Origin of the sequence: Lactobacillus rizhaonensis (genome assembly GCF_036246345.1) — a bacterium.
GTDB classification, from domain to species: domain Bacteria; phylum Bacillota; class Bacilli; order Lactobacillales; family Lactobacillaceae; genus Lactobacillus; species Lactobacillus rizhaonensis.
Window position 1 is genome coordinate 1 of record NZ_BTTV01000009.1, and the last position, 42,987, is coordinate 42,987.

Consider the following 42,987-nt stretch of genomic DNA (forward strand, 5'->3'; position numbering starts at 1 on the left):
CCACAATTGGTTGCCAACCAGCAGTACCGCCAGGGTTAACCGAGGCATTTTTAGTGTAAACATAGGTGACTTCCGTTTCCGTGCCAGAGAATTTGCCAGTTGGCTTAGTCTTCAAAGTATAACCCGGAATGGCATTAACAGCACTGTCTGGATAAGGGTCGCCAATAGCACCTGTTAGTTGTTCATCGGTTACACCGGCAATTGGCTTACCATCTTGGTCAACATAATGAGCTACGACCGTGACTAATTTAGCGTAAACATAGGTGACTTCCGTTTCCGTGCTGGAGAATTTGCCTGTCGGTTTAGTCTTCAAAGTATAACCCGGGATATCTTTAACAGCACTGTCCGGATAGGGGTCACCAATCTTGCCACTTAGAGTTTCATCATCGGCAATCGGCTTGCCATCCTGGTCAACATAGTGCGCCAGCACCTTAACCTGGTTAGTGTAAACATAAGTGACTTCCGTTTCGGTACCAGAGAACTTGCCAGCCGGTTTTGTTTGGATTACATAGCCGGCAATTTCCTTTGCAGGATAATCATCGCCTATCTTGCCGCTTATTGTTTCATCACCAGCAATTGGCTTGCCGTCTTGGTCAACGTAGTGCGCCAGCACCTTAACCTGATTAGTGTAAACATAGGTGACTTCGGTTACTGTCGCTGAAAACTTGCCACTTGGCTTTGTTTGGATTACATAACCTTCAAGCGTTTTATCCGGATAATCATCACCAATCTTGCCAGTTAAAGTGTCATCAGCGGCAATTGGTTTGCCGTCCTGATCAAAGTAATGGGCCAGCACCTTGATCTGATTGGTGTAAACATAAGTGACTTCCGTTTCAGTACCAGAGAATTTGCCACTTGGCTTTGTTTGAATTACGTAGCCGGCAATTTCTTTTACGGGATAGTCATCACCAATCTTGCCAGTTAAAGTGTCATCACCAGCAATTGGCTTGCCGTTCTGGTCAACGTAATGCGCCAGCACCTTGACTTGGTTGGTGTAAACATAGGTTACTTCGGTTTCCGTGCCAGAGAACTTGCCAGCCGGTTTTGTTTGAATCACGTAGCCGGCAATTTCTTTTGCGGGATAGTCATCACCAATCTTGCCGCTTATTGTTTCATCACCAGCAATCGGCTTGCCGTCCTGATCGACGTAATGCGCCAGCACCTTGATTTGATTGGTGTAAACATAAGTTACCTCTGTTTCGGTACCAGAAAATTTACCAGTCGGTTTTGTTTGAATTACGTAGCCGGCAATCGTTTTATCTGGATAGTCATTACCTATCTTGCCAGTTAAAGTTTCATCTTCGGCAACTGGCTTGCCATCTTGGTCAACGTAATGGGCCAACACCTTGACTTGGTTGGTGTAAACATAAGTAATTTCGGTTTCCGTGCCGGAGAATTTGCCACTTGGTTTTGTTTGGATTATATAACCTTCAATCGTTTTATCTGGATAATCATCGCCTATCTTGCCGCTTATTGTTTCATCACCAGCAATTGGCTTGCCGTCCTGGTCAACATAGTGGGCCAGCACTTTGACCTGGTTAGTGTAAACATAGGTGACTTCAGTTTCGGTACTAGAGAATTTACCAGCTGGTTTTGTTTTCAAAGTATAACCTTTGATATCTTTAACAGCACTGTCCGGATAAGGATCACCTATCTTGCCAGTTAAAGTGTCGTCATCGGCAATTGAGTTACCGTCCTGGTCAACGTAGTGGGCCAACACCTTGACTTGGTTGGTGTAAACATAAGTAATTTCGGTTTCCATGCCGGAGAATTTGCCACTTGGTTTTGTTTGGATTATATAACCTTCAATCGTTTTATCTGGATAATCATCGCCTATCTTGCCGCTTATTGTTTCATCACCAGCAATTGGCTTGCCGTCCTGGTCAACATAGTGGGCCAGCACTTTGACCTGGTTAGTGTAAACATAGGTGACTTCAGTTTCGGTACTAGAGAATTTACCAGCTGGTTTTGTTTTCAAAGTATAACCTTTGATATCTTTAACAGCACTGTCCGGATAAGGATCACCTATCTTGCCAGTTAAAGTGTCGTCATCGGCAATTGAGTTACCGTCCTGGTCAACGTAGTGGGCCAGCACCTTAACCTGGTTAGTGTAAACATAAGTTACCTCCGTTTCCGTGCCGGAGAATTTGCCACTTGGCTTTGTTTGAATCACGTAGCCGGCAATTTCCTTTGCGGGATAGTCATCACCAATCTTGCCATTCAAAGTTTCATCTTCGGCAACCGGCTTGCCATCCTGGTCAACGTAATGCGCCAGCACCTTAACCTGGTTAGTGTAAACATAGGTAACTTCCGTTTCAGTACCAGAAAACTTGCCAGCTGGCTTTGTTTGAATTACATAACCGGCAATTTCCTTTGCGGGATAGTCATCGCCTATCTTGCCGCTTATTGTTTCATCACCAGCAATTGGTTTACCATCTTGGTCAACATAGTGCGCCAGCACTTTAACCTGGTTAGTGTAAACATAAGTTACCTCTGTTTCCGTGCCAGAAAACTTGCCGCTTGGCTTTGTTTGAATCACGTAGCCGGCAATTTCCTTTGCGGGATAGTCATCACCAATCTTGCCATTCAAAGTTTCATCTTCGGCAACCGGCTTGCCATCCTGGTCAACGTAATGCGCCAGCACCTTAACCTGATTGGTGTAAACATAGGTAACTTCGGTTTCGGTACCAGAGAATTTACCGCTCGGTTTGGACTTCAAAATATAACCTTTAATATCTTTAACAACATTATCTGGATAAGGCTGACCGATGATGCCGCTTATCGTCTGGTCAGGCGCACCCGCAATTGGCTTGCCGTCTTGATCAACGTAATGGACCAGCACCTTGACCTGGTTAGTGTAAACATAGGTGACTTCCTGGGCCTTATCTGTATAAGTTCCTTTAGCATTTGCAGGAGTGGCTTTTACCACATAACCAGCAATATCTTGGGGTTCGCTGCTATAGGAGTCACCGATTCTTCCATTTAAAATTTTGTCTTCTGCCAGTTTTTTCCCAGCTTCATCGAGGTAGTGGACTGTAACTGCACCGCCTAACCTGACATACGTATCTTGGTCGCTGCTCCCGGAATAGTTACTCATTAATTGACTAGAAGTCCAGCTCTTATTTCCCTGGGGTTTATCTACTGTGCCATTGCCTACATTCAACCACGTGCCGGATGCATCAAGATCAGTTCCCTGTAAATAGTTCTTAGGACCCAGAACTAAAGTAGACAAATTAGGTAGACTTTTTAACATTCCACTTTTACTAGTCACCTGCGCCATCTCGAAACTACTGATACTTAGAGTTTTTAAGTTTGTACAATTCTGAAACATACCATTCATATTAGTAACTTTAGCAGTATCAAAATTGCTTAAGTCTAAACTGGATAATTTGGAACAATAAGTAAACATATAATATATAGTAGTAACTTTAGCAGTATTAAAATTGCGCAAGTCTAGACTGGTTAAACTATAACATTTATAAAACATCCATGACATATCAGTAACATTAGAGGTATTAAAACTGCTTAAATCTAAAGAACTTAAATTTTGACAGCCAAAAAACATATCTTCCATACTAGTCACTTCAGAAGTATCAACTTGATTTAAGCCCTCAATTTCAGTTAAGTTTTCAAAAAAAGCGAACATATAACTAGCGGTACCAACAAGCTTCAATGGCCCTGTAATCTTGATTTTTTTAATATATTTATAATTATATAAAAGTTGATAAAGGTGTCGAGGATCTTTAATTGTACCGCCTGGTATAGTTACTATACCAGTAGCAGTATCAACAGTTACATTAAGTCCGTTCCAGGAAACTGTCAAAACAGAACGCGGGGCAATTCCTTTAGCTTCTTCGCCCGCAGCTGGCGGTTCATTAGCGTCTTGAGCCTCACTGCTAGGAGATGTTGAGGGCTGCGCTACATTGCTAGCTGCAGCTTCAGAAGTAGTACTTGCTTGATTATTATTAGCAGCAGCACTATCAGTTGAAGCTGCTGTCTGATTATTATTGCTAGCTGGTAAGGAGCTGCTTTGAGCCACTTGCTTTTTAGCAGAGGCATCAACTAAAGTATCAGCTTTAGCCATGTCAGGAGACATAATAATTAAGCCTAAAGTAGCAGCCGCTACACTAGTAAGTATTAATTTGCCCCGATGGCGGCAGTTGGATTTAGAGTTCATTGTCAAACCATAATTAAACCTTTCACAAATTAAAGAAATAAAACATAAGGATAAAGTAATAATACCATTTTAAGAGTAAAAAAACCGTATATTGCTAGAAATATTTTAAAAGTAATAACAGTTACGAGCCAATTTTTATTATTCGAATAGGGTTCTCCTACACAGAACAAGAGACTGGTAAGGTCTTTAGTATCAGATTTTAATTCACCATATCCAAATAATTTTGTACTTAAATATAACTATTCGGAATTCATATCAGACTATGACTGGCTTATATGATCCTTGAATAATAAGATAGCAGCTACATTTCACGTTATTAGTGCTTGTGTTAAAAAGATTTACTTATGCAGAAATAATTTAGATATAATAAAAGCCCCGAAATTGAAACAATTTCGGGGCTTTTAATCACAAGGTAATTTATCAACTTTTTACTTTATGTTTAAGTTTTTAATATTTAAAAGTTAAAATTATTTTTCACGTTTCTTTTTGATTTTGTCATACAGATACATCGTATCAGAGATAGCGAAATAGACAAGTGTAATAAAAAATGCAACTGTAGCAATTTTAAGAGCCAAACTAAAATTAGTTAATGCTGTCCACATTAAAAAGACTACATATAGAGCCGCAATTGGTAAAACAACTCGATTAATTCGATGTTCTTGACGCATAGCATGGATAGCTTTATTTTGATCTGCATCTTTAAGGTTACGTTCTGCCATTTTGTTACCTCCTTTTATGGCCTACTTATTTAAATTTTATGCTATTTTAACATAATATTGGTAAAATAGATAATTTTATTAATATTTATTTAATATTTTTTATCTGTGTTATCAAGTAAAAATTCTAGAATGGCGACTCTTGAAACGTTGCAGCTCACACAAAAAGTCTAAGAAGATTAATTCTTAGACTTTTTCTTATTCATCAAATAATAACTCATACATTTTTGTATTCAACGGCTTTTCTAATAATAAATTCATCCCTACCGCTGCTTTTTTCTTCGGCCCTAGCAGTTCTTCTTTGACCGTGTCTTTTTGAATATCTACCTGTCCTAAATAGTAAAACTGCTTGCCAATAGCATCGCTCTTTTTAACAAAAAGCAACAGCTTCATTTGCGGCGTATTAAGCAATCTCTGCACCTCATCTGATTCTAAATGACGTGGCGATCGCGTATACCAGCGCAAACAGCGGCCGTCTTCTAGCGTATTATGGTATAAAGCATTGCGTTTTTTAGCAGAGTCTTTTTGATAAGTGACAAAAATAGGAGTTTCATGCTCGTCCACACGGTAACCATACATTGGTGCAGAAACATCTAAGGGCCAATTGAGCAATCGACAAGCATCTTTACGATCGTATTGCTCGTAAAGCGTGAATTGCTTTTGATTATCATATTTTTGATTCATTGCCAAACCTGTTTTAATCACATCAACAAACAATTTTTTAAAAGTATTATTTTGTTGAAGAGACTGTGTCAACTGAGGAGCTAATGAATAATCTAATAAATCAGCTTTAACTACAAGCGGCTGGCTGCCATATTGTTCTTTTTTGGTTGTCTTGCCCTGCTTAATGTCAAAAAAGCTTAATGAAAGAATGTCTTCTACTGATGTCAGCACTTTCTCATTAACATAAGCACCATAATCATGCAGTTTTTTCTCAAATTCTTCCTGACTAACCTGTTCTTTTTCTAAAAGTAGTTGCAAAAGTAACAGTTCATGTGGCCTTTTGCCATTCAATAATTCTTTAGTAACAAAAGATAAAACCGCACTCTCATAACCATTCAATTTTACAGGCTCACCCATCTTGGCTAGAAAATCGCCATAGTGCCCAAGACTATGATTATTCGCGAAGACCATTGGTGAAGTTGAACCGTACCGATAAAAATCAAATAGCAAGGGCGGACGACCTATCTTTTCAGCTAATTCTTGGTAAGACTGCCGTAATTCTTTAATGCTGTCTAATTTAATCTTATCTAGCGAAGCCAAAATTTTGGCAGAAGCAATTTGGCTAAAGTTAATCGTTGAAACATCAATAAAGCTCGGGAGCACACTTTCTTCACGTGCCTTATCCTGCGAACGACTGTCATCCTGATTCAAAGCGATCGGAATTAAATAGTTATTTTTATAGTTACCAATAAAGTCAATGACCGTAACATAATCTTTGCCCGGATATTTACGCAAACCGCGACCCAGTTGCTGGATAAAAACAATACTGGACTGCGTATTACGCAACATAATTATCTGATTTAAAGCCGGAATATCAATGCCCTCATTAAAGAGATCAACGGTAATGATGTAATCAATTTTACCTTGTTCCAGCTGCCTGACCACTTGTAGTCTTCTTTTTTCACTATCTTCATTAGTTAAGGCTACTGCCGGATGCTTGCGCTCTGAAAAAGCCTGTGCTAATTCGCGCGCTTCTTCTTGGCGGCTGCAAAAAACCAGACCTTTAGCTTGAGAGCCACAGTAGCCGTAATAATCCAGCTGCTTTAAGACATAGTCAACACGCTCTGGCGCCAGCAGTCTGCGTAAGTTGGCAGTCTCATCAATGCTTGCACCATCAACTTCATAGTCTGCAACTCCCACATAATGAAAAGGAGTCAGCATTTTTTCTTCCAACGCTTCTCGCAAGCGGATTTCATAAGCTAGATTATAATCAAACAATCTATAGACATCCTGATCGTCCATTCTTTCTGGCGTGGCAGTCATCCCCAACCAAAATTGCGGCTTAAACTTGGCAAAAATTCTCTGGTAACTTGGTGCAGCTGCTCTATGAGCCTCATCAATCAGAATATAGTCAAAGGCTGTTGCACCTAGGCTGGCAAGGATATCCGGCTGACTTAAAGTCTGCACGGTGGCAAAAACATATTTGCGTTCAAGTTGGTGCTTATGTCCGGTTAACAAGCCATAATCAGTTGGATTGCCGCCAATTACCTGGTAAAAACTTTTTAAAGCTTTTTTGGCAATTTGCTCACGATGAACTACATAAAGAAACTTATGCGGTTTAAAATCTTTAACCGCAAAAGCTCCTAAATACGTTTTACCTGTTCCAGTTGCTGAAACTACCAGGCCACGTCTTTGACCATCTGCAACTAGTCCTTTTAGTTCATGCAGAGCTTCTTCTTGCATCTTATTTGGTACAATTTTAGCTGCTTCATTAACATGAACCTGTGATTGCGGTTGTGGCTTTACCCAATTTTGTTCATATTCTCTTATCCAGCTTTCGGATAATGGCGTGCTCGTCTTTTTTAATTCATGCAGCTGTTTAGCAATTTGTGTTGTCAGTGTCGCATTATTCTTGGAACTAATTTTCAAAGCCCATTCATAATTACTTAAAAGTGCCGCACGGGTAAAATTAGCACTGCCAATAACCAAAGTTTGCCAATCATCATGGTCAAAGAGATAACCTTTAGCATGAAAACCTGCTTGCGGCGTAATTTTTACCGTTAAGTTGCTAATCTTCATTAATTCACGGAAAACTTTGGGATTGTTAAATCCTAAATAGTCGCCTGTAATTAGCGTACCCGTAACGTTTCTTTTAGCCAAATCGGCCATGACTACTTTAAAGGGGACAAGCATATCCTGAGTGACAAAAGCCACTGCCCAAGTAAAAGTGTTGCAGCTGAGCAACTCTTGCCGCAAAGTCAACCAAATGTTCTCCTGTTTATTATTTTGCAGGAGCTTTGGTCCTAATACTTCATGTCCAGGATAACTGGGATCATACAAACCGTTAAGAATAGCATCTTGCAGAGGCTCATTCATTCACATCACCTCAAAATTATTTTACACAAAAGAAAAAGAAACCCAACCTGATATGACCCCCAATTTGCCCTAATTTTAGGGATCACTTCAATCCTTTGGATCTCTTTTGATAGCTATTTATAAGTCTATTTCCAGTAAAATTGGGCAATGATCAGCGCGCTCTCCCGTATCCATCATTTCAGAACGCTTGACCTTGTCAGCAACTCTATTGCTTGTCAGCCAGTAATCAATTCTCCAGCCTGAGTTGTTGGCTTTAGCAGTTCTTACCCTTTGAGCCCACCAAGAATAGACTCCTTCAACGTTACCGTGAAGTTTTCTAAAAGTATCTGTAAAACCGGCTTTAAGCATTTTGGTAAAATCTGCCCGTTCTTCATCAGTAAAGCCGGCAGAATGATGATTAGTATCAGGATGCTTCAGGTCGATTTCATGGTGCGCACAATTATAATCACCACTAGCCAAGACCGGCTTTTCTTGATCTAATTGCTGCAAATATGCGATGTATTTTTCATCCCACACTTGCCGGTCATCTAGGCGCTTAAGTCCATTACCAGAATTTGGAGTATAAACTTGCGTCACAAAATATGTAGGAAACTCCAAAGTAATAATTCTGCCTTCGTGATCCATTGGCTCCGGCGCTCCAATAATAGGATAAGTTACTTTAGGATTAAGTTCTTTTTTATATAAAAACATCGTCCCGGCATAACCTTTACGAGCTGGTTCTTCTGAGGAACGCCAGACTATATCATATTCAGGGAATTCCTTAGTTAATATTTCCAAATGTTTTTTAGTAGGGCCCGTGGAGCGTAATTTTGTTTCTTGAATGGCAACAATATCTGCATTTTGGTCATGTATTTTTTCTAAAACCTTACGTGTCTCCACTGCACGTGAGGAAGTTCCGGTCAAAGCAGCATTTAATGAGTCGATATTCCACGAAATTAAGATCATATTCTTCTCCTTATTATTCATTTCTTTCATTATATAGTTTTTTCACGGGGACTCAAAATTTCAATAATTTTACCAGTACTATTTTGACATAAATTTTTATATGATTTGCTCAAAAATGCTGTTATTTTTTTCACGACCTCAGCAAAAAAATTGGTAATTTTTTTAATATTGCTTAATCCCTTGATACACAATATTGTAAGCGATTACTACTGCGACGCGGTTTTTGCAAAAATTGATTTTTCACAATTTTATATTTTTAAATCATTTTAAGCAAGTGTATAATAGCACAAGAGATAACAATAATAATCTTTGGAGGTTAGATTTTATGACTAAAATTTATGCTTATGCCATTCGTAAAGACGAGGAACCGTATGTTCATGAATGGAAGGAAGCTCACAAGGATGTTGATGTTGATTACACTGATCAACTTCTTACCCCTGAAACAGCTGAATTAGCTAAGGGTGCTGATGGTGTCGTAACTTACCAGCAACTTGATTATAAAGCTGATACAATTGAAGCTTTGGATAAATTAGGTATTCATAACTGGTCAATCCGTAACGTTGGTATTGACAACATCGACCTAAAGAAAGCTAAAGAATTAGGCTTTAAGATCACTAATGTTCCTGTTTATTCACCAGATGCCATTGCTGAACATGCTGCCATTCAGGCTGCCAGAGTTCTACGTCAAGATAAGGCAATGGATGAAAAAATTGCTAAGCATGATCTTCGCTGGGCACCTACAATTGGTCGTGAAGTACGTGACCAAACAGTTGGTGTTGTTGGTACTGGTCATATTGGTCAAGTATTCATGAGAATTATGGAAGGCTTTGGCGCTAAAGTTATTGCTTACGATATTTTCAAGAACCCAGAATTGGAAAAGAAGGGCTACTACGTTGACGACTTAGATGAGCTTTACGCTAAGTCTGACGTTATTTCACTTCACGTTCCTGATACTCCAGAAAATGTTCACATGATTAACGATGATTCAATCAAAAAGATGAAGGACGGCGTTGTGATCGTCAACGTTTCTCGTGGACCATTAGTTGATACAGATGCAGTTGTGCGCGGCCTTGATTCAGGTAAGGTTTTTGGCTTCGTAATGGATACTTACGAAAACGAAGTTGGTATTTTCAACAGTGACTTTAGTGGCAAAGAATTTCCTGACAAGCGTTTAGCTGACTTAATCGCACGGCCAAATGTTTTGGTTACTCCACACACAGCCTTCTACACAACTCACGCTGTACGCAACATGGTTATTAAGGCCTTTGACAACAACTTGAAGTTAATTAAGGGTGAAAAAGCTGATACTCCAGTTGATTTAGATAAAGAGTTTTAATTTCTAAACTTATTTCCCTTCTTAAATACACTTTTAACATTTCAAATAATATAAAAAGACACCAGATAAAATTATATCTGATGTCTTTTTTTAGGCTAAATTTAATTAGCAGAAGCATTTACAGCTTGAATTAATGCGTTTCTAAAGCCCATTTCTTCCAGTTTGGTAACGCCTCTAATAGTAGAGCCACCTGGCGTAGTGACCTCATCTTTTAATTCTTCAGGCAGCTTTTTACTAGCTAATGCCAATTTACTGGTACCCAAAAGCATTTGGTTAACTATTTCGTATGATTCTGCCCGCTTAACGCCATTTTGTACAGCGGCATCACTAAGAGCTGCAACCATCAAATCAACGTAAGCAGGTGTGCATCCGGCTACTGTACCATAGATGCCCAGTAAGTTTTCGGGTACGACATATACTGCTCCCATTTGAGTAAAAATCTTTTTCACAGCAGCAATTATTTCCGGCTTTTCATCTGGCAGAAAACTAATAACAGTAATGCCAGCACCAATTTGAACCGGCGTGTTGGGTACAACCTTGGCAAAGGTAGAGCCTTGCGGAAGATTTTCATTAATCTGAGTAAGGTCACCGCCACCAGTTGACAGAATTATACCTTGATATTTTTGACTTAAATTTTTGATGATTGTTGCAGTAATTGAACCGCCCACTGCAACTATCACTGCTTGGCAGTCCTTAAAGTCATCATAATCATTAATCAAAGTTAAATGCAGCTCAGCTGCAAGCTTTTGCGCCGTGTGATGCTGTCCACCGTTAAAAACATAGATATCATCACTAGGATTTTCAGCATTTAGCAAGCCCTTAATAATTGCGGAGCCAATCTTACCAGCCCCAATAAAGCCAATTTTCATCGCTTATCACCTTTTTAAAAGTCTGTTTGATCTGGATCATTTGCTAACTTACCTGCTCCATGCAGTCCATCAAGTTTAGCCATATCATCTTCAGATATAGTAAAGTCAAAGACTTGTAAATTAGATTCAAGACGCTCGCGGTGAACCGACTTGGGTAATGGAACAAAACCGTGTTGCAACGACCAGCGTAACAGGACTTGTGCTGGACTTTTATCATAGTGTTGGGCTACAGAAACTACCGTCTCGTTGGCAAATAAATCTCCTCTGCCCAGTGGTGAGTAAGCCTCACTCAGAATACCCAGTTCTTTGTTATAAGCTGTTACGTCTTCCTCCATATCACTAGGATTCAAGTAAATTTGATTGACGGCCGGACGAATTTTGGCAGTTTTCAGTAATTCATCCAAATGCTTGCGTCTAAAATTAGAGACTCCAATTGCACGAATTTTTCCTGCTTGCACTGCTTCTTCCATTGCTTGCCAGCTCTCTGCATTTAATTCAGCCCAGTGGTCACGCACAGGAGCCGGGTTAGGCCAATGAATTAGGTACAAATCAAGATAATCCAAGTCTAATTTGGTCAAGCTTTCGTCAATGGCAGCTTTAGTTTTTTGATAGCCGTGGTGGTCATTCCACAACTTAGTGGTCACAAATAAGTCATGTCTGTTAACTCCACTTAGTTTGATTCCCCGACCAATACTTTCTTCGTTACCATATGCGGCTGCAGTATCAATTAGCCGGTAGCCAATGTCCAGTGCATCCTCAACGGTTTTTTGGGCAACTTCACCATCAGGAGTTTGCCAGGTTCCTAGTCCGATAACCGGTATTTTGACGCCATTATTTAGTTCATAAGTATCGTTTAAAGAATGAATTTCGCTAGTCATAATTTTTCACCTCTCCCATCATTATACCGGATTGAACTATACTTCTACAGCAAAAGTACAGCAAAAGATAGCAATTATTGCGGCTGCTTTTGGAAGTCGCTTTTAAGTAAGGCTACAAATTCAGGATAAGTAGTTACTTCATATAACGGATGCAAGTTCATCGTATTTTTCCGTTTTCTATGGTTATACCAAATACTATCAAAGCCATATTTTTCTGCACCCAATATGTCTGACTGCAAGCCGTCACCAAAGAAAACTGTTTGTTCCGGGCCGATTTTAGTATGAGCAAAAAAGTAATCAAAGATACGGGCATCAGGTTTAGAAAATCCTGCTTCTTCTGATGTCACAATCAATGAAAAATAGTTAGCAATTCCGGCTAATTGTAACCGATGTCTCTGCATATATGCTTCGCCATTACTCAAAATAGTCAATGCATAATTTTGCTTTTTGGCATAGCGTAAAGTATCAACTACACCCGGCAGCAGTTTATGTGCTTCGCCAAAATAAGAGCGATATTCGTTCATTACTGCTAAGCCGTCAATTTCAATCCCGAACTTAGCTTTAATAAAATTGGTAAAAGCCATTTTACTCAGCTGCTCATAATCGATCTTGCCTTGCTCAAGCTCACGCCACTGACCTTGATTATATGCATGATAGTCCCGCTGCAGCTCATCGGTTAACGGCCATTGATGCGCTTTAAAAAGACTCTGCAGAGCAAAACTTTCTGTAGCAGCAAAGTCAATTAAGGTATCATCAACATCAAAAATTATTTGTTTATAACGCAAGCATGTTCTTCCTCTCCAACTATTCCTCAGAATATAATGCGTATTCACTAAAAATTAGTGTGGAGATTTATTATAACAATATTTCACAGCTAAAGAACATAATTAACTATTTTTAAATTTTGTTTACATTGCTACTGCGATTTCACAAAATAAGCTATAATATCCTTTAATTTAAGTAAAAGGGGTGATTGAGCATGTTTACACTATTATTGGTTTTATTTCTCATTTGGCTTTTTGTCAAAATGGGTATTGGTGTTTTTAAAATTCTATTTTTCCTTCTGGTCTGTGCTCTGACTTTCTTTTTCTTTGTTCAATTACTGATTCCGGTAGCTATCTTTCTTGGCGTTATTTTTCTCATATTTACCCTAGTTAGACGCTAGTTTATCCCAAAAATTAAACATATATTCAAGCATAATAAGTATTATTTTTAACTTATTATGCTTTTTTTATATCTGCGAATGCTATATGATTTTTTATTAACCTCGATAACTTACTCGCACATCACTTTATGACTTTTTCTTGTGTCTCAAAGCAAATCTTTATCTCGCAAGCACAAGATATTGTGGTATAGTTCTACTTGTAGCCATAGATGATGTGTCTGTGGAACAATAATCAATTTTAAGGAGTGACTTTGAATATGAAAAATACGAGCATAACGTTGGATCAGGGTTACATTGATCAAGTGAAACAAAATGTCACCCCCCATTGGGGAGAACTTGGCTGGGTTACTTATAAACGAACCTATGCAAGATGGCTTCCTGAAAAAAATCGTTCCGAAAATTGGGACGAAACGGTTAAACGCGTAATTGAGGGCAACATTAACCTTGATCCTCGACTCAAAGGCACTCCTTCAAAAGAGGTAGTCGCTGAACTAACAAACGAAGCCAAGGATTTATTTAAATTAGTTTACGGTTTAGGAGCAACACCTTCTGGACGTAATTTGTGGGTTTCCGGCACTGACTACCAAAAGCGCAATGGTGACTCATTAAACAATTGCTGGTTTATTGCTATTCGGCCGCAAAAATACGGTGATAGCCATATAGTTCCCGACTATTTAGGCCAGACACAAGAAGCAGTTTCAATGCCATTTTCATTTCTTTTTGACGAATCAATGAAAGGTGGCGGTGTTGGCTTTTCTGTTGTGCAAGACAATATTAAAAAGATTCCTGCAGTTGATAATAAAGTTGATTTAACGGTTGTAATTGACAAACAGAGCGCTTCTTACGCCGATTCAATTAAACTTGGTGCAACGGATAAAGATGAGTGGGCCAAGCAGAGCAAGGACAAATCAGATTACGTTTATTACAACTTGCCTGATACCCGTGAAGGTTGGGTTTTAGCTAATGCTCGTTTAATTGATATGCACTTCAGTCAAACTAATCCCGAGAATAAGACCAAGCTTGTACTTGACATCAGTAGAATTCGTCCTTATGGAGCTAAAATTCACGGCTTTGGTGGTACAGCTTCTGGTCCTATGCCATTAGTGGAAATGTTTTTCGATATTAACAACATTATTAACAACCGGGCTGATAGCAACTTAACTTCTGTTGATTGTACAGATATCTGCAACCTGATTGGTAAAACAGTCGTTGCTGGTAACGTAAGAAGATCAGCGGAACTAGCTTTAGGTACAAGCACCGACCAAGACTTTATCACTATGAAACAAGATAAAGATAAACTTTACCACCACCGCTGGGCCTCAAACAACAGTGTGGCCATTGATTCTAACTTTGATGAATATGAGCCAATTGCTGACGGTATTAGAGAAAATGGTGAGCCGGGAATAGTTAACCTGGATTTATCTCGCAATTATGGCCGAATCATTGACGGCTATCAAAAAGATATTGATGGTGATGTTGAAGGTACCAACCCTTGTGGAGAGATTTCCTTAGGTAATGGTGAACCATGCAACCTATTTGAAGTATTCCCGTATATTGCCGAGCAAGAAAACTGGGATTTAAAAGATGTTTTCAGATTGGCAACTCGCTTTGCTAAACGAGTAACCTTTAGTGACTATGACTGGGAAATATCCCGCAACATCATTTCCAAGAACAGGAGAATTGGTGTTTCAATGTCAGGTATTCAAGACTGGCTCTTAAATGATTTAGGTCACCGCGTTGTTACCGGCTTTGAAGACAGCGTTGATGAAGAAACCGGAGAAAAAATCAAGAAGCCAATTTACGATCCTCAAGGAATTAAAATGGTCACTTCCGCTTACCAAGCCGTCGTTGATGCTGATAAAGAATACAGCAAGACCTTAAGCTGCAACGAGTCGATTAAACACACTACTGTTAAACCTTCAGGTACTGTGGCCAAATTAGCGGGAGCTTCTGAAGGGATGCATTTCCACTACGCCGGCTACCTCATTCAACGGATTCGGTTCCAAGCTTCTGACCCACTGCTTAAAGCGCTCGATGCCTGTGGTTACTACTCAGAACCAGATATTTACTCACCAAACACAACTTGTGTCGAATTCCCATTGCGTGCTGCTCACGCTGACAGCAAGAACTTTGCATCGGCTGGCACGGTTTCAATTGAAGAACAATTTGCAACACAAGCATTCCTGCAAACTTACTGGTCAGATAACGCAGTCAGTTGTACTGTTACCTTCCAAAGCGATGAAGGTGACAAGATTACACCGCTGTTTAAACAATACCGGCACGTAATTAAGTCAACTTCTTTATTGCCATATTATGGCGGTTCACTGAAACAAGCGCCAAAAGAACCCATTGACAAAGAAAAATATGAAGAAAGGAAAGCTGAGATCACCGGTGATGTTGCTCAAGTATTTGCCGAGCAAAATGATGATCAAAAAGATTTGGAGTTAGTCGATCAAACCGACTGTGAATCTGGTGCATGTCCTGTTAAATAAATTAAGTAGGCGAAATCTTAGTCATGAAAAAAAGTAAATTACCAGTAATTGCCAGCGTAGCTGCTATTTTTGCCTTTAGCCTATCCGGCTGTGAGAATAACCAGACAAAGCCAAAATCTAAGACAAATAATATTTCCGTTAGCTATGTTTTAGCTGCTAAAAATGATACTGAAAAAAAGACAGTTAAAGTGCCGCAAAAATCTACTGTAATGACTGGCTTGAAAAAAGCGTGGAAAGTTGATAGTAACAAAGGCTTTATCACAGCAATTGACGGTAAAAAACAAAATGCTAAAAAGAAGATTTACTGGACTTACACTATTAATGGCAAATATGCTACCAAGGGCGCTAACCAGCAAAAAGTCGCAAATAAAGACAAAGTCAAGTTTACTTTAGCCAAAATGAAGTAAAACTATTGGCCGTGCAAGTGACTAAGTACGAACTATTTTAGTGCTTGCACAAAAATATTAATAGATTGGGAGTTTATATATGAAAAAAAGCAAATTATCAGTTTTGACTGGAATAGCCACCATTTTTACCTTTACCTTTGCAGGTTATGAAACAACTCAAAATGTTCAACAGGTTGATGCCAGCAGTAAGATTAAAGTTACTTATACTCTAAAAGTACATAATAAGACTTACAAGAAGAAAACTGTTAAATTGCCTAAGCATTCAACAGTAATGCGCGGCTTGAAAAAGTGCTGGAAAATAAAGAGTGATAGGGGTTTGATTACTTCTATTGCTGGCAAGAGCCAAAATCCAAGTAAAAAAATCTATTGGACCTACAAAATTAACGGCAAATTTGCACAAAAAGGTGCCGCAATACAGAAGCTTGCTAACAAAGATAAAATTAAATTTACTTTAGCAAAAGTTAACTTCTAAATTACTATGGCACGTAATTCAACTAAGAAATTAGCATTACTAGCAATTTTAACAGCCATGTGCGTAGCGCTAAGAATTTTTAAAATAATTCCTGTGCCTAATGTCCAGCCGGTAACCGATATTTTAATGATTGTAACGTTAAATATCGGCTTCGGCTTTGGTTTTGCCTTAGCTCTTTTGACCATGGTCGTCTCCAATATTTACTTAGGTTTTGGCATTTGGACTGTGGCACAAGTTTTAGCCTTTGGCGGCTGCGTTTTAACCGTTGCTTTGCTAGATAAATTCACGCCATTGAAAAAGCATTTTACTCTGCAACTAATTCTTGCCGTTTTTCTCGGCTGGGAATATGGCTGCTTTGTCGACTTTGGTATGTCCATCTTCGGCGGCTTTAACGCGTTCCTAGCCTACTGGGCTGGAAGTTTAGTCTTTGATACCTACCATGCTGTTGGTAATTTGGTATTCTATCCTATTCTCTACAAACCACTGAATATTGCGCTTGATCATTACAAACGGAGGCTTTTATGACGATTAAAATTTATACTAAGGTAGGCGATCAAGGCTTTACCAAACAGGTTACCGGTAAAATGGTTCCTAAATATGACCTGCAAATTGTTGCTGTCGGCGATATTGATGAACTTGATTCTTACTTAGGTGTCGTAATTGCCAATTTGTCTGCCAAATGTCAAGAACTGCATGACCCTATACAAAACTTACAGCGTGACTTATATGAACTCGAAAGCGATATTGTTGTCAAAAGGCACAAAGAGATTACATCTGAAACAGTAACAAAGCTGGAAAAGGAAATCGACGAACTTAATAATAAAATACCCCAAACAACTCATTTCATTTTGCCTGGCGGTTCCATTACAGCAACTCACTTACATTATGCTCGTACAGTTGCCAGGCGCGCTGAACGTTCACTGGTTAAGTTGAATGCTGAAGAGCAAGAGTTAGCTCCTGCTTGTTTAAAGTATATCAACCGCTTATCAGATTATCTTTTTATTCTAGCTCGTTATGCTAACGTTCTGGATGGCGTTCCTGAAGTCAAAAGTAAAATCAAATAAGTTTACTAGCATTTAAAAAAGTGAAGTAGTTTCAACTAAGGACTGCTTCACTTTTTGCTTGTTTTAAATTAGTATTTTACTGCCACCAGAGTTTAATTAAGCCTTGTGTGCCCAAATCGCCTAAGTGCTTTTCATCAACTAGTATCTCATATAACTTCTTAGCTTCTGCAGTAGCCGGCAAGTCAATTTTCATTTCTTTCGCAGTCTCTAAAGCAATACGCAGGTCTTTCAAAAAATGTTTACTGAAAAAGCCTGGAGTATAATCACCCTTTAAGACACGCGGACCGTAATTGCTTAAACTCCAATTAGCAGCGCTCCCAGCACCAACAGTTTTAAGGACGGCTTCAAGGTCAAGCCCTGCTTTTTTAGCATAGACTAGCATTTCCGTCATACCGGTCATCGTGCCTGCAATCATGATCTGGTTAGCCATTTTAGTATTCTGACCCGCGCCAGCTGGTCCAAAATAATGAACTTGCTTTCCGAAATCCTTAAAAACAGGTTCCAAGTTTTGGTATGCGGACTCATCACCACCAACCATAATTGTCAGTGTACCGTTCTTTGCGCCCAGATCACCGCCTGAAACGGGAGCATCGAGGACTTTTGCTCCTTGTTTTTCACCCGCGGCGAAAATCTTTTGCGCTAAAGCAGGCTTGGAAGTTGTCATGTCTACCAAATTTTTACCCTTAACTTCAGCCTGTAAAATACCGTTATCACCAAAATAAACTTGCTCAACATCAGTTGGAAAACCAACAATCGTAAAAATTGTGTCAGTTTGTTCAACTACAGCTTTAGGATTGTCACACCAAGTAGCACCTTTAGCAACTAGATTATCAGTCTTACTCTTTGTCCTGTTATAGACCCACAGCTCGTGGCCAGCTTTTAATAAGTTAAGGCAAATCGCATTACCCATTACGCCAGTTCCAATAAAACCTATTTTCATAATCAACATCTCCCTTATTAAAACGTTTTCTAGGCAATTTAATCATACCACTAACTTATCTTTAATAAGCAGATATTTAGACATTTAGATTTTGATGTTTTCATTAACAAATGGTTCTGCCTGTTCACTATATTCCCAAAATTCCTAATAAAATAAAATTTTTAATGGCCCACTTGCACTTAGATGTGTACTCTAACTTATGCTCAAAATGATAGTTGATCATAGTTTCCAACAATGCTAATACATTTTTTAAAAACAGTTCGGGTCTCGTCTTAACGTTTTTAACAGCTTAGACAAAATAACGTGCTTCATTATAAGCCTGCCGTTCAATGCAGATCATTAAGAGATTGCAAATCATTCCTAATAATTCTTCTTACTGACGCGTCTTTGATACGTCCTTTAACTTTTCAACTACCTATTTTCCTATTAGCAAATTGCTCTTCAAATCATAAATCGGGATTAAATCAATTTCAAACGCACCTAGTAATTATAGTTTAAATGATATCAAGCTCTTTTAATATAAAAATCAGTTTACTATTTGACTTAACCTTAACATTAAGTACTACAATTTTGATAATTATAAAATTTATCCTGCTGAACATTCCAATTTATATAATTGTCAGCTCGCTACCACAATAAAGTATTTTATAATTATAATTAATAAACATTAAATAAATTAGTGCAGGGAGGCACTTTTACATGAACAAACACGAAGACTTCTTATTAAACCAAATTGCCGAACCCCAGGATCTTAAAAAATTAAGCATCCCTGAAATGGAAAAATTAGCCCAGGAAATCAGAACATTAATCTTAGAAAAAGATGCGGCTGAAGGTGGGCATCTTGGTCCCGACTTAGGGATTGTGGAAGCCACAATTGCTTATCATTACGTCTTTAATGCACCCCAAGATAAAATTATATGGGACGTTTCGCACCAAACATATCCCCATAAAATGTTAACGGGGCGTGCACAAGCTTGGCTTGATCCCGACCATTACGAGGATGTCACGCCTTATACTAACCCCGATGAAAGTCCTTATGATTACTATTCAATCGGTCATACTTCAACATCTATTGCTTTAGCAACCGGTATGGCTAAAGCCCGGGACTTAATGGGTAAGCATGAAAATATCATGGCTTTAATTGGTGATGGTTCCATGACTGGCGGACTGGCCTTTGAAGGTTTAAACAATGCCGCAATTGAAAAACACAACTTGGTAGTTGTAGTTAATGATAATCAATGGTCAATTGATGAAAATGTTGGTGGCTTAGTGACTGCTCTGAAAAAATTACGCGATTCAAATGGCCAGGCTGCCGAAAATCCGTTTACAGCTATGGGTTTTGATTACCGCTATGTTGCAGACGGTAATAACCTAACTGATATGATTGCCGCTTTTAAAGCAGTCAAAGACGTTGACCACCCAATTTTATTACACATTAATACGCTTAAGGGCAAGGGTTATGAACCGGCTGTTCTTGATGAAGAAGCACATCACTGGGTATCACCGTTTAATTTACAAAATGATCAGCCACTTGCCGCAGAAAGTCAGAAACCTACTCCTAACTCAGTGGCACTTGATGTGATTAAAGATGAAATTAAAGCAGGAAAAAATGTCATGGCTATCGATGCAGCCATCCCTGGCGTTTTTGACCTGGAAGAATTCAAAAAAGAATATCCCAATAATTACACTGACGTGGGCATTGCTGAACAAGAATCTGTTGCTTTTGCCACAGGGTTTGCTAAAGAAGGTGGCATTCCAGTTCTAATGGAAAATTCTACCTTCTTACAGCGTGCTTTTGACCAGCTTTCTCATGATACAGCTGCCAATGACTTGCCAGTTGTAATGTTAGTAGCGGGCGGACGAATTTCTAACCAATCAAAAACTCATTTGGGCATCTTTGACCAAGTAATGATTTCTAACCTACCTAACTGGATTTATCTGGCTCCTACTACGCTAGAAGAAGAAAAGGCAATGATTAAGTGGGCAATTAATCAAAGAAAACACCCAGTTGCCATTAAAATGCCGGCCAATGTGCCAGATTCAGATGAACAAACTGTAGCAACCGATTACTCAGAAATTAAGTATCAGGTTACTTCAGGTAAAGATGTAGCTATTTTGGCACTAGGTGACTTTTACCAATTAGGAAAAGACGTAGCAAATAAGTTAGGAGCAACCCTAGTTAATCCACTTTCTGCCAATATTTTGAACAAACAAGCACTAGATGAATTAGCAGCCAATCATCGAGTAATTGTTACGCTTGAGGATAATTCGTTAGATGGCGGCTTTGGCCAAAAAGTAGCTTCTTATCTGGGTAAAGAAAAAGTTAAAGTACTCAATTACGGCCAAAAACGGGTTTATACCGATCAAACCCCAATTGCAGAAATTTACCGTCAAAATCATCTAACTACTGACCAAATTGTGGCGGATGTGCAACAGAACTTATAAACGGCAAGAATCAGGCTTCACCAAGGACTGACTAATAATGACCAGAAAACATAAAACTATCCTTTTTAGTACATTAATAATAGTCATGTTGCTATTAGGCGTTTATTTTTTCAAAAATAATAATTACCAGCAGAAAAACAGCTCCCGCATCCGCATTGATACACCAACACTTTTTATTCACGGCTGGGGCAGCAGTTATCATGCCGAAGAAAGTATGGTGACTTATGCCCAAAAGCAGCATGCTACTAATTCTGTCATACGTGCTGATGTTGACCCTAACGGTAAAGTCACTTTACTAGGAATAATTAAAAACCGGGCCAAGAACCCAATAGTTGAAGTCAATCTCCAAAATAATAAGAGCATTTTTACCGGAATAAATAATCAAATCACTGCTATGAACAAAAGCAGCAATTATATTAAAGATGTAATCACTGCACTGCAAAAAAGATACCGTTTTAACCGAATTAATTTAGTAGGACATTCAATGGGTAATTTACAAATTGCCTATTACTTGCGTAACAATGCCGCTAATGCGCACATGCCTCATTTAAATAAACAAGTTTCAATCGCCGGTCATTATAATGGTTATATTGGAGAACAAGGAGCACCAAATAAAACTGTCTTAAGTCGCGCTGGCAAACCCCGGCAAATGAGTGCGGGGTATCGCGCACTTTTAAGTTTAAGAAAAAAATTCCCCAGAAATGCCGCAGTTTTAAATATTTACGGTGATACGGGAAGCGGCAGCGATGGTGATGTCAATGTTAACTCTGCCCGTTCTTACCGTTATTTAGTCAGCAAGCGCGCCTACTCATATCAGGAAAAAGAAATACGGGGTCCTCGCGCTCAGCACAGTAAATTACATGAAAACAGACAAGTTGATCGCTTGCTAGTTAACTTTTTATGGTAAATTACAACTGGATTTACTGTATCTTACCTTGATCGTATAAACTTATTTTGTTTTTTAACCGAGCAATGGTAACTTGAATATTTTGGTCTTGCTTTTCTAGCCTATGTAATTCTTTAACTAAAATTTGCCGTCTGGGCTTCTTGGTATCACTCCCCTGTTGCAATAATTCTGTATACTCCAGCAAGTCTTTCACGGGAATTTTCACCTGACGCATGCATTTAATAAAACTAATCCAAGTAAGATCTTTTTCTTCGTAATTCCTGACCCCATGCTCTTTTTTGACTTCAGGTATCAGACCCATTTTTTCATAATATCTAAGAGTTACAGGAGTCAAATCTACTCTTTCAGCTACTTCTGAGATTTTCATCACTATTCTTCTTTCTGGCTACTTAAACTTAGATCTAAGTTTAAGTATTAGCTAAATTATATTAAGTTACACTCAGCTGTCTTTCTAGCTTGTTTTACCTAATATTGATTGAAAAGTAGCCTATAATTAATAGTTATAGGCGCTTTTTCTATATTGCATTTTTTATTATGAGTAAAAAATTATCTTATTTTACTTAGTAATTAAAATTCTATTACAACACTTTTTTATGTAAAATACTTATTAAACATGATGTAGTATAACCTGCTTGCATAAAGACTTTCCGTTATACTAAAAGCATTAGTCAAAAAGGAAGCTAACATGGAACTAAGAGTTTTAAATTACTTTGTAGCCGTGGCTCAAGAAGGCAATATGACTCGTGCTGCTAGAAAGTTACTTATTTCTCAGCCAGCGTTATCAAGGCAAATTGCTGATCTGGAAGCTGAACTCGGCGTTAAATTATTCAATCGTAAGTCGCGTCATTTATCTCTTACGCCTGCAGGTCATTATTTACTTGAACAGGCACAAGAAATTTTAGATTTAACTACTAAAACGAAAAGAAATCTGGCAAAAGCTTCTTTTATTAGTGGCGATTTGACAATTGCTGCGGGAGAAAGCATGGGGATGCAAAGGATTATGAATGTGGTCAGCGTAATTATTAAAGAGCATCCTACTGTTAAAATTCACTTATTAAGTGGAGATTACTGCTATGCTGAGCGCAAGTTAGATAACGGAACAGTTGACTTTGCAGTCATTATCGGGGATGTTCCTTTAGCTAATTACGCTTCTTTAACTTTACCCGAAAGAGATACTTGGGGAGTTTTAATGCCTGCTAATGATCCCTTAGCGCAAAAAGCAGTGATCAGACCAGCAGACTTACAAGGCCGCTCTTTACTAAATTCACAGCAAGCAGAAAAAATGCACCTTTTTCAAAACTGGCTGGGAAATTATTATGACTCCGTCAATTTTATTGGCAGCTTTAACCTGAACTTCAATGGTACTTTAATGGTTAAAAATCATGCAGCATTAATGCTCACTCTAGATAAATTAGCTGATACCTCTAAAAGCTCAGGCATTACATTTAGAAAATTACAGCCAGCGCTGCACCAAGCTATCAGGGTGGTTTGGAAACGTGAAGTTAACTTATCACCAGTTGCTGAACTGTTTTTAAAACTATTACAGAAATCAATTTAAACTACGCAAAAAAGAGGTTTTTTGATGACTAATAATATTAAAAGTCAATTTCAAGACTTGATAGAAAATTATGCAACAGATGTAGAACATAATTGTAAAAAGCATTTGCAAAAAGACCGCGTGCTAATACCGTTAATTGCCAGCACGGTGCAAGGAGTAACAACTGTTTTTCCCGACCAAGTTACAAAAATTTTGGATGCTAAAATAAAACCAGAAATTTTACTAGAAATGTTATTCCAATTAGCTCCTGTGATCGGAACACTAAAAGTTGAACAAGCCTTAGAGCAAGTACAAACCGTTTTCGACCAACGAAAGATAGTATTAAACTTCCCGCAGATTGATTCAGATCCAAATTATGGGGCAAAAGTGCAGGAAAAGCTTTATGGTACTGAAATAAAAACATTATTGCATGACTTGCCTGATGAAGCCGGCAGTTTTATTCCGCATGCTTTAACGGAACACTTTTTCAACGATTTTTACAAGCGCCAAGAATTAAATGTTCGCGACAGAGAACGCTATGAGTTGCTGGCATTAATCACCATGAATGTAGATTTTCAGATTAAGGCACATGCACGTGGCAGTCTGAAAGCCGGCAACAGTGAAAGTGAACTGATTTGGTCAACAATTCAATTACTGCCCTACATTGGTTTTCCTTTTGTGATTAACAGCGTACAAGTTATTCACCAAGCAGCAGAACAAATGAAGGCAAAAGAGTAACTGAAATTTAAAAAGCCCTGTAGCCATAAGCTACAGGGCTTTTTTAGTGTTAACTGCCAGTACTTTGGTATTTTTGTAAAAATACTCGCCATAACTGATAAATTAGGATAAAAAAGAATACACACGCGGCAGGAATTAGCAACAACCATATCCACTCATGTTCGACTGCAATTTTTTCCTGTGGAATTGAAGCAACCCAACCGATTGGCAAGATAAAGGTCATAATTATCCTTAAAGCCGACGAATAGATCGCTAACGGATATTTACTCATATCAAAAAAATCAAACGTTGTTTCTGCCAAGTTGGCTAAACCATTAGAAAGTAGTGCAACTATATTACCTAATAAGGCCAATCCCAAAAAGATAAGCGAAGTAAAAAGTGAGATAAAAATAAACATGGCTGTGATATACCACGGATTATGTAACTGAATATCCACAATTATCAACAGCAAAAGCGCAACAATTAAGTCACCCCATGCGTCCTCATCCACACGTTCATTAACAAGTTGAAATAAAGGATTGACGGGTTTAATTAAGATTGTATCTAAGCGCCCGTCATGAATATAATCAGAAATATTGAGCGCATTGACAAAAAAGCAGCGAAAAATAGCAAAAGCTAAAGTTGCTAAAGCGTAAGTTAAAAGCAATTGTGCAAAACTATAGCCTTTAATGCGGGGCACTATATTGAAAATAAATCTCAAAGCCACAATATTAAGCACATTTTGAATAATTATACCTGCTAGTGCAAAATAAAAGTCCAGATCATAAACAGCAAGTGCTTTTAAATTCACTTTCAAATACATACCTAATAGCTTTAAATATCTCATTTATTATTAACCTCCTTGAATCACAGTCGAAACAACGGAGCGTTTAAACAAGAATTTAAAGAGTACGTTGAACAGGATAATGTAGAAAAGCTGGATCAGGACCACTTGAACAAATAGCGCCCATGATGGTTTTTGCGCCAACATTCCCACTGCACCAAAAGAATACTGAAATGGCAGAAAAGATGCCACCTTTTTAATTATGGCAGGATAAAAATTGGTTGGAAAAATGTTGCCAGCTAAAACAAGTAATATTGCCTCTTTAAAGGTGGAGATGCCCCAAATACTATAAGTGTAAAAAGAAAATGTCCCTAGGAGTAGTTCCAGCTCAAAATATAATAGATAAGCTAAAATTGCTGTCACTAAGACCATTAAAATGGTGCTGAGTGCAATTTTAAAATGCAAAATCAACAAACAAATTAATAAATCTACTGTGCCAATCAAGGCAAATTTGACAATTGAATAGCCGATGCTTTCCCACAATAGCTGCGTTGCAATTGCTACTGGCTTTAACAAATCAAGTGCAATATCACCAGAACGAATTTTATCGTTCACTTCGTAACTGGTTTTAGGAAAAAGCACGGTTAAAAGCTGCATTAATACCAGATAACTAATTGTTTGTTGAAATTCACTGGTCGGCTTGCCTGTTAGAACAGCTTGCCACAAAAAATACTGCACGGTAAGCGAGATTAAAGTAGAAAAGAGCCAGAAAATTAAGGCATATTTTGAAGCTAGTCCTTTTTTTATGCCTATTTTAATAAGCATCATTCTATATCTCATTATTGCACCCCCTGTCGCGTGAGGTGCGCTAATAAATATTCCAATTTATTACTCTTAACTTCAATATTGGCAACTGGGATGCGGGCAGTAATTGTGCTTAACACTTCTTTGAGATTTGCCTGCTTAATCTTGGCAATCTGATATGAGCCGTTTTCAAGCTGCACCATGTTAGGCCACTGCTTTATTAAATCAGCGCTTAATTTATCCGCACTAGTAAAAGTGATGGATGCAGGTACATCTAGTTCCGCGAGTTCTTGAATACTTTGATCTAATACCAACTGACCTTGATTCAAGATTAAAATGCGCGAGCATACTTTGGCTACTTCATCGAGATCATGTGAAGTGAAAATGATCGTTTTATCAGTTAATTGTTGTAAAAATTGCGTAATATTATTTTTAGTAAGAACGTCAAGACCGATTGTAGGTTCATCTAAAATAAGCAGTTCAGGATCGTGAATAAGAGCTGCAATAAATTCAGTCTTCATCCGTTGACCTAAACTAAGTGTCCGCACAGGCTGCTCTAAAAATTCAGTAGCCTGCAGCATTTGCGCTAGCTTGGTTACCCGTTTGATAAAAACTCTTTCAGGTACTTGATATATTTCACGGTTGAGTTTAAAAGTGTCCATTGCGGGCAAATCCCAGCGCAACTGACTTCTTTGACCAAACACAACCCCTATTTTGGCTGCATTCTTTTGTCTGTTATTAAGCGGATCTTTGTCAAAAGTCTTGATACTGCCGCCATCAGGCTGCAAAATACCTAAAATCATTTTGATCAAAGTCGACTTACCGGAACCATTCAGCCCCACCAAGCCAACATGATCTCCTTGATGAATTTCTAGAGAAACGTTTTTTAGTGCATAAAAAGTGCGATATTCTTTGTGAAACAGCTTAGCTGCTTTCACCTTACGATACCGTTTCGCCAGGTTCTTGGTTTCAATTATCATTAATTATTCCCCAATACTTAATTCAGAGTGCAGGTTTCATCCCCAAATAAAAACCAGCACTTACCTTGAACCGGCGTTTCCAAATCATAGCGCCATTATAGCGCTTAATTTTTATTTTTCCAAACTCTTGCAGTTACTTTGAAAATAAAGCCAAGATAAAAATGGCCACAATTACCAAGATATCTGCAAACTTCATCTTTTCTTTAAGGAATATATCGCCAAAGATGACACTATATAAAGAGGTCATGTTTAAAAAGATCCAGGCAATGCTTGAATTGGGAGAAGATGTTGCCAAAGTATAAGTTACTTGCGCTAAAAGCGTTAGAACCGCCCGGGAACCATAAATTAGATAAACCTTACCTTTGAGATTTTCAGCGCTGATTTTGAGAGTTTTGTTTTTATAAATAAAAGTAATTAAGGTAATTAAGCAGCGCACATAAATTGTCATAATAGTAAAAAAGACCAGATCAATCGGTTTGATTAAGCCTTTAGTTAATAACGGTGAAAGTGCTGCTTGAATAATCAACAAGGGCGCAATTACGGCAAAAGTCGTCAACAGGTTTTTCAAATTTAAATTATTATGGCGCTGCTCAAAAATAATATAAATAACCACGATCACAGTGGAAATAATAGAAACTAAATATGAGGATTTGCTAAAGTAACCCATAGTCAGCAAAATGGCCCAAGGAATGAAAAGATCGGTCACTTTACTCAATAGCACAGACTGCATGATTGAAACTTTTTTAAAGACATAGCTGTAGCCGTAGGCAACTACTTGAGCCAGAAAAGCATATAAAAGGACTTTGATAATGTAATTGTTGGTTATCCTAGGACTGGGAAAACTGTGCAGGACGTAAATCAGAAAGAAAGTTACTAAAACCGAACTGCATATATTATTTAAGAAGTTCACATCAATTGAACTTTGCTTCCGATACCCCATTTGGTAACGGTCAATAACTGATATTATTCCTCTAGAAAATGAAGAAATAGTGGCAAAAATAATCAACCAAATATTACTGATAATCATGGTTCCTCCATATAACAAACATAGTCTAAAACTATTACTAATATTTTGGTCTTTGCAACCACAATTAAAAAGTCATAGAAATATTTATTACCAGTAACTATGAGTTGTTCCGTTACTAAAATCCAGCCATTGGACATACAAAGTTTAAATATATTCAAATGATATCCACTAAAGACTAATCATAAAAATACAGTATTTAACTTAAAGATTATTTTATTATACACCAAGTTAAAAATTCAAAAAAGTGACTGTGAGTCTTAATTATTTAAAAAATTGAGTTGCGTTGACCAAAATTCATTTTTCTAACTCATTGTTCTTTACAAGTGAGTAACTACTTACTATAATATTTCTTTGTGAGTGATTACTCACTTTAGGAGGAAATATGAACAATTTTATTGAAATTCATAACTTAGTTAAAAAATATGGTAAACAAACCATTTTAAACAATGTCGATCTAACACTTAAAAAAGGCGAAATCATCGGTCTAATTGGTCCCTCTGGTGCAGGAAAAACTACCACAATTAAAACTGCTTTAGGAATGGAAAAGGCGGACTCGGGATCTGCCTTAGTTTTAGGAAAGCAGATGCCGAATAGGAAAATTTTAGGTGAAATTGGCTACATGGCACAATCAGACGCCCTATATACTTCACTAACAGGAGCAGAAAACCTGGAATTTTTTGGTGAAATGAAGGGTGTTGCTAAAAAAGATATAGCAGAACAAATTGAATATGTCGCTGAAGTAGTTGATTTAACAGATGCATTAGATAAATATGTTAAAGAGTATTCCGGTGGCATGATGCGCCGCCTGTCGCTAGCAATTGCCCTACTTTCTTATCCTAAATTACTTGTTCTAGATGAGCCCACTGTCGGAATTGATCCCGCTTTACGTAGAAAAATATGGCATGAATTAAATAATTTACGTAGTCAAGGCTGCAGTGTATTAATCACCACTCATGTTATGGATGAGGCTGAAAAAACTGACCGCGTTGCCTTGCTTCTTCATGGTGAAATTATTGCTTTTGATCACCCGCAAGTTCTTGAACAGAATTATGGCGTACCAACCATTGAAGATGTCTTTTTAAAAGCAGAACAGAAGGAAGGATAAAAATAATGAGAGTAACAGCAATTGTCAAAAAAGTTTTAAAAGAACTTTTTCGTGATAAAAGAACTTTAGCAATGATTTTTCTGGCACCTATTTTAGTTTTGTGGTTGATGAATGTAATGTTTGCTTCCAATTCATCAACCAGTGCTAAGCTGGCGGTGGTTGATGTCCCTCATCAAGTAAACAAAAACTTAGACAAAGTGGATCACGTTTCCATAAAAAAATATACCGACAGAACTCAAGCAAGAAAGAAACTAAAACAAAATAAAATCGATGGTGTGATCTACTACCACCACCACAATAAATACTATGTAGATTATGCTAATACGGATTCGAGCAAAACTGCTCTGACCAAACAAGCTTTGAAAGCGGCAATCACAGGGCAGTCAATTACTAAAATGAAAACAGCACTAACCCAGAGTCAGAAGCAGTTAGTTAAATTGTCTAAACAATTAACTATTGTAGCGCAAAGAAATGGTATGCACGTGCCGACTAAACCAGGTACACAAAAGAAGGCAAAAAAAGCTAAGATTATCAATAAGTATTACTACGGTAACAGTGATACAGGCTTTTTTAATAAGATTGAGCCCATCTTAGTTGCCTTCTTTATCTTCCTGTTTGTTTTTCTTATTTCAGGAATGGCACTGTTAAAAGAAAGAACGACAGGCACTTTGGACAGATTATTAGCCACTCCCGTTAAAAGAAGTGAGATTATCTATGGTTATATGATCAGTTATGGCATAATTGCTATCATTCAATCAATAATCATTATTGGTGTCACAATCTGGTTATTAAATATTGAAGTAGCAGGAAATGTATTGTGGGTAATTTTAATTAGTATTCTAGTAGCAATGGTCGCTTTAGCCTTTGGCTTTTTGCTATCAACTATTGCAGAATCAGAATTTCAAATGATGCAGTTCATCCCACTTGTAGTTGTGCCACAAATATTCTTCTCAGGTATTATTCCCCTCGATTCAATGGCCAACTGGGTATCTTATCTGGGTAAAATACTGCCACTAACTTATGCTGGTGACGCATTAAATCAAGTAATACTTTATGGCCGCGGATTTGAATCATTTGCTGGTGATATGTTAGCTTTATTAATGTTTATCGTTGTTTTAGTAGCATTAAACATTGTTGGCTTAAAACGGTACCGCAAAGTATAATTAAGCTAAAAGCAGAAAAAGGTGATATTTTTGGTCCAAGTTATTTCCGCATATGAAAAAGAACTAAACAATGAAAAAATTCCAGCCGGGAAAAAGAAGGTATTGTTAGCAGCACTTGATTTATTTTCAAATCAAGGCTTTCATGCTACTACCACCTCTAAAATCGCAAAAGCGGCTGGAGTGAGCGAAGCCACAATTTACAAGTATTTTCAATCAAAAGATGATTTGCTTAAAAAACTACTCAGTCCCTTATTTATTGAATTACAGCAAGACTTTATTGGCAGTCTTTCCCAATATCAAACTTTGGACGCATTGGTCACTTTTATTGTCAAAGACCGACTTGAATTTATTAAAGCCAACTTTGATTTTATCAAGCTGCTTTTACAAGAAATACTGACTGACCCCAAATTACTGCAATATTTTAAAGACTTAATCAGTAAAGAAACTGATTTTATTAATGTGTTCAACAGTTGGAAACAAAAATTTTCTGAAATTGACCCCCATTTAACCTCAATTGAAATAATTAGGGTAATTATTGGACCCATTGGAGCCTTTGCCTTGCAAACGGACTTCTTTAACTATCAAGGAGACACTACTAGCGATTATAGTTTGATTAAAAAACAAATTATTGCCGGACTAACCAATTAAGAGCAATTTAGTTTTACATAAAAAGACTAGGACTTTTTCTATCCTAGTCTTTTTTATTACTTATGCTTTACTATATGCCAGCCCTCGTTTTAGTCTCTTCCAAAAACTGGTATCTTCTGTTTGTAAAATTACGCCTTGATAGATTTTACTAATGTATACTGTTAAACCAACAATACTTACTATTAAAATTACCAGCGACAAAATAACTTCCATATTACCAACATGGCCATTAATTATACGAATTGGCATCATGAATGAGGAAAAGAATGGCACGTAGGATAATACTTGCGGCAGAATTTGTTCTGGGTTAGTAATAAGCGCAAATGACAGGAAAAATGCAAGCAAGGAAAGCATTGTAGTACCTTGAGCAGCTTTTGAAGAATCTTCAGGCTTGGCTACTAAAGCTCCCGAAAAGGCTGCTAATATCGTGTAAATAATTACACCAAGAATCAGAAAAATGAGATTGACATTTAACAAATTGCCCAAAATTTTATTTATTACTACCTGGTTGTTATGCATGAAAGAAGCCGTAATTTTTGCATGCAATGCCCAACGGTAAGTTGCCCAGCCGCCAACAATATAGATTACGAGTTGAGTAATAATTACGCCGAAAATACCCAAAATTTTGCCTAAGAAATATTTAGCAGCAGTTGTACTGGAAAAAATGATTTCCATAATCTTCGTGCCCTTTTCAGAAGCTATTTCTTGAGCTGTAATGCTACTGTAGGACATCAAAACCATGTAAACGACCATAATCACAATAATTAAAGACACCATTTTAACCAATTTATCTCTCTGATGATTTTTCTGGAGTACTTCGCGATATTTTGGCTGCTGCTGTAAGGCTTTAATTTGATGTGGCGCTAATTGCGCTTGCTGCAAATTAAGCTGACCCTGCAAGACTTGTAAATAGCTTTTTACTTTGGGTTTCAATTCATCATCAATAGGTGACGCTCCGTGATAAACTGCCTTAACCTGGTTTTTTTGTGTTTCAAATACCAAGTAGCCATCAACTTTTTCTTTTTTGACAGCTTTTTTAGCAGATTCAGCGGTTTTAATTTTAGCATCAACATATTTATCATTATTTTTAATAAAGTTTTGGCGAACCTGCTCATTGGAACTGATAACTGCAATCTGACTATCTGAACCAGAACTAGCACCGATAGCTCCTCCTAAAGCACTACAGCCAATTATGAAAAACGGTCCCAAAATCAAAAGCAGAAAAGACCAAGATTTAACTTGATGCCAATAAGTTTGTAGCGTTACGGTCCATAATTTATTCATGTTGTTCACCAGCTTCCATTTTAAATATTTCATCAAGTGTTGGTGGTTGTTGCCGGAATTCCTCAACATATTCACCGTCGGTCAAAGCGTCAAAGACTTCCGGACCGCTGTTTTCATCGTCAATCCGCAAGAGATATTGGCCATGAGCTTTCTTTTCCACTTTTTTAACGTGAGGGAGCTGCTGTAATTCTGCAAGCGACTTAGTAGTTTTGCAGTAAATTTCCGTTTTACCAAATGAGTCACGAACAGCGTCAACTGTACCACTTAAAACAACTTGTCCCTTTTTCAACATGATCAAACTATCGCAGATTTCTTCAACATTTGACATATCATGACTGGAAAAAATAATTGTCGCATTACGCTTTTTAGCATCCAAAACTGCGTTTTTAAGCAAATCTGCATTTACCGGATCCAACCCACTAAATGGTTCATCCAAAATAATTAATTTTGGCTGGTGAATCAAAGTACAAATTAATTGCACCTTCTGCTGATTACCCTTCGAAAGTGTTTTTATTTTGTCACTTTTCTTACCCTGCACATCAAAGCGTTTTAGCCAGTCATCAATTTGCGGCTTTATTTCTTTTGCTGGACGGCTTTTTAGCTCCGCCAAATAAACAATTTGTTGTTCAATAGTCATTTTGGGTAGTAAACTGCGTTCTTCCGGCAAATAGCCGATAGTATCAAAAGTTTTTTCAGTAATGGGCTGGTCTTCCCAGGTGATTTTTCCTTCATAGTGCAGAAAGTTTAAAATACTGTGAAAAGTGGTAGTTTTCCCCGCTCCATTTTGACCAATCAAACCCATGATTTCACCAGGCTGAATGGTAAAGTTAACATCTTTAAGAGCCTGAAAATCACCAAAGCGCTTACTTAAATGTTCTACTTTTAGCATGGCCCCTCCTTTATTCTAATAATAACATAAGTTGATTTTACTATATGCATTTATGTAAAAGCAATACTTTTTTAATTTAATCAAACTTAAAGCAGCAATAATTGCTGTACTCTGTCATTCATCTTTTACTGGGTTTTAGCCCAAAGTAAAAGGCTAATAAATCATGTTAATGAAACATTAATTTATTAGCCTGTTAAAGTTTATGAACAAATATTTTTAGTGGAAGTTTGTAATTGCCTGTTTAATAGGTACTGACCCATTAGCAATATCAAATTCCTTTTGGTGTAATTTTCCCGTTAAAATAATATCAGCAATCGTTTGGGCCACATCTTGACGAGTAATTGTCATATCTGCAATGGAATCAGTAAAATGACTTGCTACTTTTATTTTCCCTATTGCCTTTTGATTAGTCAGTGCAACTGGTCGTAAAATTGTGTAGTCCAGTGAACTGTGTAACAACCATTGATCAGCATAATATTTTGCCGCATAGTAATAATTTTGTGGACCTGCTGCTGGTGCATTATCCGACCAAAAACTGCGATCGTCAGATTTAATCGCACTAATCATGATAAAACGCTGAATGTCAGTTTCTTTTGCCGCATTAATTGCTTTGACTGCACCATCAAGGTCAATCATCATTGTTGCATCAGCACCTGTTTTGCCACCTGAACCGGCCGCAAACACTACTGTATCGGCCGTCTGCATAGCCTTTGCCAATTGCCCTTGCGGCCCTGATAGATCAACAAATGCAGTAGTAATTCCCTTTTCTTGATATGCTTTTTCCTGCTCATGTGAACGCAAGCCTGCAATGACCTGGCAATTCGTACTTTCTTGTAGAATTTTTACCAATAATTGCCCAATCTGTCCGTGAGCACCAATTATCAGAACTTTCATTTTCAATCACTCCATCCACAATAATTCATTTTATTATAGTTTAACCGAATATTTCAAAATACATTATAAAAGGGCTCTTGACTAATCACTATTAGTTTTAGAACCCTTTTATATAATTCAATATTTTTTAAAAATTAATCTATTAAACAACCCCACCTATTATAAATCAGCTAAATTCTTTTTCTTGGGTGCAGTTTTAGGACTATCAGCATCATTCTCCTTATAACCAAAGAAGTAAGTCAAAGCAAAAGCAGCAACAATAGTCACAATAGAAGCAATCCAAAAGTTCAGCAGGTTATTAGGATTGCCTTGTCCGGCTTTAGGAACAAAGGATGGGAATCCAATCAAACTGCCAGTAAAGCCATACATATCAACTTTAAGCAGACCGTTTACCAAACCGCCAATGGCAGCACCAAGACTGGAAGTCATGAATACACGACCGTACTTTAAGTTAACACCATACATTGCCGGCTCAGTAATACCTACAGCTGCAGAAATAGCAGCACTTAAAGATAGTCCCTTTAGGTCAGGATTGTGCTTGGTCTTAAACCAGACGGCAAGGGCACCAGCACCTTGTGCAATCATAGTTACTGAAACAATACCGTTTAAAATACTGTGTCCCGTGGCAGCAATATCATTCGCAATAATTGGAACTACTGCCCAGTGCAGTCCGAAGATAACCAGTATCTGGTAAAGACCACCGATGATTAAACCGGAAAGTGCGGTGTTGACAGTTAACAGCCATTGCAATACTTTGGCAATTCCCGTAGAAATAAATGAAATTACAGGTCCTACGATAATTAAGACTGTCATCCCTACTAAAAAGATTTCCACTAGAGGAGTAAAAATTTGTCTTAATGTGACTGGCATCCACTTCTTAATCCACGGTTCAATTTTAGCAGCCATCCAAGCCGCGAAAATCATAGGGAAAATTGAATAAGTATATTGCGGAATATGAATTGGAATACCGAAAAAGTTGGCGTTAATACCAACACCAGCTAAGTAGTAACTAAATTTACCACTGGCATAAATCTTTACTAAGTCAGGATAAATTAGAAAACCGCCGATAATAGAAACAATTACAGGATTAGAACCTAACCTTTGAGCAGCCGTAAAGCCAACAATTAATGGTAGGAAATAAAAAGATGCATCTCCCATTGCATTAATAATGGTGTATGTTGGCGAAGCCGTAGACATGTGGCAAAAGTTGGTTAAAATGTTAAGAATACCTTTTAACATACCACTGGCGGCCAGTAAACCAATTACAGGCATCATAGAGCCGGTAATTACGCCTATTAACTGGAAGAAACCATTTTTAATCTTGCCACCAATAGTTTGGTTAGCCTCTGGAGCCGGAGTTGCAGGTGTAGCTTCTCCTTGCCCAGCATATTCAGGTCCGAGTAGTTTAATTAGCTCGTCATAAACGTCCTCTACCGTTTGCCCAATTACTATCTGATATTGGTTATTAGCACGAGTAACATCTATTACTCCTTTAATGTTATTAACTTCATCATCATTCGGAATGCTATTATCGTTTAAAGTAAACCGCAGACGAGTAAAACAGTGCATAACGTTTTTAACATTATCAGCGCCACCAACAGCCTTAACAATTTCACGCGCCGTAGTTTGGTATTTATTTTCATTTTTGTTAACTGCAGCTGGTGCTGATTTAGTCTGTTTTAAAGTAATAGTAGCAGCTGATTCGCCAGCAGCTTTAGTGCCAAGGGAAAGGTCAATACCAGCTAAAACATCTTGAGTATTTGTAATTGCCAAGATGACGGTATCATCCTTTTGAGCATCTTTGATAGCTTGAAGATCCATTGTCCCTAATTGCTGTCCTGCTTTCACCTCAGAGTTTGCTGTTACTTGCAAATCAAATGGTTTACCGTCAAGTTCGACAGTATCTATGCCCAAGTGAAGCATAACTTCCACACCGTCTGCAGTCTGCAGGCCAAGTGCGTGCTTAGTTTCGGCCACCATTATCACTTTACCTGTTACAGGCGAGACAATTTTCCCAGAGCTAGGTTTAACGGCAAAACCTTCACCTAACTTCTTCTGAGAAAAAACCGGATCATTAACATCCTCGAGGTTAATGACCTCACCAGCAACAGGTGCCAGTATTTTTATCGTATTACTCATAATTACGCCTCCATGAAACTACCACATAAAAGGTCGTCATATATATTGATAACGCTTTCCTTAAGATTATAGTTCTTGTATAGACAGGTGTCAACAAATTGCTTATTATATTGTTGTAATAAATAATTATATATTATTTTCCAGACTAGACAGGTTAAAATTTAACTTAAGGTGGTATGATTAATGTTAAAAGGTGGATAACAAATAATGAGAGCTAAATATTTACAAATTGCGGCAGATTTAACAAATAAAATTAAGCACGAACAATATGCTGCCGGTGATTTTTTGCCAAGTGAACCAGCACTATCAGAACTATATAATGTTTCACGTGAAACAGTAAGAAAATCTTTAAATGAACTCTTAGATGCTGGCCTAATTCAAAAAATAAAAGGTAAAGGTTCAGTAGTTATTAATGCAGCGCGTATCGCCTTTCCAATTTCTAATATTGAATCCTTTGATGAACTTAATAAACAAAAACAAATGCATGCTGCAACCAAAATATTGGAATTAAAAGACACGCAGGTGCCTTTGACTATTAGTAAACATTTATCCTTAACAGAAACTGCTGCAACTTATGTGTCCCGTTTACGATTAATCAATAATGAACCAATTGTGGTTGATGAAGATTATATTTTAAAAAAATATGTACCTAAAATCTCGGTTGAGCAAGCTCAAAGCTCTTTATATCAGTATTTTGAACATAATTTAGGACTTGAAATTGATTATGCAACTAAAACCATTACCGTAGAACCAGCTAGTCAAAACGTAATGCAGCAGTTGCAACTTACCAATACCAATTTAGTTGTAGTAGTGCGCAGTTTAACCTATTTAAAAGATACATCTTTTTTTCAATATACTATTTCTCAACACCGGCCTGATAAATTTAAGTTTGTAGACTTCGCACATAGAAAAGCACAAAATGGAGGACTTATATTATGAGTTTAGCTGACAAAGTGATTTATCAAATATATCCCAAATCATTTTATGACAGCAATGGTGATGGTATCGGAGACTTAAGGGGGATTATTGAAAAAATTCCTTACTTAAAGAAATTAAATATTGATATGATTTGGTTCAATCCTTTTTTTGTATCTCCCCAAAATGATAATGGTTATGATATAGCCGATTATTATGGTATTGATCCGTTATTTGGTACAATGGCTGACTTTGAAGAATTAGTCACAAAGCTTGGACAAAATCATATTGGTGTGATGCTTGATATGGTCTTAAACCATTGTTCTACTGACCACATTTGGTTTAAAAAAGCTTTAGCCGGAGATAAGCATTATCAAAAATTTTTCTACATTAGAAATCCTAAACCAGATGGCAGTATGCCCAACAATTGGACATCTAAATTCGGTGGCTCAGCTTGGGCACCTTTTGGAAATAGTGGTAAATATTATCTTCATTTATACGACAAAACTCAAGCTGATTTGGACTGGCACAATCCTGAAGTCAGAAAAGAACTGTTTAAAGTAGTTAACTTTTGGCGCGATAAAGGTGTCAAAGGCTTTCGCTTTGATGTAATTAATGTTATTGGTAAAGATGAAAAACTTACTGACGCACCCCAGAACACCGCCAGTAAGTTAATGTATACTGATCAACCCATAGTGCATCAATATCTAAAAGAATTAAATAAAAAAACTTTTGGTCAGCAGCCAGATGCAATTACTGTCGGGGAAATGTCATCAACGACTATTGCTAATTCTGTTGCTTACACTAGAAAAGATAATCATGAGCTATCAATGGTTTTCACTTTTCATCATCTAAAAGTTGATTACCAAAATGGCCAAAAATGGACCAGGATACCTTTTGACTTTTTCGCTTTAAAAAATGCTCTTAACGAGTGGCAGATTGGCATGAGTCAAGGTGGCGGCTGGAATGCTCTCTTTTGGAACAACCATGATCAACCCTGGGCCTTAAGTCGTTTTGGTGATCCTGTTAATTTTCGCGAAAAATCTGCAGAAATGCTGGCTACCGTAATGCATTTATTACGTGGTACACCTTATATTTATCAAGGCGAAGAAATCGGCATGATCAATCCTAATTACCAGACAATCACTGACTATGTAGATGTAGAAACGCTTAACGCTTATGACGAGCTTAAAAAAGAAGGCTTAAGTGATGCAAAGGCTCTGGCAATTATTCAGGCTAAATCTCGTGATAATAGCAGAACCCCAATGCACTGGGATGATACTGCTAATGCCGGTTTTACTACAGGAATTCCTTGGCTTAAGCCTAAAGATCAAGATAAAATTAATGTTGCAGCTGAATTGGATCATGGTGAAATTTTTTCTTATTATCAAAAACTGATTTACTTGAGAAAACATTATCCCATTATCGCCAAGGGAAGTTATGAAGCGATTGACTTGGATCATCCACAAATTTTTGCTTATTGCAGACTTTATCAGGGACAAACTTTACTGGTAATTAATAACTTTTATGGTAAAAAAATTACTTATAGCTTACCCGACGCTTATCAAGGACGACAAGCGCAAACATTGATTAGCAATTATCATAAAAACTTACAGGAGGTACCAAAAACTTTAGCTTTACATCCTTATGAATCACTGGCCTTGTTAATATAGATTAACGCAAAAATACCTCCAAATTTAGGACAAATTTGGAGGTATTATCTTTGGAAGACTTAATCTGTTTTTGTTTATCAAAAATACCTATCCAATAAGTAAATCATTGGCTTTAACTTCTGCACCATCATCCTGGTTCAGTTTGATTTCTTTTTCATATCCACTGGTGAACACAACAATGACAGTAGGGTCCAACTTGTTATCAGTTACAACATTCTTATCAAATACTTCTAATTTTTGACCTTGAGTTACTTCGTCATCTTGGTGTACCATCACTTCAAAGCCCTCTCCTTTTAAGTTCACAGTATCAATACCAATATGAATAAGAATTTCGACACCTTGCGCAGTTTTAATACCCACGGCATGTTTTGTCTTGGGAAGAGCCTCAATTTTACCTGCTACAGGCGCATAAACGGTTACTTTATCCTCATCAGGAATAATGGCAAAACCATCTCCCAGCATTTTTTGTGCGAAAGCCGGATCGTTTACCTTTTCAATTTTTTCAAGTTTCCCACTAATCGGTGCAGTGACAGTAAAATTTTCCGGCTTCTCTTGTTTCTTACCAAACCACTTAAACATTCTCTTAACCTTCTACTTTCATTAACCTTAAGTAATTAATTTCACACTTTATTACAATTTTAGCTTTCTAACTATTAACAAATATATACTTTTTAACAAGAAAAACTAGTAACGAAAAAACATTTTCTTGTTTTTTAAGAAAATCTCTCCAAAAGTGCTTTTTGGATAACTCTCGATATAGCAGCTTGTTCCTACTTAATTCACAAAAACGTTTAATATATAAAAACAAAGGGACTTCTCTCTATTCAAAATCAAAATTAAAATTTTGAATAAACTTGATAAATTGATAGACAATTCTTTTCTCATTGTTTTTCTGTGTAATAGCCACTAAATTAACTTGTGGTTCCCATTTAAGGGGAACATAAGTTAAACTACTATCAAGTTCCGGATAAATACAGTAGAGGCCTAATCCCATACCTTGATTTGCCTTAAGCAAAACATTTAAAGAAGATATCTCATCAGCATAAGTAATATTTAAATCTCTATTCAGATGAATAATCTTATTTTGTAGATTAATGATATCTGCCGCTGCCCATCTATTATCTAAAAATACCAGTTTTTCACCCTGAAAATCTGTCAATTTAATTATACTTTTTTTACTCAAAGGGTTATTTTGCGGGATAATTACTTTAAACGGCTCTGTTTCAATTGGATAGACCTTAATATTACTTAAATCTTCAGCTTCCAATCCTGTTGTCAACATAACATCCAAATTGTTAGACACTAATTGCTGCTTTAATTCGTTGCGATTCAAATTTACCAATGCAAATTTAACTTGAGGAAACTTTTTTTGAAATGAACTTAGCCAAAGGGGAATATATTTATCATTAAAAGGATTATATGAATAGCCAAAATTTATTTGCAATCTTTCTTTCTTATCTTTTTCCTGAACCTCCTGTACTGCAGAATTATAGTTATTAATTAACGGCCTGATTTTTTGATAAAAAACTTCACCATTTTTCGTTACATTAACATAGCGCTTGTTGCGATTAAATAATTTGACACCAATCTCATCTTCAATAGCATTAATATCATGTGTGACAGTTGGCTGGGTAGCATGAATTGCCTTAGCAGTTTTTGTAAAATTTTTTGTTTCAACTAAATTAACAAAAGTAACAAGTTTCTTTATATCCATATCTTATTCCTTATAATTTATTTTTATTATTAATAACTGATATTAATTTCACTTATAAGTATAAATAAAATATACTAGCTTTGTAAGCGGATTATATAATAAATAAGGAGATTAAAATGGTTAAACATACAGAAGAAGCTACCAGTGACTGGATTGCCGAAACAGCTAAACAAGTTAATGCTGCTAAGGGCTCAGATTATGTAGAATTAGATCAAGGATTATTAACAGTTGACCAAATCGATGCATTGCTCAATTGTCTGCCACTTGAATTAATTACTATTGACAAAAACGATCGATATGTCTATTGCAATAATGAAATTCCTAAGGAAATGTTACTTTCACCGCGTTGGCCTGAAAAACTTGGTCAAACTTTATCTGAAGTTCATAAAAAGACCTCAATGCCTCATGTTCAAGAAATAATGGATTACGCCAAGACTGGTAAAACCTATAAACTTATTAAACCAAGTGATAACGAATATATGGTTGCCTCTTTTAAGAATATGATTGACAAAAATGATCAATATGCTGGAGTAACCGAATGGATTGTTGATCTATTGCCAATCATTAACTGGTACTTAAAACAAACGGGACAGAAACTGGTTCCTGATGAAAGCAAAAAGGCAACCGATGTAGATTCCGGTGCCTCAATGCAATCATAAATATAATATGAATTCTTAAGTTGGAATGCCTTTTGGATTCTAACTGAGAGCTAACTCTTTAATAACTAGCACGTAAAAAAGCTCTATTGATGGGATAGAGCTTTTTGTGTGATTCCAATGGAATCGCTAAACCATTTATATATTTATATTCTAGCATAAAATTGTTGCAAAAAGAGAATTACCAATTTTTAAAGCAATAGTTCTTAATCATCATCTTTATTAAGATCTTTTTTCAGTTTTATTTGTTTAGCTAAAAACTTAAAGGCAGCGTCACGGCTAGATATATTTCAACTTTTATTAAATTCGCAATGTACTTAACAGCGTCATCACCTGTACTGCAAATATTTCCTCATTTCTGCGAGGATAATTAGCAGATGAATTACAACTCGACATTTTGCAATGATTGCAGAACGCTTTCAGTATCTTGTAACACATCAGCAATAATCTGTTTAACAGATTTTGTTTCTTTAATTAGACTTAAATCTTGGCCAACCATAATTGCGCCATTTTGCGTATCACCTTGATACATGCCCATTTTGATAGTTTTAGCATCAAGGCCAGCTTCTTTTTGAGCAGCTTCAGCCTTCAAATGAGTAGCTTCTAAATCTTTGATTTGATCAGAAAGGTTATTAGCAATCATTCTAAAAGGCGCGTCATTAGCATAAGAAACTTCGGCAGTGGCCATATCTCCTGCAGCAATAATTGCTTGTTTTGCTTTATCATTAATCGGTAACTCATCTGCTACTAAAAAAGCAGTGCCCATTTCTATCCCTTCGGCTCCTAAAGCAAATGCTGCAGCACCACTATGACCATCTACAATACCACCGGCAGCTACTACAGGGATATTAACTGCTGCTACCACTTGTGGCACTAAAGCCATTGTGGACTCAAAAGAAACATGACCGCCTCCTTCCCAGCCTTTGACGACTACCAAATCAGCTCCCGCTTTTTCTGCAGTGACCGCATCGGCCAAATAACTGGCCTTGACAATTATTTTCATGCCCAGTTTATGCCAGCGGGGAAAATATTTTTGGCACAAAGCACCATTAAGTCGCATAGCATCAGCATAAACTACCGGCGGTTTAGTTGCTATCAATACTTCATCTGCTTGCTGAACAATTCCCTCTTGCGTGATTGCGTTAACGGCAAATGGTTTTTCAGTCAATTTTTTAGTTTTGTTAATTTCTGCAATGCTGGCGTCTTTGGGCATATAACCTAAGCCCAATACTCCCAAACCACCAGCATTTGAGACCGCAGACACTAAAGGAGAAAGTGAAGTAAACGCCATTGCACCCTGAATTACTGGCTTTTCAATTCCTAATACTTCTTTTACTCTATTAACCATTTAGTTTTTACCTCCATCACTTATAAATTTGCTAAAATTAGCATAACGATTCTTTCGTTAAGGTGTAATGACAAATATTTAAATTTTGTCGAGTCAGAAGAAGGCATTACTTAATGGAAAAACAAAATCCCAGTTTAGAGTTACGCCTAAGTAACGCGTTATTTAGCTTGTTGAATGATAAAGATTATGAACAAATCACAATCACAGATATCACCAAAAAAACTAAAGTGGCCAGAACAACTTTTTACATTTGTTTTGACAATAAAGATGAATTGCTGCGCTTTTCTATTAACCGGTATATGATTCCGTTTGTAGCCGGTTTGCGCAACTCACTTAATCTTAAACCTAAAGACAACATGACCAGAACTATTGCTGCACTGAATGATATAGCGCCACAAATTAAATTTCTGCCACTTCTACTTAGCATCAAAACCGCAACATTTAATCCCAGTCGCGAAATCGAAAATAGTGTAAAAAAAGAAATCAGGCAGATATTACAAAAGGAAAAAATTGCTCCCGATATTTTAGAATACTTTGCCAGTCTTTATTTTGTCAGTTTATTAGAAACACAAAAATGGTGGGCCAAACATCCCAAGGTTGCCCCAGCTAAAGTCGCTCAACTAATTCACCAAAGCTGCTATCGCGGACTTATTTCACTTCTTAATTAACACAAAAGAACCAAGTAGTTTACTTGCTGCTTGGTTCTATTCATTTACTCTATTATCAACAGAATTTCTTATAGAATGTCAAGTATCAAAAAGATTTAAAAATGGGTATACTAAAGGTACTTCAAAAAGGCGCCTTTTTGAGAGTTAAATATTTGTTTAGCAGTTAACCTTTATTGACGTACAGCTTGTT

General features: G+C 37.2%; 37 protein-coding genes. 17 read left to right on the forward strand and 20 right to left on the reverse strand.

Features of this window, described 5'->3' with window-relative positions; all coding sequences use genetic code 11:
- The 4 genes from AAA915_RS08930 to AAA915_RS08945 all read right to left on the reverse strand — a co-directional run.
- A partial coding sequence (locus AAA915_RS08930; RefSeq protein ID WP_338201802.1) for a MucBP domain-containing protein occupies positions 1–4,177 on the reverse strand: 4,177 nt, incomplete at its 3' end.
- A gap of 467 nt (positions 4,178–4,644) precedes the next feature.
- The gene (locus AAA915_RS08935) at positions 4,645–4,896 is read right to left on the reverse strand and encodes a hypothetical protein (protein ID WP_046324090.1); all 252 of its coding nucleotides are present in this window, start codon (positions 4,894–4,896) and stop codon (positions 4,645–4,647) included.
- A gap of 195 nt (positions 4,897–5,091) precedes the next feature.
- A complete protein-coding gene (locus tag AAA915_RS08940) occupies positions 5,092–7,932 on the reverse strand; it encodes a DEAD/DEAH box helicase (protein WP_338201800.1) in 2,841 nt (946 codons plus the stop codon).
- Between the two features lie 117 nt (positions 7,933–8,049).
- Positions 8,050–8,877 carry an exodeoxyribonuclease III gene (locus AAA915_RS08945; protein ID WP_338201798.1) on the reverse strand — a complete coding sequence of 276 codons (828 nt, stop codon included), beginning with the start codon at positions 8,875–8,877 and terminating at the stop codon, positions 8,050–8,052.
- Between the two features lie 325 nt (positions 8,878–9,202).
- On the opposite strand from AAA915_RS08945, the gene AAA915_RS08950 reads away from it, so the two are divergent.
- Entirely contained in the window at positions 9,203–10,213 is a 1,011-nt protein-coding gene (locus AAA915_RS08950; RefSeq protein WP_338201796.1) for a D-2-hydroxyacid dehydrogenase, read from the forward strand.
- A gap of 101 nt (positions 10,214–10,314) precedes the next feature.
- Here AAA915_RS08950 and proC read toward each other — a convergent pair whose 3' ends face one another.
- The 3 genes from proC to AAA915_RS08965 form a co-directional block, all read right to left on the reverse strand.
- Positions 10,315–11,082: a pyrroline-5-carboxylate reductase gene (gene proC / locus AAA915_RS08955; protein ID WP_338201794.1), complete on the reverse strand. Its 768-nt coding sequence runs from the start codon at positions 11,080–11,082 to the stop codon at positions 10,315–10,317.
- Positions 11,083–11,096: 14 nt separating this feature from the next.
- Positions 11,097–11,960: an aldo/keto reductase gene (locus AAA915_RS08960; protein WP_338201792.1), complete on the reverse strand. Its 864-nt coding sequence runs from the start codon at positions 11,958–11,960 to the stop codon at positions 11,097–11,099.
- 74 nt (positions 11,961–12,034) lie between these two features.
- Positions 12,035–12,745, reverse strand: coding sequence for a YjjG family noncanonical pyrimidine nucleotidase (locus AAA915_RS08965; RefSeq protein ID WP_338201790.1), 711 nt, complete (start codon positions 12,743–12,745; stop codon positions 12,035–12,037).
- Between the two features lie 637 nt (positions 12,746–13,382).
- Here AAA915_RS08965 and nrdJ point away from each other — a divergent pair.
- From nrdJ to AAA915_RS08990, 5 genes are all read left to right on the forward strand, one after another.
- A complete protein-coding gene (gene nrdJ / locus AAA915_RS08970) occupies positions 13,383–15,617 on the forward strand; it encodes a ribonucleoside-triphosphate reductase, adenosylcobalamin-dependent (RefSeq protein ID WP_338201788.1) in 2,235 nt (744 codons plus the stop codon).
- 23 nt (positions 15,618–15,640) lie between these two features.
- Positions 15,641–16,024, forward strand: a complete 384-nt coding sequence (locus AAA915_RS08975; protein ID WP_294603855.1) for a DUF4430 domain-containing protein — start codon at positions 15,641–15,643, stop codon at positions 16,022–16,024.
- Positions 16,025–16,103: 79 nt separating this feature from the next.
- The gene (locus tag AAA915_RS08980) at positions 16,104–16,496 is read left to right on the forward strand and encodes a DUF4430 domain-containing protein (RefSeq protein WP_294835859.1); all 393 of its coding nucleotides are present in this window, start codon (positions 16,104–16,106) and stop codon (positions 16,494–16,496) included.
- Between the two features lie 6 nt (positions 16,497–16,502).
- Positions 16,503–17,021 (forward strand): ECF transporter S component, encoded by a 519-nt coding sequence (locus tag AAA915_RS08985; protein ID WP_174794507.1) that lies wholly within the window; start codon positions 16,503–16,505, stop codon positions 17,019–17,021.
- The gene (locus tag AAA915_RS08990; protein WP_338201782.1) at positions 17,018–17,560 is read left to right on the forward strand and encodes a cob(I)yrinic acid a,c-diamide adenosyltransferase; all 543 of its coding nucleotides are present in this window, start codon (positions 17,018–17,020) and stop codon (positions 17,558–17,560) included. The genes AAA915_RS08985 and AAA915_RS08990 overlap by 4 nt, the downstream gene beginning before the upstream one ends.
- 76 nt (positions 17,561–17,636) lie before the next feature.
- Here the strand turns inward: AAA915_RS08990 and AAA915_RS08995 are convergent, their stop codons facing one another.
- Positions 17,637–18,500 carry an NAD(P)-dependent oxidoreductase gene (locus AAA915_RS08995; protein ID WP_294603863.1) on the reverse strand — a complete coding sequence of 288 codons (864 nt, stop codon included), beginning with the start codon at positions 18,498–18,500 and terminating at the stop codon, positions 17,637–17,639.
- Between the two features lie 699 nt (positions 18,501–19,199).
- Here AAA915_RS08995 and AAA915_RS09000 point away from each other — a divergent pair.
- A complete protein-coding gene (locus tag AAA915_RS09000) occupies positions 19,200–20,945 on the forward strand; it encodes a 1-deoxy-D-xylulose-5-phosphate synthase (RefSeq protein WP_338201780.1) in 1,746 nt (581 codons plus the stop codon).
- A gap of 37 nt (positions 20,946–20,982) precedes the next feature.
- Positions 20,983–21,852 (forward strand): alpha/beta hydrolase, encoded by an 870-nt coding sequence (locus tag AAA915_RS09005; RefSeq protein WP_338201778.1) that lies wholly within the window; start codon positions 20,983–20,985, stop codon positions 21,850–21,852.
- Positions 21,853–21,865: 13 nt separating this feature from the next.
- Here AAA915_RS09005 and AAA915_RS09010 read toward each other — a convergent pair whose 3' ends face one another.
- Positions 21,866–22,219 carry a MerR family transcriptional regulator gene (locus AAA915_RS09010; RefSeq protein WP_294603868.1) on the reverse strand — a complete coding sequence of 118 codons (354 nt, stop codon included), beginning with the start codon at positions 22,217–22,219 and terminating at the stop codon, positions 21,866–21,868.
- Between the two features lie 318 nt (positions 22,220–22,537).
- On the opposite strand from AAA915_RS09010, the gene AAA915_RS09015 reads away from it, so the two are divergent.
- On the forward strand, positions 22,538–23,410 hold the full coding sequence (locus AAA915_RS09015; protein WP_338201776.1) for a LysR family transcriptional regulator: 873 nt from the start codon (positions 22,538–22,540) through the stop codon (positions 23,408–23,410).
- Positions 23,411–23,434: 24 nt separating this feature from the next.
- Complete coding sequence (locus AAA915_RS09020; RefSeq protein ID WP_338201774.1) at positions 23,435–24,127, forward strand: carboxymuconolactone decarboxylase family protein; 693 nt, start codon at positions 23,435–23,437, stop codon at positions 24,125–24,127.
- A 49-nt stretch (positions 24,128–24,176) separates the two neighbouring features.
- On the opposite strand, the gene AAA915_RS09025 is transcribed toward AAA915_RS09020, so the two are convergent.
- The 4 genes from AAA915_RS09025 to AAA915_RS09040 all read right to left on the reverse strand — a co-directional run bounded on the left by AAA915_RS09025 (position 24,177) and on the right by AAA915_RS09040 (position 27,701).
- Positions 24,177–24,953, reverse strand: a complete 777-nt coding sequence (locus tag AAA915_RS09025) for an ABC transporter permease (RefSeq protein WP_338201772.1) — start codon at positions 24,951–24,953, stop codon at positions 24,177–24,179.
- A 6-nt stretch (positions 24,954–24,959) separates the two neighbouring features.
- The gene (locus AAA915_RS09030) at positions 24,960–25,730 is read right to left on the reverse strand and encodes an ABC transporter permease (RefSeq protein WP_338201770.1); all 771 of its coding nucleotides are present in this window, start codon (positions 25,728–25,730) and stop codon (positions 24,960–24,962) included.
- A complete protein-coding gene (locus AAA915_RS09035) occupies positions 25,730–26,674 on the reverse strand; it encodes an ABC transporter ATP-binding protein (RefSeq protein WP_338201768.1) in 945 nt (314 codons plus the stop codon). The genes AAA915_RS09030 and AAA915_RS09035 overlap by 1 nt, the downstream gene beginning before the upstream one ends.
- Before the next feature lie 133 nt (positions 26,675–26,807).
- Positions 26,808–27,701: an EamA family transporter gene (locus AAA915_RS09040; protein WP_338201766.1), complete on the reverse strand. Its 894-nt coding sequence runs from the start codon at positions 27,699–27,701 to the stop codon at positions 26,808–26,810.
- Positions 27,702–28,083: 382 nt separating this feature from the next.
- Between AAA915_RS09040 and AAA915_RS09045 the strand changes: the two genes are divergently transcribed.
- The 3 genes from AAA915_RS09045 to AAA915_RS09055 are packed head-to-tail and all read left to right on the forward strand — an operon-like array spanning position 28,084 to position 30,617.
- The gene (locus tag AAA915_RS09045; protein WP_338201764.1) at positions 28,084–28,806 is read left to right on the forward strand and encodes an ABC transporter ATP-binding protein; all 723 of its coding nucleotides are present in this window, start codon (positions 28,084–28,086) and stop codon (positions 28,804–28,806) included.
- 5 nt (positions 28,807–28,811) lie between these two features.
- Positions 28,812–29,969: an ABC transporter permease gene (locus AAA915_RS09050; protein ID WP_338201762.1), complete on the forward strand. Its 1,158-nt coding sequence runs from the start codon at positions 28,812–28,814 to the stop codon at positions 29,967–29,969.
- A 30-nt stretch (positions 29,970–29,999) separates the two neighbouring features.
- Positions 30,000–30,617 carry a TetR/AcrR family transcriptional regulator gene (locus AAA915_RS09055; protein ID WP_338201760.1) on the forward strand — a complete coding sequence of 206 codons (618 nt, stop codon included), beginning with the start codon at positions 30,000–30,002 and terminating at the stop codon, positions 30,615–30,617.
- A gap of 60 nt (positions 30,618–30,677) precedes the next feature.
- On the opposite strand, the gene AAA915_RS09060 is transcribed toward AAA915_RS09055, so the two are convergent.
- The 4 genes from AAA915_RS09060 to AAA915_RS09075 form a co-directional block, all read right to left on the reverse strand.
- A complete protein-coding gene (locus AAA915_RS09060; protein WP_338201758.1) occupies positions 30,678–31,901 on the reverse strand; it encodes an ABC transporter permease in 1,224 nt (407 codons plus the stop codon).
- Complete coding sequence (locus AAA915_RS09065; protein WP_338201756.1) at positions 31,894–32,790, reverse strand: ABC transporter ATP-binding protein; 897 nt, start codon at positions 32,788–32,790, stop codon at positions 31,894–31,896. Before AAA915_RS09065 ends, AAA915_RS09060 begins: the two co-directional genes overlap by 8 nt.
- 216 nt (positions 32,791–33,006) lie before the next feature.
- Entirely contained in the window at positions 33,007–33,684 is a 678-nt protein-coding gene (locus AAA915_RS09070) for an NAD(P)H-binding protein (protein ID WP_338201754.1), read from the reverse strand.
- A 159-nt stretch (positions 33,685–33,843) separates the two neighbouring features.
- Positions 33,844–35,823, reverse strand: a complete 1,980-nt coding sequence (locus AAA915_RS09075; RefSeq protein WP_338201752.1) for a PTS sugar transporter subunit IIABC — start codon at positions 35,821–35,823, stop codon at positions 33,844–33,846.
- Positions 35,824–36,030: 207 nt separating this feature from the next.
- On the opposite strand from AAA915_RS09075, the gene treR reads away from it, so the two are divergent.
- Positions 36,031–36,762: a trehalose operon repressor gene (gene treR / locus AAA915_RS09080; protein WP_338201750.1), complete on the forward strand. Its 732-nt coding sequence runs from the start codon at positions 36,031–36,033 to the stop codon at positions 36,760–36,762.
- A complete protein-coding gene (gene treC, locus AAA915_RS09085; protein WP_338201748.1) occupies positions 36,759–38,411 on the forward strand; it encodes an alpha,alpha-phosphotrehalase in 1,653 nt (550 codons plus the stop codon). The genes treR and treC overlap by 4 nt, the downstream gene beginning before the upstream one ends.
- 87 nt (positions 38,412–38,498) lie before the next feature.
- On the opposite strand, the gene AAA915_RS09090 is transcribed toward treC, so the two are convergent.
- Together AAA915_RS09090 and AAA915_RS09095 are read right to left on the reverse strand one after the other, a co-directional pair.
- Entirely contained in the window at positions 38,499–38,990 is a 492-nt protein-coding gene (locus AAA915_RS09090) for a PTS sugar transporter subunit IIA (protein ID WP_338201746.1), read from the reverse strand.
- A gap of 241 nt (positions 38,991–39,231) precedes the next feature.
- On the reverse strand, positions 39,232–40,125 hold the full coding sequence (locus AAA915_RS09095; RefSeq protein WP_338201744.1) for a LysR family transcriptional regulator: 894 nt from the start codon (positions 40,123–40,125) through the stop codon (positions 39,232–39,234).
- Between the two features lie 116 nt (positions 40,126–40,241).
- Between AAA915_RS09095 and AAA915_RS09100 the strand changes: the two genes are divergently transcribed.
- Positions 40,242–40,784 (forward strand): PAS domain-containing protein, encoded by a 543-nt coding sequence (locus AAA915_RS09100; protein WP_338201742.1) that lies wholly within the window; start codon positions 40,242–40,244, stop codon positions 40,782–40,784.
- Positions 40,785–41,163: 379 nt separating this feature from the next.
- On the opposite strand, the gene AAA915_RS09105 is transcribed toward AAA915_RS09100, so the two are convergent.
- The gene (locus AAA915_RS09105) at positions 41,164–42,129 is read right to left on the reverse strand and encodes an NAD(P)H-dependent flavin oxidoreductase (RefSeq protein WP_338201740.1); all 966 of its coding nucleotides are present in this window, start codon (positions 42,127–42,129) and stop codon (positions 41,164–41,166) included.
- A gap of 113 nt (positions 42,130–42,242) precedes the next feature.
- Between AAA915_RS09105 and AAA915_RS09110 the strand changes: the two genes are divergently transcribed.
- Entirely contained in the window at positions 42,243–42,797 is a 555-nt protein-coding gene (locus AAA915_RS09110) for a TetR/AcrR family transcriptional regulator (RefSeq protein WP_338201738.1), read from the forward strand.
- The last annotated feature ends 190 nt before the right edge of the window (positions 42,798–42,987 follow it).

What these genes read in the sequence shown, in the direction of transcription:
- AAA915_RS09045 (WP_338201764.1), top strand. Translation starts at nt 28,084, where the DNA reads ATGAACAATTTTATTGAAATTCATAACTTAGTTAAAAAATATGGTAAA.
- AAA915_RS09025 (WP_338201772.1), bottom strand. Translation starts at nt 24,953, where the DNA reads ATGAGATATTTAAAGCTATTAGGTATGTATTTGAAAGTGAATTTAAAA.
- treC (WP_338201748.1), top strand. Translation starts at nt 36,759, where the DNA reads ATGAGTTTAGCTGACAAAGTGATTTATCAAATATATCCCAAATCATTT.
- AAA915_RS08960 (WP_338201792.1), bottom strand. Translation starts at nt 11,960, where the DNA reads ATGACTAGCGAAATTCATTCTTTAAACGATACTTATGAACTAAATAAT.
- AAA915_RS09090 (WP_338201746.1), bottom strand. Translation starts at nt 38,990, where the DNA reads ATGTTTAAGTGGTTTGGTAAGAAACAAGAGAAGCCGGAAAATTTTACT.
- AAA915_RS09020 (WP_338201774.1), top strand. Translation starts at nt 23,435, where the DNA reads ATGACTAATAATATTAAAAGTCAATTTCAAGACTTGATAGAAAATTAT.
- AAA915_RS08975 (WP_294603855.1), top strand. Translation starts at nt 15,641, where the DNA reads ATGAAAAAAAGTAAATTACCAGTAATTGCCAGCGTAGCTGCTATTTTT.
- AAA915_RS08945 (WP_338201798.1), bottom strand. Translation starts at nt 8,877, where the DNA reads ATGATCTTAATTTCGTGGAATATCGACTCATTAAATGCTGCTTTGACC.
- proC (WP_338201794.1), bottom strand. Translation starts at nt 11,082, where the DNA reads ATGAAAATTGGCTTTATTGGGGCTGGTAAGATTGGCTCCGCAATTATT.
- AAA915_RS09000 (WP_338201780.1), top strand. Translation starts at nt 19,200, where the DNA reads ATGAACAAACACGAAGACTTCTTATTAAACCAAATTGCCGAACCCCAG.
- AAA915_RS09005 (WP_338201778.1), top strand. Translation starts at nt 20,983, where the DNA reads ATGACCAGAAAACATAAAACTATCCTTTTTAGTACATTAATAATAGTC.
- AAA915_RS09105 (WP_338201740.1), bottom strand. Translation starts at nt 42,129, where the DNA reads ATGGTTAATAGAGTAAAAGAAGTATTAGGAATTGAAAAGCCAGTAATT.
- AAA915_RS09015 (WP_338201776.1), top strand. Translation starts at nt 22,538, where the DNA reads ATGGAACTAAGAGTTTTAAATTACTTTGTAGCCGTGGCTCAAGAAGGC.
- treR (WP_338201750.1), top strand. Translation starts at nt 36,031, where the DNA reads ATGAGAGCTAAATATTTACAAATTGCGGCAGATTTAACAAATAAAATT.
- AAA915_RS08980 (WP_294835859.1), top strand. Translation starts at nt 16,104, where the DNA reads ATGAAAAAAAGCAAATTATCAGTTTTGACTGGAATAGCCACCATTTTT.
- AAA915_RS09035 (WP_338201768.1), bottom strand. Translation starts at nt 26,674, where the DNA reads ATGATAATTGAAACCAAGAACCTGGCGAAACGGTATCGTAAGGTGAAA.
- AAA915_RS09100 (WP_338201742.1), top strand. Translation starts at nt 40,242, where the DNA reads ATGGTTAAACATACAGAAGAAGCTACCAGTGACTGGATTGCCGAAACA.
- AAA915_RS09095 (WP_338201744.1), bottom strand. Translation starts at nt 40,125, where the DNA reads ATGGATATAAAGAAACTTGTTACTTTTGTTAATTTAGTTGAAACAAAA.
- AAA915_RS09075 (WP_338201752.1), bottom strand. Translation starts at nt 35,823, where the DNA reads ATGAGTAATACGATAAAAATACTGGCACCTGTTGCTGGTGAGGTCATT.
- AAA915_RS09070 (WP_338201754.1), bottom strand. Translation starts at nt 33,684, where the DNA reads ATGAAAGTTCTGATAATTGGTGCTCACGGACAGATTGGGCAATTATTG.
- AAA915_RS08935 (WP_046324090.1), bottom strand. Translation starts at nt 4,896, where the DNA reads ATGGCAGAACGTAACCTTAAAGATGCAGATCAAAATAAAGCTATCCAT.
- AAA915_RS08995 (WP_294603863.1), bottom strand. Translation starts at nt 18,500, where the DNA reads ATGAAAATAGGTTTTATTGGAACTGGCGTAATGGGTAATGCGATTTGC.
- AAA915_RS09060 (WP_338201758.1), bottom strand. Translation starts at nt 31,901, where the DNA reads ATGAATAAATTATGGACCGTAACGCTACAAACTTATTGGCATCAAGTT.
- AAA915_RS08940 (WP_338201800.1), bottom strand. Translation starts at nt 7,932, where the DNA reads ATGAATGAGCCTCTGCAAGATGCTATTCTTAACGGTTTGTATGATCCC.
- AAA915_RS08950 (WP_338201796.1), top strand. Translation starts at nt 9,203, where the DNA reads ATGACTAAAATTTATGCTTATGCCATTCGTAAAGACGAGGAACCGTAT.
- AAA915_RS09110 (WP_338201738.1), top strand. Translation starts at nt 42,243, where the DNA reads ATGGAAAAACAAAATCCCAGTTTAGAGTTACGCCTAAGTAACGCGTTA.
- AAA915_RS08990 (WP_338201782.1), top strand. Translation starts at nt 17,018, where the DNA reads ATGACGATTAAAATTTATACTAAGGTAGGCGATCAAGGCTTTACCAAA.
- nrdJ (WP_338201788.1), top strand. Translation starts at nt 13,383, where the DNA reads ATGAAAAATACGAGCATAACGTTGGATCAGGGTTACATTGATCAAGTG.
- AAA915_RS08985 (WP_174794507.1), top strand. Translation starts at nt 16,503, where the DNA reads ATGGCACGTAATTCAACTAAGAAATTAGCATTACTAGCAATTTTAACA.
- AAA915_RS09030 (WP_338201770.1), bottom strand. Translation starts at nt 25,730, where the DNA reads ATGAGATATAGAATGATGCTTATTAAAATAGGCATAAAAAAAGGACTA.
- AAA915_RS09065 (WP_338201756.1), bottom strand. Translation starts at nt 32,790, where the DNA reads ATGCTAAAAGTAGAACATTTAAGTAAGCGCTTTGGTGATTTTCAGGCT.
- AAA915_RS09050 (WP_338201762.1), top strand. Translation starts at nt 28,812, where the DNA reads ATGAGAGTAACAGCAATTGTCAAAAAAGTTTTAAAAGAACTTTTTCGT.
- AAA915_RS09010 (WP_294603868.1), bottom strand. Translation starts at nt 22,219, where the DNA reads ATGAAAATCTCAGAAGTAGCTGAAAGAGTAGATTTGACTCCTGTAACT.
- AAA915_RS09040 (WP_338201766.1), bottom strand. Translation starts at nt 27,701, where the DNA reads ATGATTATCAGTAATATTTGGTTGATTATTTTTGCCACTATTTCTTCA.